The organism is Roseisolibacter sp. H3M3-2 (assembly GCF_029211165.1).
Taxonomy (GTDB): domain Bacteria; phylum Gemmatimonadota; class Gemmatimonadetes; order Gemmatimonadales; family Gemmatimonadaceae; genus Roseisolibacter.
The window spans coordinates 1-41,962 of sequence record NZ_JARGEK010000004.1; the positions used below are offsets into that span (position 1 = coordinate 1).

Below are 41,962 nucleotides of genomic sequence, written 5' to 3' on the forward strand. Positions count from 1 at the left end.
AATCGTGGTCTCAACTCCTTGGCTCACAGAACGACATGGCTACGATCCGACTTGATCTCGTGCGGGACCTGGGCGGCCATGAGCGCGTGCGGGGTGGCGGACTGGCGGCCGGGGCGGCCGCGCCGGCAAGGTGGCCAGGGGGCGGGGCCCACACAAGCGCCGAGGGCCGGCGCGGGGCCGGCCCTCGGGGCGTCGCGACGTGCGGGATCGGTCAGCGCGCCGTGATCCGCAGCGCCTCGGGGGTGCTCGGGACGCCGGTCGCCGTCGTCGGCTGGAGGGAGCTGGAGCGCGCCCACCGCACGATCGGGCTGGGGTAGAGCCCCAGCGCCAGCAGCAGCACCGCCGCGCCGACGATCACCGAGCGGGTCCACGCCGGGGTGTCGGGGAACGGCGCCGCGTCGGCGGGGCGCGGCCGCATGAACATCACCATGATCACGTAGAGGTAGTACCCCGCCGAGATCACCGACGTGATGACCAGCAGCACCGCCAGCCGCGTCTGCGGCGCCGGCGCCTTGAGCGCCGCCTGCAGCAGATACCACTTGGCGAAGAAGCCCATCCCGCCGGCCAGCGGGAAGCCGAGCAGCGCGAGCATGAACACCGCCATCGCGATGGCCAGCAGCGGGCGCACCGAGAAGAGCCCCGACCACTCGCGCACGTCCTGCGGCCGCTCGGCGCCCTCGGCCAGCGCCATCACCACCGCGAAGGCGCCGACCGTCGCCAGCGTGTAGGCGAACAGGTAGAACACCATCGCCGCCGCGCCCTCGGTCGTGTTGGTGACGAGGGCGACCAGCAGGTACCCGGCGTGGGCGATGCTCGAGTAGGCGAGCATGCGCTTGAGGTTCCGCTGCGACAGGGCGATCAGGTTGCCGAGGACCATCGTGAGCGCCGCCAGCCACCACAGCACCGAGTGCCAGCGCACGAACACCGGGCCGAACCCCTCCATGAACACGCGGGCGAAGCTCGCGAAGGCGGCCGCCTTCACCGCGGCCGCCATGAAGGCGGTGAACGGCGTCGGCGCCCCGTCGTAGACGTCCGGGGTCCACATGTGGAAGGGCGCGGCGGCGACCTTGAAGGCGAAGCCGACCAGCATGAGCGCCAGCCCGATCACCGCCATCGACCCCGGCCCCGGCGGCGACGCGGCGAGCGCGCTGCCGATCGCGGTCAGGTTGGTCGCGCCGGTGGCGCCGTAGACCAGCGCCACGCCGTACAGCAGGAAGGCGGTCGAGAAGGCGCCGAGCAGGAAGTACTTGAGCGCCGCCTCGGCCGAGCGCGCGCTGCGCCGGTTGATCCCGGCGAGCACGTAGACCGCCACCGACATGACCTCGATCCCGAGGAAGACGAGGATCAGGTCGCGCGCGCCGGCGAGGAGCATCATCCCCGACGCCGCGAGCAGCGTGAGCGCGTGCGACTCGACCGCCACCGGCTCGGCGCGCCGCCCGTAGTCGTCGGCCAGCGCGATGCTGAGGATCGTGCCGACGAGGATCACCGCGTCGGTCGCCCAGCGGAAGTTGTCGATGGCGATCGGGCCGGGGCCCGCCGTGATCCCCTGCACCGCCATCCCGGCGATGGCGGCGAGGGCGGCGAGGCACACGCCGATGGCGCCGACGCCGACCGGCCGCCCCGAGGCCCCCTCGGGGCGCCAGACGCCCCAGAGGAGGAGGGCCATCGCCCCCCCCATGACGATCAGGTCGGGGAGGAGCGCGGTGACGAGCGAGGCGGGGACGGACAGGTCGAGCGGCATGAGGTCAGGGCTGGCGAACCGTGCTGGTGTCGGGCAGCGCGGCCACCTGGGCCCCGCGCTCGACCTGCTGCACGAGGCGGGCGGCGGCCGGCTCCATCCGGCGCAGCACCGGGCCGGGCGCGAGGCCCAGCCAGAGGATGGCCACCGCGAAGACGCCGACCACGGCGAGCTCGCGGCGGTTCAAGTCTACCAGGGTCGCGTTCGCCTCGCTGCGGAGCGGGTTGAAGAGCACCCGCTGCACCCCCCAGAGCAGGTACGCGGCCGCGAACACGACGCCCGTCGAGGCGAGCACCACGAACAGCGGCGCCGTCTGGTACGCCCCGAGCAGCGTCAGGAACTCGCCCACGAAGCCGTTGGTCCCGGGGAGCCCGATGCTGCTGAGCGCGACGAGCAGGAAGAACGCCGAGAAGACGGGCACCGAGCGCGCGATCCCGCCGAACTTGGCGATCTCGCGGGTGTGCGCCCGCTCGTACAGCATCCCGATCATCAGGAAGAGCGCCCCGGTCGAGATGCCGTGGCTCACCATCACCATCAGCGCGCCCTGGATGCTCTGCTCCGTGAGGGCGAAGATCCCGAGCATCACGAACCCGAGGTGGCTGACGCTGGAGTAGGCGACCAGCTTCTTGAGGTCGGGCTGCACCATCGCCACCAGCGCCCCGTACACGATGGACACCACCGCGAGGCCGAGCACCAGGGCGCGGATGGTCGGGTGCATCGCCGCCGCCGGGAAGAGCGGGAGCGCGAACCGGAGGAACCCGTAGGTCCCCATCTTCAGCATCACGCCGGCGAGGATCACGCTCCCCGTGGTCGGCGCCTCGACGTGGGCGTCGGGGAGCCACGTGTGGAACGGGAAGAGCGGGACCTTGATCGCGAACGCCAGGAAGAACGCGCCGAACAGCCAGAACGTCGCCGGGCCGGCGTGGCGGAAGTTCGCGAGGATGTGCTCGTACCCGAAGCTCGTCGCCCCCGTCCCCGCCCACAACCAGATGATGGCGAGGAGCATGAGGAGCGAGCCGAACATCGTGTACAGGAAGAACTTCACGCTCGCGTAGGTGCGGCGCTCGCCGCCCCACATGCCGATGATGAAATACATCGGCACCAGCATGATCTCCCAGAACACGTAGAACAGCAGCAGGTCGAGCGTGGTGAAGACGCCGACCATGCCGGTCGTCAGCACGAGCAGCAGGACGTAGTGCGTGCGCAGCTTGGTGCGCACGCTCGTCCAGTCGCCCATGATGGCGAGCGGCATCAGGAAGGTCGTCAGCAGCACCATGAACAGCGAGATGCCGTCGACGCCGAGGGTGAAGCGGGCGCCCCAGTCCGCGATCCAGGGGAGGTCGACGCGGAACTGCCACGCCGGGTCGGCCGGGTCGAAGGCCCACCACATCCCCGCCGAGAGGAGCGCCTCGACCAGCAGCGTGCCGAAGGCGATCGCCCGCACCCGGCCCCCGTCCACGTACTCCTCCTGGGTCTCGGGGTGCAGCGCTGGTCGGCAGGCGATGCCGATCAGCGCCGCGCCCGCGAGCGGGACCAGCAGGAGCGCGGGTAGGATCCAGGTGGCGTATTGCACGGCGGCGAGCCAATCACGCATGAGCCGACCTCCCGGTGGAGTCGTCCCGTGCCGCATGCGTCCGGTGGGGCGCACGCGTCACGCGACGGTGACGCGGAACGAACCGGTACTGCGCCTCGATACTGCACCCGGGTACAGGGTGCCGGAAGGAGCGCGCGTGCGGCGTCGGGACGGGCCCCCGAGGGGCTCCGGGAGACCCCCTACGGAAGGGCGGCGGTGGGCGGGGCGGCGGCGGCCGTCTCGGCGCCGCGGGTGACCTGCTCGACGATCCTTTGGGCGGGCCCCTCGATGCGGCGGAGCACCGGGCCTGGGGCGATCCCGAGCCAGAGGATCGCGACGACGAAGCCGACCATCGCCACGAGCTCGCGCCGGTCGAGGTCGCGGACGTCCCCGGCCTCGTCGGCCGTGCGGGGGTTGAAGATCACGCGCTGCAGCGCCCACAGCAGGTAGACGGCGGCGAGGATCACCCCCGTCGTCGCCAGCACGGCCGGGATCGGGTAGGCGCCGTAGGCGCCGATCAGGACCAGGAACTCGCCGACGAAGCCGTTGGTCCCGGGGAGCCCGATCGTGCTGAGGGCGACCACGGTCAGCGAGGCCGCGAACAGCGGCGCCACGCGCGCGATCCCGCCGAAGCGCTGGATCATCCCGGTGCCGCTCCGGTCCTGGAGCATCCCGACCAGCAGGAACAGCGCGCCGATCGACACGCCGTGGCCGATCATGACCATCATCGCGCCCTGGATGCTCTGCACCGTGAGCGCGAAGATCCCGAGCACGACGAAGCCGAGGTGGCTCACCGACGCGTACGACACCAGCTTCTTGAAGTCGGGCTGCACCATGGCGACCAGCGCGCCGTAGATGATGCCGGCCACCGCCAGCCCGATGATCGTCAGCCGCAGCGTCGGGTCGAGCGCCGCCGCCGGGAAGAACGGCAGCGCGAAGCGCAGGATGCCGTAGGTGCCGACCTTGATGCCGAGCGCCACCGCCCCGCTGGTCGGCGCCTCGTGCTGCGCGTCGGGGAGCCACGTGTGGAACGGGAAGAACGCGCTCTTGACCGCGAAGGCGGTGAAGAAGCCGAGGAAGAGCCAGGTCTGCGCGGTCTGGCCGATGGCGCCGCGCGTGGCGATGAGCAGCGCGTCGAGGTTGAAGCTCTGCGACCCGCCGGCGACCCACAGGGCGATGATCGACACGAGCATCAGCAGCGAGCCGATGAACGCCGCCAGGAAGTACTTGTGGCTCGCCCGCGCGCGCTCGCGCCCCCCCGAGATCCCGATCATGAAGTACATCGGGATCAGCACCAGCTCCCAGCACACGTAGAACAGGAGCAGGTCGAGAGCGAGGAACACGCCCAGCGTGCCGCTCATGAGGATGAGCAGCAGCCCGTAGTAGCTCCGGACCTTGCTGCGCACGTTGTCCCAGCTCGCCAGCACCGCCAGCGGCATGAGCAGCGTCGTGAGCAGCACCATGACCAGCGAGATCCCGTCGACGCCGAGCGTCAGCCCGGCGCCCCACTCCGGGATCCAGGGCAGGTCGATGCGCGCCTGCCAGCCGGTGACGCCCGGGTCGAAGATCGCCCACAGGCCGACCGACATGAGCGCCTCGCCGATGAGCACGATCATCGTGAGCACGCGCACGTCGCGCCACGGCGCGAAGCCGGGGGCCGCGCCGGGGCGGGCCGTCCGGCCGAACATGAAGATCAGCAGCGCCCCGAGGAGCGGCCACACCATCAGCGCGGGCAGCACCCAGGCGTCCAGGCGCAGCGCGGCGAGCACGTCTCGCATTCCGCGTTCAGTCGTTCGAGGGAGAGGGGGCCGGGCGGGGTGCCGGCGGACGGCTCATCGGAACGCGACCGCGCCGATCACCACCAGCGCGCCGACCGCGACGATCCAGGCGTAGTTGCCGACGTTCCCGGTCTGGATGCGGGCGCCGGCCCACGCCACCCCCCGCATCAGCGCCGCGCTGCCGTTGACGATCACGCCGTCGATCAGCCCGACGTCCAGCCCGCGCCAGAGCACCTTCCGCGACAGCGCGATGGTCGGCTCGACGAGGTAGCGGCCGATCCCGCGGTCGACGTAGTACGCCTGCCGCACCGCCGCGCCGAGCCCGGTCTCCGCCGCCTCGGCCTCGCGCTTGGCCAGCAGCGGGCCGCGGTAGCGCACGACCGCGAAGCCGATGCCGAGGACCGACACCGCCACCGCGGCCCCGATCAGCGCGTACTCGGTCGCGTGCGACAGGTGCGCCACCTCGCCGCCGGCCAGCGTCGCGCTGGCGCGGGCGACCACGGGGGCCAGCCACCGGTCGAGCAGCGCCTCCGGCCCGAGTGCGTGCAGCACCGCCGGCAGGTTCAGCCACCCGCCGAACACCGTCAGCACGCCGAGCACCGCCAGCGGCCCGGTCATGATCCACGGCGCCTCGTGCAGGTGCGGGCGCTCGCCCTCCCCGGTGCGGTTGGCGCCGTGGAAGGTGTAGAGCATCATCCGCGTCATGTAGATCGCGGTGATGAGCGCGGTCACCAGCCCGAGCACGTAGATCCCGTAGAGGATCGCCGACCCCGGGATCCCGAGCAGCCGCAGCTCGCCGATCGCCGAGTGGCGCGCCGCCCCGTAGACGGCGCCGAGGATCTGGTCCTTCGAGAAGAAGCCGGAGAAGACCGGGACGCCGGCGATCGCCAGCGTCGCCGCCCACATGAGCGCCCACGTCACCGGCATGTGCCGGCGGAGCCCGCCCATGTTGCGCATGTCCTGCGCGTCCTCCTCGCGGTGCGTGTGGTGGTACGCCTCGTGGAGGGCGTAGATCACCGAGCCGGCGCCGAGGAAGAGCAGCGCCTTGAAGAAGGCGTGCGTCGCGAGGTGGAACACCGCCGCCGAGTACGCCCCGACGCCCGCGGCCACGAACATGTAGCCGAGCTGGGAGACCGTGGAGTACGCGAGCACCTTCTTGATGTCCCACTGCTTGAGGCCGATCGTCGCCGCGAACAGCGCCGTCAGCGCCCCGGTGAGCGCGACCAGCAGCGACGCGAACGGCGCCAGCGCGAACAGCGCCCCGCTGCGGGCGATCAGGTACACGCCCGCCGTCACCATCGTCGCCGCGTGGATCAGCGCCGACACGGGGGTCGGGCCGGCCATGGCGTCGGGGAGCCAGATGTAGAGCGGCAGCTGCGCGCTCTTGCCGGCGCACCCGAGGAACAGGAACAGGCAGATCGCGGTGACGAGCGCGCCGTTGGCCACCAGCCGCGTGGCGGCGGCGTCGACGCCGGCGTAGTCGAGCGTGCCGAGGTTCGCCCACAGGAGGAACATCGCCACCAGGAAGCCGAAGTCGCCGACCCGGTTGACGATGAACGCCTTCTTGCCCGCGTTCGCGTTGCTCTCGTCAGAGAACCAGAAGCCGATGAGCAGGTAGGAGCAGAGCCCCACCCCCTCCCAGCCCACGAACAGCACGGGGTAGCTCCCGCCGAGCACCAGCACGAGCATGAAGCAGACGAACAGGTTCAGGTACGCGAAGTAGCGCGAGTACCCGGGGTCCGTCCGCATGTAGCCGATGCTGAACAGGTGGATCAGCGTCCCGACGCCGGTGATGATCAGCGTCATCAGCATCGACAGCTGGTCCAGCTGCAGCCCCCAGTTGATGCGCAGCTCCCCCGCCGGCATCCACGACCCGTAGGTGCGCACGAAGGCGCCGGCCGTCTCGAGCGACGGACCGGCGGCGCGCATGGCCAGGAAGATCGCCGCCGCCAGCACGAAGGCGATCCCGACGACCAGCGGCCCGACGACGCTCGACAGCGCGTTCCACCGCCGGTGGAAGGTCGTGGCCTCGGCCTCGTACGCCTCCTCGTGCGCCATGTCGGTGTGCCCCGCCTCGGGGTCGTGCGACACGTCCTCCGGCCCGGCGTGGTACGCCGGGACGATCGAGAGGAGGCCGTTGATCACGAAGCCGAGGAGCGGCAGGAGCGGCAGCATCCACACGTACTCCGCCACCGTCCCCGCGAGCGGGTGGGCCGCCGGCGACGCCTCGGCCGCGGCCTGGAGCAGGGCGAGCATCATCAGCCCCGGAGCAGGTTGATGTTCTGGAGCTCGACCGTGCCGAAGTGCCGGTAGACGGCGATCACGATCGCCAGCCCGACCGCCGCCTCGGCGGCCGCCACGGTCATCACGAACACGACGAAGACCTGCCCGAGCGCAGCGCCGTGCATCTTGGACAGCGCGACGAAGCTCAGGTTCACGGCGTTGAGCATCAGCTCGACGCACATGAAGATGATGAGCGCGTTCCGGCGGGTGAGCACGCCCACGACGCCGATCGTGAACAGGATGGCGCTGAAGAAGAGGGCTTCGGCGATCATGCGCGCCTCTGGCGCTTGGCGAGCACCACGGCGCCGACCACCGCGACCAGGAGCAGCACGCTCGTGATCTCGAAGGCCAGCAGGTGCTCGGTGAAGAGGAGCTCGGCCACCGGCGCGACGACGTTGGTCTGCGGCGTCGCCGACGGGGCCACCTCGGGGATGCGCCCGGCGCGCGAGAGCACCAGCAGCTCGGCCAGCATCACCACCGCGACCGCCGCGGCGCCGAGCCGGACCCCCGGCGTGCGGAAGTCGGGGGCGTCGGTCTGCCCGAGATTCAGGAGCATGACGACGAACAGGAAGACCACCATGATGGCGCCGGCGTACACCAGCACCTGGATCGCCCCGACGAACTGCGCGTCGAGCATCACGTAGAGCGCCGCCAGCGCGAACATCGTGTTCACCAGCCAGAGGGCGGCGGCCACGGGGTTCTTGCGCGTCACGAAGAACAGCGCCGACGCGACGGCGATGATCCCGAAGAGGTAGAAGTGGACCTGGTACAGGAGGCTCATGCGCTCACTCGCCCTTCGGGTCGGCGGGGTCCCACAGGTCGCTCACCGGGTGCGTCTGCGCCATGAGCCGCTCCAGGTCGTAGACCATCCCGTCGCGGCTGTACTCGGCGTTCTCGTAGTGCCGGCCGACGTGGATCGCCTCCTCCGGGCACACCTCCTGGCAGTAGCCGCAGAAGATGCAGCGGAACTCGTCGATCTCGAACACCAGCGGGTAGCGGTTCCCCTGCTCGTCCTCGCCCGGCACCAGCTTGATGCAGTTCGCCGGGCAGACGGTCGGGCAGAGGCCGCAGGCGACGCACTTCGCCTTGCCGGTCTCGGTCGTGAGCATGCGGTGGGTCCCGCGCCAGCGCGGCGAGAGGTCCCACTTCTGCTCGGGGTACTGGATCGTCACCTGGTGCCGCTTCTCGCGGTTGACCAGGTGCTTGAACGTCTGCGCCATCCCCTTGAGGGTCGCGCGCACGTAGCTCACCTGCTCGACGGGGCGGTCGAGCACCTTCACGTTGATCGCCATGTCAGTCGGCCGCCTCGCCGGCCAGCTCCGCCACCGGGGCCCGCCGCCCCTGCCGCACCTCGAACGCGCGGGCGCGCAGGCGCGCCACCTCGGCGGCCCGCGCCCGCCCGCTCGCCGGGCTGATGAGCCGCCCGCGGTCGAGCCAGACGAACAGGATCACCAGCAGCACCAGGTTCATCGCGAACAGGATCCCGCCGTACAGCGGGCCGCGCGCGACCCCGGCCGCGTCGAGCGCCAGGATCGCCGTCGCCACGATCACGATGTAGGCGAGCGCCACCGGCAGCATGACCTTCCACCCCAGCGACATCAGCTGGTCGTAGCGGAAGCGCGGCAGCGTCCAGCGGATCCAGATGAAGGTGAAGAGGAAGAACAGCGTCTTGGCGCCGAAGCTCGCCAGCGTCGCCAGCGACTTCAGCACGCTGTACGGCGCCTCGTTGTCCCAGCTCGTGAACGGGATGTCCCACCCGCCGAAGAACAGCGTCACCATCAGCGCGCTCTGCGTGATCATCGCCGAGTACTCGGAGATGAAGAACATCGCGAACGCCATCCCGCTGTACTCGGTGTGGTAGCCGGCGATCAGCTCCGACTCGGCCTCGGGGAGGTCGAACGGGAGCCGGTTCGTCTCGGCGAACGCGGCGACCATGAAGACGAAGAACGCGACCGAGAGCGCGAACACGTTCCACCCGGTCACCGCCTGCTGCCGGATGATCGCGCCCAGCGACACGTTGCCGGCCAGCAGCAGGATCGGGATGGTCGACATCCCCATCGCGATCTCGTACGACACCATCTGCGCGCTCGAGCGGAGGCCGCCGAGCAGCGAGTACTTGTTGTTGGACGCCCAGCCGGCCAGCGTGATCCCGTACACGCCGAGCGACGAGATCGACAGGATGTAGAGGAACCCGATCGGCACGTCGGCGACGACCATCGGGATCAGCCCCCACGGCGTCGGCAGCGGCGCGGCGAACGGGATGACCGCGAAGCTCACCAGCGCGGGGACGAACGCCAGCGCCGGCGCCAGCCAGAAGATCGGCGCGTAGACGAACCCCGGCGACACGCGCTCCTTCATGAAGTTCTTGAGCCCGTCCGCCACCGGCTGCAGCAGCCCGCCGGGCCCCACGCGGTTCGGGCCGTGCCGGTCCTGGATCCACGCCGAGATCTTGCGCTCGGCGAGCGTGAGCAGCGACACCAGCCCGAGCGTGACGGCGAAGACGACCAGCATCTTCACGACCGTCGCCACGAAGAAGGTGCCGTTGCCGGGGTGCTCGACCTGCGGGTCGTACGACTGCAGCAGCGCCAGCGCCGCGAGTGGCGTCGTCATGCGGCCCCCGCGAGCGCGGGCTCGGCCGCGAACCGCTCGGCGTCGGCCACGGGGAGCCCGCGCAGCCCCAGCGCGTCGTACGACAGCCCGGCGAAGCTCGGCTGCGCGGCGGCCAGCGCCGCGAAGGCGTCGGCGGCGGTGAAGTAGCCCTCCCCGTCGCCCATCGCCGCCAGCAGGTCGCCGAGCACGTACCAGCTCGGGCGCGCCAGCCCGTGCGCGGCCTTGGCCTGGAGGAAGCGCTGCACGCGCCCGCGGAGGTTGGTGAAGGTCCCCTCCTCCTCCGCCATGTTGGTGATCGGCAGGACGACGTCGGCGCCGGCGGCCCACGTCGGCACCGTGGTGCCGACCACCAGCACGCGCACCCCGGCGGGGAGCGTCGGCGCGAGCCCGGCCAGCTCCTCGTCGGCCACCACCAGCACGTCGTCCGCGCCCAGCCCGTCGAGCACCGCACCGATCTCGCGCCGCTCGAAGCCGAGCAGCTCGGCGCCGATGACGTTGGCCGCGCGGTCGGCGCGCAGCGCCAGGTCGGGGACGCCCACCAGCGGCGCCTCGTCGCCCGTGCGGACGGTGAACACGCCCGTGCCGCCGGTGCGCGCGACGACGCGGGCGAGCAGCCCGAGCGCCTCGTTGGAGAGCATCGGCGACGCGAGTACGCGGGCGCGGCGCCCGTTGAGCAGCGCGGCCGCCTCGCGCAGCGCGACGTCCCAGTCGGTGGCGGCCAGCTCGGTGCCGCCCCGCGCCGTCTGCGCGCGCACGTACGGCAGCTCGGCGCGGTCGCGCCGCTCCAGCCAGCGGTAGTCGAGCCGCCCCTGGTCGCAGAGGAAGTACTGGTTCACCGCCTCGTTGGCGCGGGGGCGCATGCGCACCACGGTGTCGTCGCGCGTCTCGAGGATGCTGTTGCACCCCTGCGTGCAGTTCGGGCAGACCGACGCCGTGCGGTCGAGCTCCCAGGCGCGCGCCTTGTTCAGGAAGTCCTTGGAGACGAGCGCGCCCACCGGGCAGAGGTCGATCACGTTCCCCGACCAGGCGTGCCCGCCGAGGTCCGCCTCGGGGTGGATGCCGATCGTGGCGCGGTCGCCGCGCTCGCTGACGTTCAGCACCGGCTCCTGCGCGACCTTGTCCATGAATCGGACGCAGCGCGTGCAGAGGATGCAGCGGTTGGTGACGTACAGGACGTCGCCGCCGAAGTCCTCGACCGGGTTGAAGCGCTTGGGCTCCAGGTAGCGCGAGTCGGCGCGCCCCTCCTGGAAGGTGTAGTCCTGCAGCTCGCACTCGCCCGCCTGGTCGCAGATCGGGCAGTCGAGCGGGTGGTTGATGAGGAGGAACTCGAGCACCCCCTTCCGCGCCTCGAGCGCCTTGGGGGAGTGCACGTGCACGACCTGCCCCTCGCCGACGGCGGTGGCGCAGGCGGGGGCGAGCTTGGGGAACTTCTCGACCTCGACGAGGCACATCCGGCACACGCCGGCCACCGGGAGTCCCGGGTGGTAGCAGTAGTGCGGGATGAGGATGCCGGCGGTCTTCGCCGCCTCGAGGATGCTCGTCCCCTCGGGGACGACCACCGGCCGCCCCTCGATGGTGAGCGTGACCTGCTTCACGTCGGCCATGGCGTGGTCCCGGTCAGACCGTGGGCCCGGCCGCGCGCGGCGCGGCGGCCGCGGTGGCGGTGCCCGCGAAGCTCACGACGTTCGGGCTGGCCTTCAGCTTGGCCTCGAACTCGTGGCGGAACTTCTTGAGCCCGGAGACCACCGGCGTCGCGCACGAGTCGCTGAGCACGCAGATGGTCTTGCCGGTCATGTTGTCGGCGATCGAGAGCAGCGTGTCGAAGTCCTGCGCCACGCCGTCCCCGGCCGCGATGCGCTCCAGGATCTTGGTCGTCCAGGCCGTGCCCTCGCGGCACTGCGAGCACTGCGCGCAGCTCTCGTGGGCGTAGAAGCGGCAGAGGCGCGCGATCTGGCGCACCATGTCCTGCCGGTCGTCGAACACGATGACGCCGCCCGAGCCGAGCATCGAGCCGGCGGCGACGAAGCCCTCGTAGTCCATGACGGCCGTGCGGCACTCCTCGGCGGTCAGGAACGGCACCGACGAGCCGCCGGGGATGACGGCCTTGATCTCGCGCCCCTCCCCCGCCCCGCCGCACAGGTCCCACAGGAACTCGCCGAAGTTGAAGCCGAGCGGCACCTCGTAGTTGCCCGGGCGCGCGACGTTGCCGCACACGGAGAACAGCTTGGTCCCGACGCTCTTCGGGTTGTCGGGGCGCCCGAACTGCTTGTACCACTCGGCCCCATTGTTCAGGATGTGCGGCGTCGCGGCCAGCGTCTCGACGTTGTTGATCGTCGTCGGCTGCCCGAACAGGCCGGCCACCGCCGGGAAGGGCGGCTTGATGCGCGGGTTCCCGCGGCGCCCCTCCAGCGAGTTCATGAGCGCCGTCTCCTCGCCGCAGATGTACGCGCCGGCGCCCTGGTGGACGTGCACGTGCACCGTCTTGCCCGTGCCGAGCGCGTTCTCGCCGATGACGCCCGCCGCGTACGCCTCCTTCACCGCCGCGCGCACCTGCTCCAGCGGCTCGGTGAACTCGCCGCGGATGTAGATGTACGCGACGCTGGCGTAGATCGCGTACGCGCCGAGCGCCACGCCCTCGACCAGGGCGTGCGGCGTCCAGCGCATGATCTCGCGGTCCTTGAACGTGCCGGGCTCCGACTCGTCGGCGTTGCAGCAGAGGTAGTGCTGCTTGCCGTCGGGCTTCATGAAGCTCCACTTCACGCCCGTCGGGAATCCGGCGCCGCCGCGGCCGCGCAGGCCGGAGTCCTTGACGATCGTCTGGATCTCGGCGGGGTCCATCTTCAGCGCCTTCTCGAGCGCGACGTAGCCGCCGCGGTCGCGCCACCCCTTGAGGGTGCGCGCCTCGGGCTCGCCGAAGTGCTTCGAGAGGACGGGGGTCTCGCGGGGGTGCGAGGGGTGCGGATAGCCCATGGTCAGGGAAGCGCGGCCAGGATCTCGGGGACGCGCTGGGGCGTCACCGACTCCAGGAACTGCTCGTTGATCATCACCGGCGTGGCGAAGCCGCACGCGCCGAGGCACTCGACCTCGATCACCGTGTAGCGCCCGTCGGCCGAGGTCACCCCCAGCTCGCCGCACCCGGTGTGCTGCAGGAAGGCGTCGACCACCCCCTCGGCGCCGCACACGTGGCAGGGCGTGGTGGTGCACACCTGGATGAAGTATTTCCCCACCGGGTGCTGGTGGTACATGGTGTAGAACGTCACCACGCCCTTGACGTACGCCGCGGTGAGGTCGAGCGCGTCGGCCACCTCGGCCATCGCCTCGTCGCTCACCCAGCCGCGCTCGCGCTGCACGATCCAGAGCGCGGGGAGCAGCCCGGCCATCTTGTTCGGGTAGCGCGTCAGCAGCTCGTCGAGCTCCGCGCGCGGCGCGGTGCCGGCGGCGAACACCGGCGCGTACGGGCCGTGGTCGTCGTGGTGCGCGCCGTGCGACGCCAGCGCGTCGGGCGACGGCTTCGGGGTGGACGGGCCGTAGGTCACCGGTCCACCTCGCCCATCACGATGTCGATGCTGGCGTTGATCGCGATCACGTCCGAGAGCAGGTGCCCCTCCACCATCTTCGGGATGGCCGAGAGGTTGATGAACGCCGGCGGGCGGATGCGCCAGCGCACCGGCTTGCTGGTCCCGTCCGAGACCATGTAGTAGCCCTTCTCCCCCTTCGGGCTCTCGACCGCGACGTAGCACTCGCCGACCGGCGGGCGCGGCCCCTCCATCACCAGCTTGAAGTGATGGATCATGCTCTCCATCTCGCTCGTCGCCTTCGACTTGGGCGGGAGGATGATGCGCGGGTCCTGCACGTTCACCGGGCCGTCGGGGAGCCGGTCGACCGCCTGCTGCAGGATGCGGATGCTCTGCAGCATCTCCTCCATGCGCACCAGGTAGCGGTCGTACACGTCGCCGTGCGTGCCGACCGCGACGTCCCAGTCGTACGTCTCGTAGTCGAGGTACGGGAAGTCCTTGCGCACGTCGTAGGCGACGCCCGAGGCGCGGAGCATCGGCCCCGACAGCCCGTAGTTGATCGCCTCGTCCGACGTCATGACGCCGAGGCCCACCGTGCGCCCCACCCAGATGGCGTTGCGGGTGAGCATCTTGTCGGCTTCCGCGAGCGTGATCGGGAAGCCCTTGATGAACTTGCGCAGCCCGTCGACCCAGCCGTCGGGGACGTCGGCGACCATGCCGCCGACGCGGGTGAGCGACGTCGTCAGGCGCGCGCCGCACCACCCCTCGAGCAGGTTGTAGACGTTCTCGCGCTCCTGGAACGTCCAGAGGAACGGGGTGAACGCCCCCATGTCGACCGCCGTCGTCCCCATCCAGACGAGGTGCGACATGATGCGCGAGAGCTCCATCGCGATCACGCGCAGCACCGTGCAGCGCGGCGTGATCTCGATGCCGAACAGGCGCTCGGCGCCGAGCGCGAAGGCGACGTTGTTCCCCGGCGAGTTGAGGTAGTCCTCGCGGTCGGTCCAGGGGATGATCTGGTTGTACTGGCGGTACTCGCCGATCTTCTCGAAGCCGCAGTGCAGGTAGCCGACGTGCGGGATGCAGCGCACGACGGTCTCGCCGTCGAGCTCCAGCACGAGGCGGAGCACGCCGTGCGTGGCCGGGTGCTGCGGGCCGATGTTGATCAGCATGTGCTCCCCGCCCATGTCCGGCTCGACGGACGGCGGCGCCTCGAGCGGCACCGCGTGGCCGCGGTCGTCGACGACGAGCGGGGTGCGCTGCGGGCGGCCGTCGGGGCCGATCCCGGAGGTGGAGAGCGCCACCTCGACGGTGCGCGTGGTCGTGGGCATCGCGTCCTCTACTCGCCGGTGCGCTCGCCCGAGGCGAGCCGCTGGCGCATCTCGTCGGGGAGGTCGCTGAACGCCTCCACGACGCTGATCTCCTCCATCGAGTAGCGCGCCTCGGGGTTGGCGGCGAGCGCCTGGCGCAGCTGCTCGGCGCGGCTGAAGCGGCCGCGCAGCGGGAAGTCCTTCCGGAGCGGGAACCCCTCCTTGTACTGCTCCCACATCAGGATGCGGCGCAGGTCGGGGTGCCCCTCGAAGCGGACGCCGAACATGTCGAAGCACTCGCGCTCCATCCAGTCGGCGCCCTTGTGCACCGGCCACACGCTCGGCACCTCGAGCGGCGCGCCCTTGGGGAGCAGCGCCTTGAGGCGGAGGAAGCGGCGGTACGGGAGCGAGCGGAGGTGCCACACGACCTCGAGCGGCTGCTCCAGGTCGCGGAACTCGACGGCCGTGACGTCGACGAGGTAGTCGTAGCGCTCCCCGGCGTCGTCGTGCAGCCACGCCACCATGTCGCGCACGCGCGCCGCGTCGACGACGACGGTGGTCTCGCCCCACACGACGTCGACGCGCGACACGGCGTCGCCGAACCGCGCCCGCAGCGCCTCGGCGCTCGGGTTGGGCGTCCCGCCGCGGTGCGGGATCTGGGTGGGGGTCCGGGGCGCGTCGTGCGGGGCCGCGGACCCCGCGATCTGGATCTGGCTCGTCGGGGTCACGTCAGTCGCGAGGGGAGCGTCGGGCGGCGGCGCCGGGCCGCCCGCGCCCGGTCGTGCGGGCTAGAGCCCCGACCGGGTCTGGTGCACCGAGTTGCCGAAGGGCTCCGACAGCTCGTCGATGGCCGAGGGGGGGATGTAGAGCTGCGAGGCCGGGTCCGGGACGATCTCGTGGCGCAGCGACTCGTCGCGCAGCCGCTCGCCCATCACCTTCTGCTGCAGCATCATGATCCCGTACATCAGCGCCTCCGGGCGGGGCGGGCACCCCGGCACGTAGACGTCGACGGGGATGATCGTGTCGATCCCCTGCACCACCGCGTAGTTGTCGAACATCCCGCCGGTGGAGGCGCAGGCGCCCATCGCGATCACCCACTTGGGCTGCGGCATCTGCTGGTAGATGCGGCGGATCACCGGGGCCAGCTTGAGCGGGACGCGGCCGGCGCAGAGCAGCACGTCGGCCTGCCGCGGGGAGTAGCTCAGGCGCTCCATGCCGAAGCGCGCCAGGTCGTACTTGCTGGCGGCGGTCGCCATGAACTCGATGGCGCAGCACGCGGTGCCGAACGGCATCGGCCACATCGAGTTGGCGCGCGCCCAGTTGACCAGGAAGTCGAGGCGGGTCGTGACCCACCCCTCCTGCGACCCCGGGTCGACGGTCACCACCTGCTTCTCGTCGGGACGGGCGATCAGTCCCATTGCAGCGCCCCCTTCTTCCAGACATAGGCGAAGCCGACCAGGAGGATGCCGATGAAGACGAGCATCTCCGAGAGGCCGAAGAACGACACCTGCCCCGCCGGGCACCCCGCCGGCGTCAGCGCCACGGCGCACGACAGCTGCCGGAACGCGACCCCCCACGGGATCATGAACACGGTCTCGATGTCGAAGATGATGAACAACATCGCGACCATGTAGAACTTCACGCTGAACCGCTCGCGGGCGTCCCCGAGAGGGGCGATCCCGGACTCGTACGGCTGCGACTTCACCGGCGTCGGCCGGGACCGCACGGTCAGCGCGCCGATCGCCAGGATGAGCCCGGCGTTGAGCGCCACGAAACCGAAGAGGAGGAGCAGCGGGAAGTACGCTCGGACCATGTCGGGACGGGTCGGCGGCCGCGCTCGTGAAATTTTTCACGAGCGCCGATTTAACATAACGCGCGGGGACGTTCGGCGACAACCCGAACGCTCCGGGTCGCCGAACGTCCCCGCCCCACGTGCGCGGCGTACGCTCAGCCGCTCAGGACGCCGAAGCCGTAGATGAGCGCCGCCGCCGCCGCGAGCAGCCCGACCATCCACGCGATCGGGTTCGCGCCGCCGCCGGCGTCGGTGCGCGCGACGACCGTCCCCTCGCCCTTCCGCAGGCCGACCGGCGCGTGCTCGAGCCGCCCGTCCGGCTCCGCGCCCATCCCCACGCCCCAGGTGGTCTTCTGGATCGTGTCGGCGCCCCCCAGCGCCGTCTCCGACTGCTCGTAGCGGTCGCTGTCGACCTGCCGGTCGACGGCGCGGTCGGCCACGCCGCCCACCGCCTCGCGCCGCACCTCGCGGTCGGGGTGCCCGCGCTCCCCCGTCTCGCGCGTCTCGCGCGCCGTCACCTGCCGCCCCGATCGCTCGAGGTTCTCGTCCGCCGGTACCCGGTCCTGCGCCATCCGCTCCCTCCGTCGCTGGTCTCGGACCCTGCCTCAGCAGCAAGCGGGCCACCCCCCGTCCGGAGGGTGGCCCGCTCGGTCCCGATCGGCGTCCGGCTCAGCCCGCGTACTCGACGGTCGGCTCGGGGCGCTTGGTCAGGGTCGCCTTGAGGTAGTCCCGGTTCATCCGCGAGATCGTGTCGATGCTGATGAGCTTCGGGCACGCCTCCTGGCACTCGCCGTACAGCGTGCAGTGCCCGAACCCCTCGATGTCCATCTGCTCGACCATCGTCAGCACGCGGCGGAACCGCTCCGGCTGCCCCTGCGGGAGGTGGCCGAGGTGGCTGATCTTGGCCGCCGTGAACAGCGACGCGGAGGCGTTGGGGCACGCGGCCACGCAGGCGCCGCAGCCGATGCACGCCGCGGCGTCCATCGCCGAGTCGGCGTCGGGCTTCGGGATCAGGATCTCGTTGGCGTCGCGCGCCCCGCCGGTGTTGGCCGAGATGTAGCCGCCGGCCTGGATGATCCGGTCGAGCGCCGAGCGGTCGACGACGAGGTCCTTGAGGATCGGGAAGGCGCGCGCGCGCCAGGGCTCGACCCAGATCTCGTCGCCGTCCTTGAAGCTCCGCATGTGGAGCTGGCAGGTCGCCGTCCCCTTCATCGGGCCGTGGGCGGCGCCGTTGATCATCATCGCGCACGAGCCGCAGATCCCCTCGCGGCAGTCGTGGCTGAAGGCGACCGGCTCCTTCCCCGCCTCGACCAGCTCCTCGTTGAGGACGTCGAACATCTCGAGGAACGACATGTCCGGCGAGACGTGGCCGAGCGTGTAGGTCTCCAGCTTGCCGGCGGCCTTCGGGCCCGCCTGCCGCCAGACGTGCAGGGTGATCTTCATTCCGGAATCATCTCCATTGATCCCTCGCTACGCTCGGGATGACCGGCGCCGCGATGGCGCCGGTCACTTGTAGCTGCGGGTCGAGAGCTTCACGTTCTCGTACTCGAGCGGCTCCTTGTGCAGCCGCGGCTCGGCCTGGTCGCCGGCGTACTCCCACGCGGCGACGTACGCGAACGCGTCGTCGTTGCGCAGCGCCTCGCCGTCCTCCGTCTGGTACTCCTCGCGGAAGTGGCCGCCGCAGCTCTCCTCGCGGTGCAGCGCGTCGCGGCACATCAGCTCCCCGAGCTCGATGAAGTCGGCCACGCGCGCCGCGATCTCGAGCTGCTGGCTGAGCGACCCGACCTCGCCGATCACGTTCACGTTCGTCCAGAACTCCTCGCGGAGCGCCCGGATCTCGGTGATCGCCTCGGCGAGCCCGGCGCGGTTGCGCGCCATGCCGCACTTGTCCCACATGATCTTGCCGAGCTGCCGGTGGAACGACGTCGGCGTGCGCTTCCCCTTGATCGACAGCAGCTTCTGCAGGCGCGCCCGCGTCTCGTCGGCCGCCGCCCGGAACTCGGGCGCCGCGGCGTCCACCGGCTGCGGCTTGAGCCCCGCCAGGTAGTCGCCGATGGTGTACGGGATCACGAAGTAGCCGTCCGACAGCCCCTGCATCAGCGCGGAGGCGCCGAGGCGGTTGGCGCCGTGGTCGGAGAAGTTCGCCTCGCCGAGCACGAAGCACCCGGGGACGGTGCTCATCAGGTTGTAGTCCACCCACAGCCCGCCCATCGTGTAGTGGACGGCCGGGTAGATGCGCATCGGGACCTCGTACGGGTCCTCGTCGGTGATGCGCTGGTACATCTCGAACAGGTTCCCGTACCGCTCGGCGATCGTCTTCTTGCCGAGCCGCTTGATGGCGTCGGAGAAGTCGAGGTAGACGCCGAGCCCCGTGTCGCCGACCCCGCGCCCCTCGTCGCACACGTACTTGGCCGATCGGCTGGAGATGTCGCGCGGCGCCAGGTTGCCGAAGCTCGGGTAGCGGCGCTCCAGGTAGTAGTCGCGCTCGTCCTCGGGGATCTGCCCCGGGGCCCGCTTGTCCCCCTGCTTCTTCGGGACCCACACGCGCCCGTCGTTGCGCAGCGACTCCGACATCAGGGTGAGCTTCGACTGGTGGTCGCCGCTCACCGGGATGCACGTCGGGTGGATCTGCGTGTAGCACGGATTGCCGAACGCCGCGCCGCGCTTGTACGCGCGCCAGATCGCCGTGGCGTTGGAATGCTTGGCGTTGGTCGACAGGTAGAAGACGTTGCCGTACCCGCCCGTGGCCAGCAGCACCGCGTGCGCCGCGTAGGTCTCGATCGCGCCGGTCACCAGGTTGCGCGCCACGATCCCGCGGGCGTGCCCGTCCACCACCACGAGGTCGAGCATCTCGTACTGGTTGAACATCTCGACGCCGCCGCGCGCGATCTCCTTCTCCAGCTGCGCGTAGGCGCCGAGGAGCAGCTGCTGCCCGGTCTGGCCGCGCGCGTAGAAGGTGCGGCTGACCTGCGCGCCGCCGAACGAGCGGTTGGAGAGGAGGCCGCCGTACTCGCGCGCGAACGGGACGCCCTGCGCGACCGCCTGGTCGATGATGCTGACCGAGTTCTGGGCGAGGCGGTAGACGTTGGCCTCGCGGGCGCGGAAGTCGCCGCCCTTGATCGTGTCGTAGAACAGGCGGTGGATCGAGTCGCCGTCGTTCTGGTAGTTCTTCGCCGCGTTGATCCCGCCCTGCGCCGCGATGGAGTGCGCGCGCCGCGGCGAGTCGTGGTAGACGAAGCACTTCACGCGGTAGCCGAGCTCCGACAGCGTCGCCGCCGCCGAGGCGCCGGCCAGCCCCGCGCCGACCACGATCACCTCGTACTTCCGCTTGTTGGCGGGGTTGACGAGCTTGACGTCGAACTTGTGCTTGTCCCACTTCCCGGCCAGCGGGCCGGCGGGGACCTTGGAGTTCAGCTCCATGTCGGTCTCAGTGCCCCGCGAGGGTGGAGGTCGGGGCGGTCGTGGAGGCGCCGGCCGGCGCGCCGGCCGACTGCTGCAGCGCGCTCGCCTCGAGCGCCTCGGCGGGGATCCCCTGCTCGGGCGCGGCCGGCTGCACCGCGCCGAAGAAGACGGCGAGCGGCACGACGGCGAAGCCGAGCGCCACGAGCCCGGCCAGCGCGGTGACGATCGGGCGCGCCGTCGGGCGGGCCGCCGGGCGGCTCAGCCCGAGCGTGCGCAGCGAGCTCCAGGCGCCGTGGAACAGGTGCAGCGCCAGCGCGCCCATCGCGAGCACGTAGAACGCCGTGACCCACGGGATCTGGAAGCCCTTCACGACGTTGTTGTACACGTCGGTCGGGGAGTAGTCCGGGTAGATCGTGAGCGTCGTGAAGTGCAGGATGTGGAACACGATGAACGCCAGGAGCAGGAAGCCCCCCCAGCGGATCGTGCGCGACGCGAAGGTCGAGATCTGCGGCTCGTACTTCTGGTACCCCTGCCCCGAGGGCCGCGCCGCCTGCTTCTGCCGCGTCAGCTGCACCGCCGCGACCACGTGCAGGATGACGCTGGCGAGCAGCACCCCGCGCACCGCCCACAGCGCGCCGCCGACGGTGTGCTTGAGGAAGTAGCCGTACGCGTTGAGCTTGGCGGCGCTCTGGAAGACCTGGAGGTTGCCGACCATGTGGCCGACCACGAACCCGACGAGGATCAGCCCCGTCACGGCCATCACGACCTTCTTCCCGATCTGCGACTGCCAGAAGTTGCGAACGAGCTGCATCGCTTGGGTCCGGTGACCCGCCGCGCGACGCGCGCGGCGGTGAAGAAAACGCCGCGGGGCCCCTGGGGCGCCCCGCGGCGTCGCTCGGCTCAGAGCTTGAGGGCGGCCATCGGGTCGCGCACCGCCTGCGCGCTGCTCTCCAGCGCCGCGCGCTCGGCGTCGGTGAGCGTCACCTCGATCACCTTCTGCAGCCCGCCCTTGCCGAGCTTGCAGGGCACGCCGAGGAAGAGCCCCGACATGCCGTACTCGCCCTCGAGCCACGCCGCGCACGGGAGGATGCGGCGCTGGTCGCGGACGATCGCCTCGACCATCTGCACCGCGCCCGCCGACGGCGCGTAGTACGCGGAGCCCGTCTTGAGGTGCTTCACGATCTCGGCGCCGCCGTTGCGCGTGCGGTCGACGATCGCGTCGAGCGTGGCGCGCTCCATCAGCTGCGTCACCGGGATGCCGCTCACGGTCGTGTAGCTGATCAGCGGGACCATCGTGTCGCCGTGGCCGCCGAGCACCATCGCCTGGATGTCGCGCACCGAGACGTCGAGCGCCTCGGCGAGGAAGGCGCGGTAGCGCGCCGTGTCGAGCACCCCGGCCATGCCGATCACGCGCTCGCGCGGGAAGCCGGTGACCTGCTTCGCGACGTGGCACATCACGTCGAGCGGGTTCGACACGACGATCACGATCGCGTCGGGCGACGTCGCCTTCACCTGCTCGCTCACCGACTTGACGATGCCGGCGTTCGTGTTGAGCAGGTCGTCGCGCGACATCCCCGGCTTGCGCGCGATGCCGGCGGTGATGACGACGATGTCGGAGCCGGCCGTCTCGTCGTAGCCGTTGCTGCCGACCACGCGCGAGTCGAAGCCCTCGATCGGCGCCGACTGCCACTGGTCGAGTCCCTTCCCCTGCGGGATCCCCTCCGCCACGTCGACCATGACGACGGTGCGGGCGAGCTCCTTCTCCGCGATGCGCTGCGCGGTCGTGGCGCCGACGTTTCCGGCGCCCACCACCGTGATCCTGTTGACCATTGGGGTCGGGTTGCTGGAGTAAGTGGGTGAAAGCGACGGAAAGCTATCGGGCACGTCCGCGAGCGGCAACGGAAGAGGCCGCGCCGTCGCCTACGCGATCACCCGCCGACCTCCGAGAGCGCGCGCAGCCCGCCGGTGCGCCGCGCGAGCAGCGCGTGCTCGCGCGGCTTCCCCGCGAGCGCCTCGAGCAGCAGGGGGCGGAGCGGCGCGCCGGCGCGCAGCGCGTCGCGCAGCGGCACCTCGTGGTCGCCGTACAGGCAGGTGCGCAGCCGCCCGTCGGCCGTCAGCCGCACGCGGTTGCACGACCCGCAGTACGTGTGGGTCATCGGGGTGATGACGCCGACCGTCCCCGCAGCGTTGGAAAAGCGATGGTACGCCGCCGGGCCGTTCCCGCGCGCGGGGCCCTCGGCGCGCTCCAGCGGACGCCCGATGGCGCGTCCGTGCGCCGCCAGCCGCGCCAGCAGCTCGTCGCTCGGCAGCACCAGCGCCAGCGGGTCCCGCCCCGCCGCCGCCTCGGCGTCGGCGAGCTCGCCCACCGGCATCAGCTCGATGAAGCGCACGTGGAACGGCCGCTCCACCGTGAGGGCGGCCAGCGCCTCCACCTCGTCGTCGTTGCGCCCGCGGATGACGACGACGTTGACCTTGACCGGCCCCAGCCCCGCGCGCTCCGCCGCGTCGAGCGCCGCCAGCGGGTCGAACGGTTCGCGCCGGCGGGCGAGCTCGGCGACCCGTTCGGGGCGCAGCGAGTCGACGCTCACGTTCACCCGGTCGAGCCCCGCGGCGCGCAGCGCCGGCGCCAGGGCGACGAGCCGCGTGCCGTTGGTCGACAGCGAGAGGTCGTCGAGGGTGCCGAGTGCCTTGAGGCGTGCGACCAGCTCCACGAGCCCGGGGCGGATCGTCGGCTCGCCGCCGGTGAGGCGCACGCGCCGCAGCCCGAGCGGCGCCAGCTCGCGCACCACGGCCACGATCTCGTCGTCGGTGAGCGTGTGCTCGCGCGGCAGCCACGGCAGCCCCGCCAGCGGCATGCAGTAGACGCAGCGGAAGTTGCAGCGGTCGGTGACCGAGACCCGGAGGTACTCGATCCGCCGCCCGTGCGCGTCGCGGAGCTCGGCCTCGGCGGCCGGGGCGTCGATCATCCGACGGGTGCCGGGGCCGGCACGGCCGCGCCGCTGCCGGCGTCCACCCACTCGCGCGTGCCGTCGGCGTAGTGCTCGCGCTTCCAGATCGGCACCCGCGTCTTGATCGCCTCGATCGCGAAGCGGCAGGCGTCGAACGCCTGCGCGCGGTGCGGGTGCGTGACGGCGATGCCGACGCTCAGCTCCCCGACGCCCAGCGTCCCGATGCGGTGCGCGACCGCCACCCGCGCCCCGGGCCAGCGCGCCTCGGCCTCGCCGGCGATCGCCGCCAGCTCGGCGGCGGCCATGGGCTCGTAGGCGGCGTAGTCGATGCCGAGGACGGCGCGCCCGACGTTCGTGTCGCGCACCGCGCCGAAGAAGGCGGCCTGCGCGCCGGCGGCGTCGTGCGCGACGCGCGCCAGCAGCGCCGCCGGCTCGATCGGGTCGCGCACCAGGACGCCGTCGCCGCTCATCCGCCGGCCACGGGCGGGAGGAACGCGACCTCGTCGCCGTCGCGCAGCGCGGTCGCGGCCGTGGCCCAGCGCTGGTTCACGGCGAGCATCGGCGCGGGGGGAAGCCGCTGCGCGCCCGGGCGCTCGCGCAGCGCGGCGAGGGCGTCGGCCGCGGTGGCGCCGGCGGGGAGCTCGAGGGCCACCGGGCCCGGGCCGAGCGCGTCGGCATAAGAGGCGAAGAGCAGCACACTTACGCGCATGGCCGGAAAATAATCACGGTCCCGCGCGCGTGCGCGGGACCGTGGGGGCGGCCGGCGGACCGGCCGGTCAGGCGGCGGGGCGCCGCCCACGCCTCACTCGGCGATCGACTCGTGCTCGTGCTCGTAGTCGTGCAGGTCGCTGTCGTGCAGCTCGCTGATGTCGACGCCGGCCACCAGCGCGCGCAGCTCCTTGGACGGCTTGAACACCGGGACGGGGCGGGCCGAGACCTCGACCGGCGAGCCCGTCCGGGGGTTGCGCGCCATGCGCGTCTTGCGCTGGCGGATCTTGAAGGTGCCGAAGCCGCGCACCTCGATGTTGCGCTGCTCGTGGAGCGCGTCCTTGATGGCCTCGAGGAACGAGTCCACGACCCGCGCGCAGTCCTTCTTGGAGATGGTCGGCCCGGCGGTGCGGGCCATGGCGGCGGTCACGCGCTCGACCAGATCAGCTTTGGTCATTGGGAGGAACTCGAATCTGACCCTTCCACGCGCGCGCGACGGGCGCCGGTGACGCGTGCTCTGCCAGCTATGTTAGGAGCTTACTTGTTGTGTGTCAACCGCTTGGCTCACTTCTGCCCGCTACCGCCGCGGGCCCGGACGGTGTCCAGGAAGCGGTTGAACAGCGGCCGTCCGTCGTGCGGCCCCGGGGCGGCCTCGGGGTGATACTGGACCCCGAAGATCGGCAGCTCGCGGTGCGCCAGCCCCTCGATCGAACCGTCGTTGAGGTTCACGTGGGTGACGGCGAGCTCGGGCACCCCCTCCACCCCCTCGGCGGTCCCGGCGACCGCGAAGCCGTGGTTCTGCGAGGTGATCAGGACGTGGCCGCTCTCGACGTCCTGCACCGGGTGATTCCCGCCCCGGTGGCCGTACGGCATCTTCTCGGTCCGGCCGCCGAACGTCAGCCCGAGCAGCTGGTGCCCGAGGCAGATCCCGAACATCGGCACCTTCTCGGCGGCGAGCGCGCGGATGTTGTCGGGGGCGTAGCTGACCGCGGCCGGGTCGCCCGGGCCGTTGGAGAGGAAGACGCCGTCGGGCGCGTGCTTCATGACCTCGGCGGCCGGCGTGTCCGACGGCACCACGGTCACCCGGCACCCGTGCTCCTCGAACAGGCGCAGGATGTTGCGCTTGATCCCGAAGTCGTAGGCGACGATGTGGTGCGGCGCGGAGGCGTCGCCCCAGGTGTAGGGCTCCTTCGTCGAGACGACCGTGGCGAGGTCGAGCCCCTCCATCGGCGGGCAGGCGTCGAGCGCCGCCAGCGCCTCGGCCGACGGCGTGTCGCCGGGGGCGACGACGCCGCGCATCACGCCGGCCGTGCGCAGGTGGCGCGTCAGGCGGCGGGTGTCGACCTCGGTGAGGATCGGGATGCCGGCGCCGGTCAGCCAGCTCGCCAGGTCCCCGCTCGCCCGCCAGTTGGAGTGCACCGGCGAGATCTCGCGCACGACGACGCCCGCGATCTGCGGCGCCCCCGACTCGGGGTCCTCGGCGTTGATGCCGTAGTTCCCGATCATCGGCGCGGTCATCACGACGAGCTGGCCGCGGTACGAGGGGTCGGTGAACACCTCCTGGTAGCCGGTCATGTTCGTGGTGAACACGACCTCGGCGACCGTGGGCGCGGAGGGACCGATCAGCTGGCCGCGAAAAAGGGTCCCGTCCTCGAGGAGGAGGAACCCTGGGGTGCTCTGCACGGGCGGACGGGTGGGCGCGTGGAGAACGAGGGCCGCGGCGGCGGGTGGGCCGCCGCGGCGCGGATCACTTGGGCGCCGGGGCCGCGGGGGCCGGCGTCGGCGCGGCCGGCGTCGCCGGGACCGCCGGGGCGGCGCCCTGGGGCGCGGCGCCCTGCGCGGGCTGCGGCGGCGCGGCGGCGGGCGCGGTGCCGAACGAGCGGTCGAGGACCGACTCGGGGGCGCGCGAGCGCGAGCCCGCCAGCTGCAGGATGAACGACAGCCCGATGAAGATCCCGCCGGCCCACCAGCTGGTCTTGGTGAGCAGGTTCCCCGCCTGGCGGCTGCCGATCACCGACTCCGCCGCCGACGACGCGCCCCCGAAGCTAGCCGCGAGCCCGCCGCCCTTGCCCGACTGGAGCAGGATCGCGGCGACGAGCACCAGGGCGTCGAGGATCAGCAGGACGAAGAGGAACGTGTACATCGCGCGGCGGGGGTGGGCGGGAGGGGGCGCGGCGGGACCGTCGGCGCGCGCAAGCTCCGAATATCACGGAACTTAGGCGCCGGGGTCAAGTGCCACGCCCGCCCCCGCCGCCCCCTCAGGCGTTCACGATCGCCGTCCAGTTGGAGGGGTCGAGGCTCGCCCCGCCGACCAGCAGCCCGTCGACGTCGGGCGCCGCCAGCAGGAGCTTCGCGTTGCCGCGGTTCACGCTCCCGCCGTAGAGGATGGCCATCGTCGCCGCCTTCTCCCCGACCCGCTCGCGCAGCCAGCGTCGGATGGCGCCGTGCACCGTGGTCGCGTCCTCGGGGGTGGCCGTGCGCCCGGTGCCGATGGCCCACACCGGCTCGTAGGCGATCAGCACCGTCGCCGCCTGCGCGGCGTCGAGCGGGGCGAGCCCCGCCTCGAGCTGGCGCAGCACGACCTGCTCGGTCATCCCCTGCTCGCGCTCCTCGAGCCGCTCGCCGACGCAGAGCATCGGGATCACCCCGGCACGCAGCAGCATCTCGCACTTCCGCCCCGTGGCCTCGTCGGTCTCGCCGAACAGGGTGCGGCGCTCCGAGTGGCCGACGAGCGCCATGCGGGCCCCCGCGTCGCGCGCCATCCCCGCCGAGATCTCCCCGGTGAAGGCGCCCGAGGCCTGGTCGTGGACGTGCTGGACGCCGGTGAGGAACTCGGGGCGGTCCTGCAGCGCCTCCTGCACGGCGCGCAGCGTGATCGCCGGCGGGAAGAAGACCACCGTGCGGCCGGTGACCCGCGGCGTGTGCGCGAGGAAGTCCCGGAAGAAGGCGCGGGCCTCGGTCGGGCCGTGGTGCATCTTCCAGTTGGCGGCCAGGATCGGCTTCAGCATCGGCGGCCCCTCAGGCCGGGTCGAGGGCGGCGACGCCGGGAAGCTCCTTCCCCTCGAGGAACTCGAGGGACGCCCCGCCGCCGGTGGACACGTGCGTGACCTGCTGCTCCAGCCCCGCCTGCGCGATGGCGGCCGCGGAGTCGCCGCCGCCGACGATCGTGGTCGCGCCGCCCTTCGTCGCCTCGACGAGCGCGTGGGCGACGCCCAGCGTGCCGGCGTCGAACGGGGGCGTCTCGAAGACCCCCATCGGCCCGTTCCAGAGGACCGTCTTCGCGCCCCGCACGATCTCGGCGAAATGCCGCACGCTCTCCGGCCCGATGTCGAACATCGCCTGGTCGGCGGGGACGCGGTCGCGCGCGACCGCGCTCGTCGGCGCGTCGGCGCTCAGCGTCGGCGCCACGACGGCGTCGGTGGGGAGCACCAGCTTGTCCCCGCTCTTCGCGAGCAGCTCCTTCGCCAGCTCGACGCGGTCGGGCTCGACCAGCGACTTGCCGGTCTCCAGCCCCATCGCTTTGAAGAAGGTGTTGGCCATCGCGCCGCCGATCAGCATGCGGTCGACCTTCGGCAGGAGCGCGCTGATGACGTCGAGCTTCCCCGAGATCTTGGCGCCGCCGAGGATGGCCACGAAGGGGCGCTTCGGCTCGGCCAGCGCGCGGCCGAGGTACGCCAGCTCCTTCTCCATGAGCAGCCCGGCCACGGCGGGGCGCAGGTGGCGCGCGACGCCTTCGGTCGAGGCGTGGGCGCGGTGCGCCGCGCCAAAGGCGTCGTTCACGTACAGGTCGCCGAGCGTCGCCAGCTCGCGCGCCAGCGCGTCGTCGTTCGCCTCCTCGCCCGGGAGGAAGCGCGTGTTCTCGAGCAGCAGCACGGCGCCGGGCTCCAGCCGCTCGGCGGCCCCGCGCGCGTCGTCGCCGACGGTCGCCGCCGAGAACTCGACGTGCGTGCGCGGCATGAGCTCAGCGAGGCGCTCGGCGACCGGGCGCAGCGAGTACTTGGCCTCGGGCGCGCCCTTGGGGCGGCCCAGGTGGGACATGACGATCACGCGCGCCCCGCGCGTCAGCAGCGTCTCGAGCGTCGGGATGGCGGCGCGGATGCGCGTGTCGTCGCCCACGCGCCCGTCCTCGAGCGGGACGTTGAAGTCGACGCGCACGAGCGCGCGGCGGCCGCGCAGCTCGTCGTCGCTCAGGTCGCGTACGGTTCGGGTGTTCATCGTCGAGGGGATGGGCGGAAACGCCGACGGGGCGCGCCGGGAGTCCCCCGGCGCGCCCCGTCGGCCGCGCCGGTCAGAGGCGGGCGCCGAGGAAGCGGAGCAGGTCCACGCAGCGGGACGAGTAGCCCCACTCGTTGTCGTACCAGCCGGACACCTTCACCATCGTGCCGTCGATCACGTTGGTGCTCTGCGAGTCGAGGATGCACGAGTGCGGGTTGCCGATGTAGTCGCTCGACACGAGCGGCTCCTCGGTGTACGCCAGGATCCCCTGCAGCGGCCCGGACTCGGCGGCCGCCTTGAACGCCGCGTTCACGTCGGCGATCGTCGTCCCCTTCTCCACCTCGACCGCGAGCTCGGTGAGCGAGACGTCCGGCGTCGGGACGCGGATGGCGATCCCGTCGATCTTCCCCTTGAGCTCCGGGAGCACGAGCGCGGTCGCCTTGGCGGCCCCGGTCGTGGTCGGGATGATCGACATGGCCGCCGCGCGGGCGCGGCGCAGGTCCTTGTGCGGCAGGTCGAGGATCGACTGGTCGTTGGTGTACGAGTGGATCGTCACCATCGTCCCGTGGCGGAAGCCGAAGGCGTCCTTCACGACCTTGACCATCGGCACGAGGCAGTTCGTCGTGCACGACGCGTTCGAGATGATGTGGTGCTTGCTCGGGTCGTACTTGTCCGAGTTCACCCCCATCACGATCGTGAGGTCCTCGCCCTTGGCCGGCGCCGAGATGATGACCTTCTTGGCGCCCGCCTGGATGTGCGCGCCCGCCTTGTCGGCGTCGGTGAAGCGCCCGGTCGACTCGAGCACGATGTCGACGCCGAGGTCCTTCCAGGGCAGCTTGGCCGGGTCCTTCTCGGCGAAGATCTTCACCTCGTCGCCGTCGACCGTGATGCTCCCCTCCCCCGCCTGGACGTCGCCCTGGTAGGTGCGGTGCACCGAGTCGTACTTGAACAGGTGCGCGAGCGTCTTGGTGTCGGTGAGGTCGTTGACGGCGACGAAGTCGAGGTCGGCGACGCCCTGCAGCTTGGCGGCGCGGAGGACCTGGCGGCCGATGCGGCCGAAGCCGTTGATGCCGACGCGGATGGCCATCGCGGTGGATCTCCTCTGGCGGACGGCCGGGCAAACGTTACGGCCCCTCGCGACGCCGCCGCGCTGCGCGGGGCGACCGCTCAGGACCGTGCCCGGCCGAAGGTCACGTAGCTGACGATGCGCACGCCCGCCGCGACCAGCGCGGCGGCGCACGCGTTGAGCGTGCACGCGGTCGTGACCACGTCGTCCACCAGCACGACGTGCGTGCCGCGCAGCCTCCGGCGGGCCGACTCCACCGCCCGGAAGGCGCCGGCAACGTTGCGCAAACGCTGCGCCGGTGTCAACCGCGCCTGCGCCCGCGTGGCCCGCGCGCGCTCCAGCACGTCCTCCCACAGCGGGACGCCCCACGCCGCGCCCAGCGGGGCGGCGAGCAGCGAGCTCTGGTTGTAGCCGCGCTCCCGCAGCCGCGACGCCGCCAGCGGCACCGGCACCACCGCCGCGCGCTCGTCCAGCACGTCGCGCGGCCACGGCAGCGCCGCCATCCGCCGCGCCATCCCCTCCGCGGCCGCCGGCCAGTCCTCGTACTTGCACGCGTGCACCACCGCGCCCGCAGTCCCCTCCGGCACCCAGCACACGGAACGGACGGCGCGCACGTACGGCGGCAGCAGGTCGCACCACCGGCAGCGCCGCGGCCCCGGGTCGGCGGGCGCCGGGACGTCGCGCACCACCAGCGGGTGCCCGCACCGCTCGCACTGCGGATGGCGCAGCCGCGGCAGCGCCGCCCAGCACGCGCCACAGACGACGTCCGCGCGCCCGCGCTCGACGGCGCGCCCGCACGCCGCGCAGTGCCGCGGCAGCAGCAGGTCGAGCAGCGCGCCGGCGAGCGCTCCGGCGAGCGCCGTCGCGCTCACCGACCGCGCGGCGCGCCGGGCCGGCCGCCGACCGCGCCCCACATCGCGTCGAGGTCCGGCGGCACGCCGAACCAGCGCGTGAAGGCGGCCGCGCCCTGCGCGATCAGCATCGTGAGCCCGTCGGCGGCCGGGCGGGCGAGCGCCCGCGCGGCGCGCACCCACGCCGTCTCGCCGCGCCGATACACGAGGTCCAGGACCGCGGCGTCGGACTCGAGCGACGCCGCGGCGACGGGGAACGGGTCGTCGTCGCGCAGCCCGAGCGGCGTCGCGTTCACCACCAGCGACGCCCCGCGCACCGCCTGCGCGGGCGACGCCGCGACCTCGGCGCCGAACCGCTCCGCGAGCGCCCGCGCCCGATCCGCGGTCCGCGACCAGACGCGCACCCGCGCCCCCGGCCACCGTTCCGCGGCCGCCAGGACCGCGCCGGCCGATCCGCCCGCGCCCAGGAGCGCGACGACGGGCGCGTCGGGGGCCCGCCCCAGCCGCTCGGCGACCGCCGCCGCGACGCCGGCGACGTCGGTGTTGTCGCCGACCAGCGCGCCGTCGGGCGCCCGCCACCAGGTGTTCACGGCCCCCACCCGCTCCGCGACGGCACTGCGCACGTCGCACCGCGCCGCGACGGCCTCCTTGTGCGGGATGGTCGCGTTCCCCGCGGCCCCCTCGGCGACGAGCCGCGCGAGCGTCTCCCCGAGCGCCGCCGGCGCGACGTCGAGGGCGGCGTACGTCGGCGCGAGCCCGGCGGCCCGCAGCGCGGCGTTCTGGAACGCGGGCGACAGCGAGTGCGCGACCGGATGCCCGAGCAGCACGAGGCGGCGGATGGACGCGGGATCGGGAGGCACGACGGAGGGGGCGGCAGGCGACGCCCCAGCATCGCCCCCGCCCCCTCGATCCGCCGTGTCCGCGCGACGCGGCTCGGCGCCCCCGAACGCGTCAGGCCGACTCGCCACCCCGCGTCCCCGACGGCACCAGCCGGTCGAACGCCAGCCGGATCTCGCGCTCCAGCTGCTCGTAGGTGACGCGGTAGCCGACGAGCGGACCGCCGAACGGGTCCTCGATGCTCTCCCGGCTCGCGCCGTGGCTCGCGAAGGTCGTGAGCAGGTGCGCCTTGGACGCGCCGCCCAGCTCGTGCACGCGCGCCAGGTGCCGGTCGCCCATCGCCAGGATGAGGTCCGCGGAGTCCACCATCTCGCGAGACAGCGGCCGCGCGCGGTGCTCGGCGAGGTCGAGCCCGTGCTCCATCGCGACCAGGATCGCGCCGTCGGAGGCGCCGAACTCCGGCATCGGGACGCCGGGCGGGAACGGGTTCGCCCCCGTCCCCGCGCTCTCGACGACGACGTCCGTCAGGCCACGCTCGCCGACGACGCGGCGCGCGATCCCCTCGGCCATCGCGCTCCGGCAGGTGTTCCCCGTGCAGACGAAGAGAATGCGCATGCTCGTGATACCTCAGCAGTCGCCCACGAGGTCCGGCGCGCTCTCGCGGAGCACCGCCGCGGGAATCGCGCCGGGTCGGATGACGCGCGGATGACGTCCGGTGCAGTCGACGACGGTGGAGGGCGCCGACGGCGGGATCCGCCCCCCGTCCAGCACCCGCAAGATGCCCCGGTTTATCGCGTCCGGCCACTGGGCGACGATCTCCGACGCCGCCATCGCCGGCGGCACGCCGGGGCGGTTGGCGCTGGTCGAGGTGATCGCGTCGCCGATCGCGCGGATCATTCGCGACAGCCCCTCGTGCGGCGTCCAGCGCACCGCCACGCCCCCTTCGGGCCCGCGCAGCCGCGCCGGCACCCGCCGGTCGCCGCCGGGGAGCACGAGCGTCAGGGGCCCGGGCCAGTGGCGCGCCGCGAGCCGGGTCGCCGACGACGTCAGGTGCAGCCCGAGCCGGTCCAGCATGTCGCTCCCCGCGACCAGCAGGAGGAACGGCTTGGAGGCCGGGCGCGACTTCATGCGCACCAGCGTCTCCACCGACTCGTGGTCGATCGCCGTGCCGAAGCCGTAGACCGTCTCGGTCGGGTAGCCGAGCACCCCGCCCGCCTCGAGGTGCGCGAGCGTGCCGCGGATCGACGCCGCGATCTCCTCGGGCGACCAGAACGGCACCGCGCTCGGCGCCGCGATCATCCGAGGAGTGCGGCCAGGGCCTCGACGCGCGCGAAGTCGCCGTCCTCGGTGACCTTCATCGCCCGCTCGCTCCCGGGGACGACGACGACCGGGAAGCCGAGCCGCTCGCACAGCCCCGCGTCGTCGGTGGCGGCGACGCCGTCGCGCCGCGCCTCGGCGTGCGCGCGCTCGATCATCTCGCGCGGGAACCCCTGCGGCGTCTGCACCCGCCAGAGCCGCGCCCGGTCCACCGTCGCCACGATCCGTCCCGCACCGTCGACCTCCTTCAGCGTGTCGACGACGGGGAGCGCAGGCACCGCGCCATGGCCGCGGCGGGCCTCCGCGACCACGCGCTCGATCAGCGCGTCGGGGACGAGCGGGCGCGCGGCGTCGTGGATCAGCACCGTGCGCACCTCCTCGGGCACGTCCTCCAGCCCGTTGGCCACGCTCTCGGCGCGCTCGCGGCCGCCCGCCGACACGAGCAGGCGGTCGACGTCGCACTGGAAGAGCCAGGGCGGCGGGTCGGCGGCGTGCGAGCGCGGGAGCACGACGACCACGGTGTGCACGTCCTCGCGCGCCATGAACGTCTGCACGCTGTGCAGCAGCATCGGCTTGCCGGCGACCCAGCGGAACTGCTTCAGCTCCGCGCCGCCGGTGCGCCTCCCCTGCCCTCCTGCGACGATGACGACGCCGACGTCGCGCACGACGCCCGGCGGGGCGCCGCGCGGCTCGGGGCCGGGGCGGCTGCTGATCGCCGGCGGCGGGACGACGCGGCGCGGCGTGGAGGGCGGGAGGTCGAACTCGGGCACGGCGGAAGTCTAACCGCGCCGGCTCACGAGAAGATCCGTTCGAAGAGGTCGCGCACCGTCCGCACGCCGACCGCGCGGATCCCCGCCGGCGCGCGCCGCGGCACGCCGCGCTCGGCGACGTACGCCACCGTCATCCCCATCTTCGCCGCCTCGGCGAGGCGCCGCTCCGTCTGCGACACCGGCCGGATCTCGCCCCCGAGCCCCACCTCGCCGAGGAACACCGCCTCGCGCGGGAGGGCGCGGTCGTAGACGCTGGACGCCAGCGCGGCCGCCACGGCGAGGTCGCCGGCCGGCTCCTGCAGCCGCATCCCGCCGACGACGTTCAGGAAGACGTCGAGCTGCGCGAAGTTGAGCCCCGCGCGCTTGTCGAGGACCGCCAGCAGGAGCGCGAGCCGCCGCCCGTCGTAGCCGGTCGCGACGCGCTGCGGCGTGCCGAAGCCGGCCTTCGCGGCCAACCCCTGGATCTCGACCAGCACCGGGCGCGTCCCCTCCATGAGCGCGGTCACCGCGCTGCCGGACGCCGCGTGCTCGCGGTCGCCCAGGAACAGCTCCGACGGGTTCTCGACGGCGACCAGCCCGCCCTGCGTCATGCGGAAGACGCCGATCTCGTCGACCGAGCCGAAACGGTTCTTGGTCGCGCGCAGCACGCGGTGGTCGAGCGTGCTCTCCCCCTCGAAGTAGAGCACCGTGTCGACGATGTGCTCGAGCGTCTTGGGGCCGGCGATCCCGCCGCCCTTCGTGACGTGCCCGACGACGAAGGTCGCGGTCCCGGTCTCCTTCGCGAAGCGCATGAGGCGCGCGGCGCATTCCCTTACCTGGCCGACGTTTCCGGGCGCGCCCTCGAGGTCCTGCGTGAACACCGTCTGGATCGAGTCGACGATCATCAGGTCGGGCGCGCTCGCGGTGCCGGTGGCGATCATCGTCTCGAGCAGCGTCTCGCTGAGCAGCGCGACGTCGCCCGCGGGCTCGTCGAGCCGGTCGGCGCGCAGCTTAACCTGCAGCGGCGACTCCTCGCCCGACACGTACAGCGTGCTCCGCCCCGTCTGCTGCAGCCGCGCGGCGATCTGGAGGAGCAGCGTCGACTTGCCGATCCCCGGCTCGCCGCCGACGAGCACCATCGACCCCGGCACGATCCCGCCGCCGAGCACGAAGTCGAACTCCTGCAGCCCGGTCGTCCACCGCTCCCGCTCCGAGCCCGACACGTCGCGCAGCCGCGGCGCCGCCGCGACGCTCCCCCCCTCGCCGAGCGTCGCGCTGCCGCCCATGCGACGCGCGGACCCCGCGCCCTTGGCGGCGATCTTCGGGGCGGCGGCCTCCTCGACGAGCGTGTTCCACCCGCCGCAGGTGTCGCAGCGCCCCTGCCACTTGCTGTAGTCGGCGCCGCAGTCGGTGCAGCGGTAGACGGTCTTCGTCTTGGCCATTGGGAGAGCGTCGAGCGGTGAGCGTCGAGCGTCGAGGGGTGTCCTCGAAGCGCGCCCGTCCCCGCCACCGATCATACACCGAAGGCGACTCGAGGTGCTACCCGTCGGACGCGCGTCGGGGCCCCTCGACGCTCATCGCTCGACGCTCGACTCTACTCGCCCTGGTAGTGCTGCCCGCGGGCGACGCTCTCGAAGCGCGTGTACTGCTTGTGGAAGAACAGCGGCACGCTCCCGATCGGGCCGTTGCGCTGCTTGCCGATGATCACCTCGGCCTTCCCCTCGACGCTCGGGTCCTTCAGGACGCCGTTCTCGCGCTCCGCGTAGACCTCCTCGCGGAACAGGAACATGATGAGGTCCGCGTCCTGCTCGATGGCGCCCGACTCGCGCAGGTCGGAGAGGACGGGGCGGCCGCGCTCGGAGCCGGCGCGGCTGTCGACGGCGCGCGAGAGCTGCGAGAGCGCGATCACCGGCACGCTCAGCTCCTTGGCCAGCGCCTTGAGGCCGCGCGAGATCTGCGACACCTCCTGCTGCCGGTTCTCCGCCGACGGGCCGGTCATGAGCTGGAGGTAGTCGACCATGATCAGGTCGAGCCCGTGGTCGGACTTGAGCCGGCGCGCCTTCGACCGCATCTCGAGCACCGTGATGCCCGGCGTGTCGTCGATGAACACCGGCGCGTGCGAGAGGATGCCGGCCGCGCGCGCGAGGCGCGGGTAGTCGTCGTCGCGCAGGCGCCCCTTGCGGAGCGTCTGCGCGTCGATGCGCGCCTCGCTCGTGAGCATGCGCTGCACGAGCGAGTCCTTGCTCATCTCCAGCGAGAAGAAGGCGACCGACTTCTGCTCGGTGATGGCGACGTGCTGCGCGATGTTCAGCGTGAACGCCGTCTTCCCCATCGACGGGCGCGCGGCGACGATGACGAGGTCCGAGGGCTGGAAGCCCGACGTCATCTCGTCGAGGTCGCGGAAGCCGGTGGCGACGCCGGTGACGGCGTTCCCCGCGCGGCTCTGCGCCTCGATGCGCTCCATCGCCGGCCAGAGCAGCTCCTTGATGCGGGTGAAGTTCCCGCTGTTCTGCTGCTCGCCGATCTGGAAGATCTTCGCCTCGGCCTCGTCGAGCAGCTCGCCGGCGAGGCGGCGGCCGTCGAACGCCTCGGTGACGATCCCGGTCGAGACCTCGATGAGGCGGCGCAGGAGCGCCTTCTCGCGGACGATCTTCGCGTGGTACTCGACGTTGGCCGACGTCGGCACCGCGTCGATGAGGAACGCGACGTAGTCCTTGCCGCCGCTGGCCTCGAGCTCGCCCCGCCGCGCCAGCTCGTCGGCCAGCGTCAGCGGGTCGACGACCTCGCCGCGCTCCCCGATCGAGAGCATCGCGCGGAAGATCCGGCGGTGCCCCTCGCGGTAGAACATCGTGTCGTCGACGTGCTCGGCGGCGCGGAGGATCGCGTCCTGGTCGAGCAGCATGGCGCCGAGCACCGCCTGCTCCGCCTCCTCGGTGTACGGGGGGCGGCGGTCGCGGTACGGGTCAACGCGCGGCGGAGGCGCGATCGAGAATTCGACGGGCGAGCTGGACATCTTCCCAGGTGGGCCGCTTCCAGGCAGGGTTGCGCAGCAGCGCGGCGGGGTGGTACGTCGCGATCAGCGGCACCCCGCGGTAGAGGTGCACCTGCCCACGCAGCTTCCCGATGCCGAGCTTCGTGCCGAGGAGCGTCTGCGCGGCGAAGTTCCCCACGGTGAGGATGACCTTCGGGCGCACCAGCTCGAGTTGGCGGACGAGGTACGGGCTGCAGGCCTCGACCTCGTCGGGGGTGGGGTTCCGGTTTCCGGGAGGGCGGTGCTTCACCACGTTGCAGATGAAGACGTCCTCCCGGGCCAACTTGATGGCCGCGAGAATCTTGGTCAACAGCTGCCCGCTCGCCCCCACGAAGGGGCGGCCGCTCGCGTCCTCGTCGGCGCCCGGCGCCTCCCCCACGACGACGAAGTCGGCGTCGGGGTTACCCTCCCCCGGCACACCGTGGGTGGCCGTCTTGTAGAGGGGACAGCGGGTGCAGCCGAGCACGGTGCGGGCGATCTCGTCGAGGTCGCGCAGGTGGTCCATCGGCCCGGCCAGCAGGTCGCCCGTCCCCTCGGCGACCACCCCGATCGGTACGTCGGTGCCCGGGTAGAGCTGGCCCGCGCGCACGGTCGCCGGGGCGGGCTCGGCTTTCGGCGCCGCCTCGTCGGGGATCGGCTGGGCGGCGCCGGTCGCCCGCAGGGTGGCCCGCCAGTCGCCGCGCTCGATGCTCTCCTGCGGGACCTCGGGCGCGACGGCGCCGCGGTCGGTCATCTCGGGCTCGACGGCGCGCTGCGGGGGGAGCGCCTGGACGCCCGGCTCCCCCTCGCCACGCAGCCGCGGGTGGTCGGCCGGCGCCGGCGCGTCCCCGGCGGGCGGGGGCGGGGCGTCGCCGCCGAGTGGCCGCATCGGGGCGGACGGCTTCGCGATCGGGACGCCCGGGGCGCGGGCGGCGCCCAGCACCCCCAGGACGTCGTCCACGGTCATCCCGTCGAGCACCAGCTCGGACTCGCCCAGCTCGCGGCGCTGCTCGAGGTAGCGGCGGAGCCGCTCGCGTGCGTCCATCCTCCCTCCTCCGTCCGTCAGCGCGCGCGGCGCGCGGCGAGCAGCGTCCCCACCCGGTCCAGGATCGCGTCGGCGACGTCGCGCTTGGGGAGCAGCGCGAGCGGCGCGACGGCGCCGTCGGGGGTCAGGAAGGTGACGCGGTTGGTCTCGACGCCGAACCCCGCGCCGGGCTCGGTCGCGTCGTTCAGTACGATGAGGTCCAGCCCCTTCGACGCGAGCTTCTTGCGCGCGTTCGCCTCGAGATCCGTCGTCTCGAGCGCGAAGCCGACGACGACGGCGCCGGGGCGGCGCAGGTCGCGCGTCCCGGCGAGGATGTCGTCGTTGGCCGTCAGCGCGATGGAGAGGGCGCCGTCGCCGCGCTTGATCTTCTGCGTTGCGACCTGCGCGGGGCGGAAGTCGGCGGGCGCGGCGGCCATCACCAGCGCGTCGGCGTCGGGGAGCGCGGCCGCCACCGCGTCGCGCAGCTCGGCGGTGCTCTCGATCGCCACCGCGCGCACGCCGGCCGGCACCGGCACCTGCAGCGGCCCGTGGACGAGCGTCACGTCGGCGCCGCGGCGCCAGGCGGCGGCCGCGAGCTCGACGCCCATGCGCCCTGAGCTGTGGTTGGTCAGGTAGCGCACCGGGTCCAGCGCCTCGCGCGTCGGCCCGGCGGTGACGACCACGCGGCGCCCGGCGAGCGATGCGTCGCGGTCGAGCAGGCGTCCGACGTGCGCGAGGATCGTCTCGGGCTCGGGCATGCGCCCCGGGCCGCTCCCCTCGCCCACCGCCAGAGGGCCGTCGTCGGGCGACAGCACGTGGTAGCCGATCGCGCGCGCGTGGTCGGCGTTCGCCCGGACCTGCGGGTGCGCCCACATGCGGTCGTTCATCGCCGGCACCAGCAGCACCGGCGCCGGCGTGGCGAGCAGGCACGCCGACAGCAGGTCGTCGGCGTGGCCGCCGGCCGCGCGCGCCAGGAAGTCGGCGGTGCACGGCGCCACCACCACCGCGTCGGCGGCGCGCGCGAGCCTGATGTGGTCGAGCGCGTGCCCGGGCGCGATGAGCGCCGTGTGCACGGGGCGCCCGGTGAGCGCCTCGAGCGTCACGGCGCCCACGAACTCGGTCGCGCTGCGCGTCATGACGACGTCGACCTCGGCGCCCGCCTGCTGGAGCAGGCGGGCCAGCCACGCCGCCTTGTAGCTGGCGATCCCGCCGGTGATCCCGAGGAGGACCCGGCGGCCCTGGAAGGGGCGCACGGCGGGACCGGCGGGGCTCAGCCCTCGCCGCCGCGACGGCGCGGCACCACCTGGTAGTCGATGTTCCCCGCCGACAGCTCCTCGAGCGCGCGGGTCGTCAGCTTCTTCTCCCCCGAGCGGCCGGGGACGCGCGGGAACTCGTTCAGCACGCGCGCGTACTTGGCCGCCACCAGCACCGCGAGGTACTTGTTGGCGGAGTGCTTCGCGATCTCGTTCGGCGTGAAGACCTGCATGGCTCTCTCCCTGTGACGGTTCAGCGGGCGGCGGCGTGCGGGACGCCGTCGAGCCCGCGCTCGATCTCGGCGATGAGGACCGCGACCTGGTCCTCGAGCGCGCGCAGCCGCGACCGGCGCGCACTCTCGGCGTCGAGGATCGCCGCGACCTGCGCGACCGCGCGGTCGAGGTCCTCGTTGACGACGACGTACTGGTAGTCCTCGATCGCGCGCAGCTCCTCGCGCGCGTTGCGCAGGCGGAGCGCCAGCGCCTCCGGCCCCTCGGTCGAGCGCGCGGCCAGCCGGTCGCGCAGCACCTCGGCCGACGGCGGCAGCACGAACACGAGCACCGACGACGGGAACGCGGCGTGGAACGCCTTCGCCCCCTGCACGTCGATGTCCATGATGACGTGCCGCCCCTCGTCGAGCACGCGCTGGACCTCGCTCTTGAGCGTGCCGTAGAGGTTCCCGTGCACCTCCGCCCACTCGGCGAAGTCGCCGCCGCGGCGCCGCGCCTCGAACGCGTCGCGCGACAGGAAGTGGTAGTCCACCCCGTCGCGCTCCGCGCCGCGCGGCGCCCGCGTCGTACACGAGACCGAGTAGCCGAGGTCCTTGCGCGTCGCCAGCAGGCGCCGGGCGATCGTGGTCTTGCCGCCGCCCGAGGGCGCCGAGAGGATGACCGGGAAGTGGATCACTCGACGTTCTCCACCTGCTCGCGGATCCGCTCCAGCTCCTCCTTCACGAGCACGACGTCGTGCAGCATGGCGGCGTCGTTGGCCTTGCTGCCGGTGGTGTTCGCCTCGCGCAGCATCTCCTGCAGCAGGAAGCCGAGGCGCTTGCCGACCTGATCGCCCGGCGCGGCCAGCGCGGCGCGGAAGGCGGCGACGTGCGAGCGGAAGCGGTCCATCTCCTCGCTCACGTCGAGCCGGTCGGCGAGGATCGCGATCTCCTGCGTCATGCGCTGCGCGTCCACCGCCACGCCCTCGGCAAGCTCGCGCACCGCGGCGCGCAGCCGGTCGCGCTGCTCGACGAGGCGCTGCGGCGCGCGCGCGGCCAGGCGCTCCACCGCCCCCTCGACGATCGCGATGCGGTCGAGGAGCACGGTCGCCAGGCGCCGCCCCTCCTCCTCGCGCATGGCGGTCAGCGCGGCGGCCGCCCGCTCGACGATCGGCAGGAACTCCTCGGCGGTCGCCTCGGGCTCGTCGGCCGTCGCGGTCGCGACCACGTCGGGGAGCCGCAGCACGGTCGCGACGTCGAGGGTGTCGGCCAGCCCGTGCCGCGCGGCCAGCGCGCGCAGCTGCCCCACGTAGCCGGCGAAGCGCGCCTCGTCGATCCGCAGCCCCTCCTCCGCCTCCGCGGCCTCGCGCTCGTGCCGCGCGTACAGCGTGACGTGCCCGCGGGCGATCCGCTGCCGCAGCAGCTCGCGCACCTCGGACTCCCAGCGCGCCAGCGGCGACGGGAGCTTGAGGCTGGGGCTGAAGAAGCGGTGGTTGACGGTCCGGACCTCCACGGTGACGCGCGCGTGCCCCACGCGCCCGTCGGCGGTCCCGAACCCGGTCATGCTGCGAATCATGGTGAACCGCGCAAGCTATTGGGGCGCAACGACCTGGTCAATACGGAGGGCCGAGCTTCGTCGGCGGGCGAGCGCCACGCGGCAGGTCGGCGTCGGCGCGGGGCAGCCCGAGCGGCGAGCGCCGAGCGCCGAGGAGCCCGCTCCGCGCTCGGCGCTCCGCGCTCGGCCCGCGCTACGAACCGGGTGGCACGGGTCACCAGGCACCGCGGTTCGAGGAACCCTGGATCTCAATTGAAGAAGTACCACCGCGCCCCGTAGAAGCTGAGGGCGCGCGGCATCCGGATCCCCGGGACGACCTCGTAGTCGCGGCCGAGGGCGTTGCGGGTCTGGAAGTTCACCGACGCGTTCTGGATCCGGATCTCGAGCAGGGCGCCGAGGGTGTTCCAGGCGGGGACGAAGCGCGAGCCGACGACGCCGGCGCTGTCGACCGGGAAGGCGGTACGGCTGCGGTACTCGTCGGTCACGGCGAACGTCAGGCCGAAGTTCCCGGACGGGAACCGGCGCAGCCAGTTCGTCTGGAGCCGGAGCTCGCCGCGCAGCTGGTACTGGGGACGGTAGATGCCCCCGGCGTCCCACGCGAGGCCGTGGAGGTCGAGGAAGACGTCCTTCCAGACGCGGCCGCGGGCGGTGGCCAGCGTCCCCTGCGCCCGCCCGACCTCGGCGGCCTCGACCAGCGGGAGCGGGTCGGCGGCGAACGTCTCCAGGCTGTCGGGGCGGCGGAGGGCGAGCGGGACGGGCAGGTCGCCGCCGTCGCGCAGGATGCGGCCGCCGGTGAGCCAGAGCCGCCCGAGGCGCGCCGCGACCTCCAGGCGGGCGACGTTCCGGGCGAGATCGTCCACCTCGGGGAGGGCGCGCTCGGTGCGGCTCACGGCGCCCACCACGGCCAGCCACGGCAGCGGCTGGAGGCGCGCGGAGACGTCGTACTGGTTGGTCGAGTCGGCCGCGCGGCGCTCGCCGTACGCCGACACCGAGAGCAGGCCGCGCTCGTACGCGGCGCGCAGCGAGGGCGCGTGCCAGTTGCGGCCGTTGAAGACGCGCCAGCGGTCGCCGGCCGTCAGGCGCACCCCCCACCGCGTGAAGCCGCCCGTCAGCACGTACTCCGTGCGCGACGCGCCGCTGTCGGGGGCGAACGTCGTGTCGATCGACGCGATGGTGCCGTTCTGGGCGAGCGTGGTGTCGATCGCCAGCAGCGTGTCGACGCGCAGCAGCGTGCCGTTGGCCGCGCGCACGCTGTCGATCCGCGACCGGGGGATGTAGCCCGTCCCCTCGAGCGTGAAGCGCGCGGCGTTGGCGATCGCCTGCAGCCACGGGCCGGCGTCGGGGTCCCCCCAGCCGAGGCGCAGATATCCCTCGTCGCGCCGCCCCTCGAAGCGCGACAGCACCGTGTCCGCGGTGTTGAACGCGAACGTCGGGTTGCGCTGCCGGTCGAGGCGGGACGCGAAGGCGTCGACGGAGAACCGGCCGCGGGCCCAGCCGACGCGCGCGAACGCGTTGACCGCGTCGCCGCCGCCGCCGAGGCGGCGGTTGCGCGTGCCGGTGCCGTAGTTCTGCGCCGCGACCTGCAGCGCGAGCCCGTTGTCGAACCGCCGGCCGAAGAAGCCGCGGTAGAGGTTCGTGTCGTCGTCCCCGGTCGCGATGTCGACGCGCGTCGCGGGCGTCGTGTTCTGCACCGCCCAGGTGCGCAGGTGCACGCGCACCTCGCCGGCCGGGCGCTCGATCAGCACCTCGTCGAGCTGCCAGAGCTGCGCCTCCTGCAGCTCCAGCACGCCGCCCCCGCGCGGGTCGAGCGGGTCGAGCTCGACGCCGTCGCGGAAGACCCGCACGCGGCGGAAGTCGCCGAGGTGCGCCGCGGCCTGGTACGACGCGAGCCAGCCGGTGCGGAAGCCGGTCAGCCCCGGCACGCGCTCGAGCAGGTCGAGCGCGGTGAGCGACCCCGTGTTGAACAGCGAGTCGCGCGTCCAGCGGTACGGGCGCCCCACCTCCACCACCGTCGGCAGCTCGCCGCGCGCGATCGGCGCCTTGATGCTGTCGCGCCGCACCGGGCGCGTGGCCAGCGAGTCCGGGATCCCGCGGATCGAGTCGCCGCGCGCGCGCGCCGCCCGCTCGACGGGAGCCGGGGCGCGCACCGTGTCGGCCGGCGCCGGGCGGCGCGCCGTGTCCGCCGGGACCGGCCGCGGCGGGACGGGCTGCTGCGCGCG

General features: G+C 72.7%; 42 protein-coding genes. All 42 read right to left on the minus strand.

Annotated features, from left to right (window positions below):
- Positions 1 to 211: 211 nt before the first annotated feature.
- The gene (locus PYV61_RS00845; RefSeq protein WP_275827311.1) at positions 212 to 1,741 is read right to left on the minus strand and encodes an NADH-quinone oxidoreductase subunit N; all 1,530 of its coding nucleotides are present in this window, start codon (positions 1,739 to 1,741) and stop codon (positions 212 to 214) included.
- A 4-nt stretch (positions 1,742 to 1,745) separates the two neighbouring features.
- Positions 1,746 to 3,332, minus strand: a complete 1,587-nt coding sequence (locus tag PYV61_RS00850) for an NADH-quinone oxidoreductase subunit M (protein ID WP_275827313.1) — start codon at positions 3,330 to 3,332, stop codon at positions 1,746 to 1,748.
- 179 nt (positions 3,333 to 3,511) lie between these two features.
- Complete coding sequence (locus PYV61_RS00855) at positions 3,512 to 5,089, minus strand: NADH-quinone oxidoreductase subunit M (RefSeq protein WP_275827315.1); 1,578 nt, start codon at positions 5,087 to 5,089, stop codon at positions 3,512 to 3,514.
- A 54-nt stretch (positions 5,090 to 5,143) separates the two neighbouring features.
- Positions 5,144 to 7,348, minus strand: coding sequence for an NADH-quinone oxidoreductase subunit L (nuoL, locus tag PYV61_RS00860; protein ID WP_275827317.1), 2,205 nt, complete (start codon positions 7,346 to 7,348; stop codon positions 5,144 to 5,146).
- A complete protein-coding gene (gene nuoK, locus PYV61_RS00865) occupies positions 7,348 to 7,644 on the minus strand; it encodes an NADH-quinone oxidoreductase subunit NuoK (RefSeq protein WP_275827319.1) in 297 nt (98 codons plus the stop codon). Before nuoK ends, nuoL begins: the two co-directional genes overlap by 1 nt.
- On the minus strand, positions 7,641 to 8,153 hold the full coding sequence (locus PYV61_RS00870; protein WP_275827321.1) for an NADH-quinone oxidoreductase subunit J: 513 nt from the start codon (positions 8,151 to 8,153) through the stop codon (positions 7,641 to 7,643). Before PYV61_RS00870 ends, nuoK begins: the two co-directional genes overlap by 4 nt.
- Positions 8,154 to 8,157: 4 nt before the next feature.
- Complete coding sequence (locus tag PYV61_RS00875) at positions 8,158 to 8,664, minus strand: NADH-quinone oxidoreductase subunit I (protein WP_275827323.1); 507 nt, start codon at positions 8,662 to 8,664, stop codon at positions 8,158 to 8,160.
- A gap of 1 nt (position 8,665) precedes the next feature.
- Positions 8,666 to 9,982, minus strand: a complete 1,317-nt coding sequence (nuoH, locus tag PYV61_RS00880; protein ID WP_275827325.1) for an NADH-quinone oxidoreductase subunit NuoH — start codon at positions 9,980 to 9,982, stop codon at positions 8,666 to 8,668.
- Positions 9,979 to 11,586 carry a 2Fe-2S iron-sulfur cluster-binding protein gene (locus PYV61_RS00885; RefSeq protein ID WP_275827327.1) on the minus strand — a complete coding sequence of 536 codons (1,608 nt, stop codon included), beginning with the start codon at positions 11,584 to 11,586 and terminating at the stop codon, positions 9,979 to 9,981. The genes nuoH and PYV61_RS00885 overlap by 4 nt, the downstream gene beginning before the upstream one ends.
- Positions 11,587 to 11,599: 13 nt before the next feature.
- Positions 11,600 to 12,952, minus strand: coding sequence for an NADH-quinone oxidoreductase subunit NuoF (nuoF, locus tag PYV61_RS00890; RefSeq protein ID WP_275827328.1), 1,353 nt, complete (start codon positions 12,950 to 12,952; stop codon positions 11,600 to 11,602).
- Positions 12,953 to 12,954: 2 nt separating this feature from the next.
- Positions 12,955 to 13,518, minus strand: coding sequence for an NAD(P)H-dependent oxidoreductase subunit E (locus tag PYV61_RS00895; RefSeq protein ID WP_275827330.1), 564 nt, complete (start codon positions 13,516 to 13,518; stop codon positions 12,955 to 12,957).
- The gene (gene nuoD / locus PYV61_RS00900) at positions 13,515 to 14,828 is read right to left on the minus strand and encodes an NADH dehydrogenase (quinone) subunit D (RefSeq protein WP_275827332.1); all 1,314 of its coding nucleotides are present in this window, start codon (positions 14,826 to 14,828) and stop codon (positions 13,515 to 13,517) included. Before nuoD ends, PYV61_RS00895 begins: the two co-directional genes overlap by 4 nt.
- Positions 14,829 to 14,836: 8 nt before the next feature.
- The gene (locus tag PYV61_RS00905; RefSeq protein ID WP_275827334.1) at positions 14,837 to 15,535 is read right to left on the minus strand and encodes an NADH-quinone oxidoreductase subunit C; all 699 of its coding nucleotides are present in this window, start codon (positions 15,533 to 15,535) and stop codon (positions 14,837 to 14,839) included.
- A gap of 60 nt (positions 15,536 to 15,595) precedes the next feature.
- The gene (locus PYV61_RS00910; RefSeq protein WP_345785193.1) at positions 15,596 to 16,225 is read right to left on the minus strand and encodes an NADH-quinone oxidoreductase subunit B family protein; all 630 of its coding nucleotides are present in this window, start codon (positions 16,223 to 16,225) and stop codon (positions 15,596 to 15,598) included.
- Entirely contained in the window at positions 16,216 to 16,620 is a 405-nt protein-coding gene (locus tag PYV61_RS00915) for an NADH-quinone oxidoreductase subunit A (RefSeq protein ID WP_275827337.1), read from the minus strand. The genes PYV61_RS00910 and PYV61_RS00915 overlap by 10 nt, the downstream gene beginning before the upstream one ends.
- A 134-nt stretch (positions 16,621 to 16,754) precedes the next feature.
- Complete coding sequence (locus tag PYV61_RS00920) at positions 16,755 to 17,171, minus strand: hypothetical protein (RefSeq protein WP_275827339.1); 417 nt, start codon at positions 17,169 to 17,171, stop codon at positions 16,755 to 16,757.
- A 97-nt stretch (positions 17,172 to 17,268) separates the two neighbouring features.
- Positions 17,269 to 18,042 (minus strand): succinate dehydrogenase/fumarate reductase iron-sulfur subunit, encoded by a 774-nt coding sequence (locus tag PYV61_RS00925; RefSeq protein WP_275827341.1) that lies wholly within the window; start codon positions 18,040 to 18,042, stop codon positions 17,269 to 17,271.
- Between the two features lie 63 nt (positions 18,043 to 18,105).
- Positions 18,106 to 20,019, minus strand: coding sequence for a fumarate reductase/succinate dehydrogenase flavoprotein subunit (locus tag PYV61_RS00930; protein ID WP_275827343.1), 1,914 nt, complete (start codon positions 20,017 to 20,019; stop codon positions 18,106 to 18,108).
- Between the two features lie 7 nt (positions 20,020 to 20,026).
- Positions 20,027 to 20,812, minus strand: coding sequence for a succinate dehydrogenase cytochrome b subunit (locus PYV61_RS00935; protein ID WP_275827345.1), 786 nt, complete (start codon positions 20,810 to 20,812; stop codon positions 20,027 to 20,029).
- Positions 20,813 to 20,901: 89 nt separating this feature from the next.
- Positions 20,902 to 21,831: a malate dehydrogenase gene (mdh, locus tag PYV61_RS00940; RefSeq protein WP_275827347.1), complete on the minus strand. Its 930-nt coding sequence runs from the start codon at positions 21,829 to 21,831 to the stop codon at positions 20,902 to 20,904.
- 98 nt (positions 21,832 to 21,929) lie between these two features.
- The gene (moaA, locus tag PYV61_RS00945) at positions 21,930 to 22,967 is read right to left on the minus strand and encodes a GTP 3',8-cyclase MoaA (RefSeq protein ID WP_275827349.1); all 1,038 of its coding nucleotides are present in this window, start codon (positions 22,965 to 22,967) and stop codon (positions 21,930 to 21,932) included.
- Positions 22,964 to 23,419, minus strand: coding sequence for a molybdenum cofactor biosynthesis protein MoaE (locus PYV61_RS00950; protein WP_275827351.1), 456 nt, complete (start codon positions 23,417 to 23,419; stop codon positions 22,964 to 22,966). Before PYV61_RS00950 ends, moaA begins: the two co-directional genes overlap by 4 nt.
- Complete coding sequence (locus PYV61_RS00955) at positions 23,416 to 23,658, minus strand: MoaD/ThiS family protein (protein ID WP_275827353.1); 243 nt, start codon at positions 23,656 to 23,658, stop codon at positions 23,416 to 23,418. Before PYV61_RS00955 ends, PYV61_RS00950 begins: the two co-directional genes overlap by 4 nt.
- Positions 23,659 to 23,751: 93 nt before the next feature.
- Positions 23,752 to 24,114: an HU family DNA-binding protein gene (locus tag PYV61_RS00960; RefSeq protein ID WP_275827355.1), complete on the minus strand. Its 363-nt coding sequence runs from the start codon at positions 24,112 to 24,114 to the stop codon at positions 23,752 to 23,754.
- 107 nt (positions 24,115 to 24,221) lie between these two features.
- A complete protein-coding gene (gene carA / locus PYV61_RS00965; protein WP_275827357.1) occupies positions 24,222 to 25,340 on the minus strand; it encodes a glutamine-hydrolyzing carbamoyl-phosphate synthase small subunit in 1,119 nt (372 codons plus the stop codon).
- A gap of 64 nt (positions 25,341 to 25,404) precedes the next feature.
- Positions 25,405 to 25,800 (minus strand): preprotein translocase subunit SecG, encoded by a 396-nt coding sequence (gene secG / locus PYV61_RS00970; protein ID WP_275827359.1) that lies wholly within the window; start codon positions 25,798 to 25,800, stop codon positions 25,405 to 25,407.
- Positions 25,801 to 25,915: 115 nt separating this feature from the next.
- The gene (gene tpiA, locus PYV61_RS00975) at positions 25,916 to 26,665 is read right to left on the minus strand and encodes a triose-phosphate isomerase (RefSeq protein WP_275827361.1); all 750 of its coding nucleotides are present in this window, start codon (positions 26,663 to 26,665) and stop codon (positions 25,916 to 25,918) included.
- 10 nt (positions 26,666 to 26,675) lie between these two features.
- Positions 26,676 to 27,872 (minus strand): phosphoglycerate kinase, encoded by a 1,197-nt coding sequence (locus PYV61_RS00980; protein ID WP_275827364.1) that lies wholly within the window; start codon positions 27,870 to 27,872, stop codon positions 26,676 to 26,678.
- A 73-nt stretch (positions 27,873 to 27,945) separates the two neighbouring features.
- On the minus strand, positions 27,946 to 28,959 hold the full coding sequence (gene gap, locus PYV61_RS00985; protein ID WP_275827366.1) for a type I glyceraldehyde-3-phosphate dehydrogenase: 1,014 nt from the start codon (positions 28,957 to 28,959) through the stop codon (positions 27,946 to 27,948).
- Between the two features lie 80 nt (positions 28,960 to 29,039).
- Positions 29,040 to 29,810, minus strand: coding sequence for a double zinc ribbon domain-containing protein (locus tag PYV61_RS00990; protein ID WP_275827368.1), 771 nt, complete (start codon positions 29,808 to 29,810; stop codon positions 29,040 to 29,042).
- Positions 29,807 to 30,649, minus strand: coding sequence for a shikimate dehydrogenase (locus PYV61_RS00995; protein WP_275827370.1), 843 nt, complete (start codon positions 30,647 to 30,649; stop codon positions 29,807 to 29,809). The genes PYV61_RS00990 and PYV61_RS00995 overlap by 4 nt, the downstream gene beginning before the upstream one ends.
- Before the next feature lie 91 nt (positions 30,650 to 30,740).
- A complete protein-coding gene (locus tag PYV61_RS01000) occupies positions 30,741 to 31,241 on the minus strand; it encodes a low molecular weight protein arginine phosphatase (RefSeq protein ID WP_275827372.1) in 501 nt (166 codons plus the stop codon).
- A gap of 12 nt (positions 31,242 to 31,253) precedes the next feature.
- Positions 31,254 to 31,925: an L-threonylcarbamoyladenylate synthase gene (locus PYV61_RS01005; protein WP_275827374.1), complete on the minus strand. Its 672-nt coding sequence runs from the start codon at positions 31,923 to 31,925 to the stop codon at positions 31,254 to 31,256.
- Entirely contained in the window at positions 31,922 to 32,713 is a 792-nt protein-coding gene (gene ispD, locus PYV61_RS01010; RefSeq protein WP_275827376.1) for a 2-C-methyl-D-erythritol 4-phosphate cytidylyltransferase, read from the minus strand. The genes PYV61_RS01005 and ispD overlap by 4 nt, the downstream gene beginning before the upstream one ends.
- Before the next feature lie 23 nt (positions 32,714 to 32,736).
- Positions 32,737 to 34,134, minus strand: coding sequence for a DNA repair protein RadA (gene radA / locus PYV61_RS01015; protein WP_275827378.1), 1,398 nt, complete (start codon positions 34,132 to 34,134; stop codon positions 32,737 to 32,739).
- Positions 34,135 to 34,286: 152 nt separating this feature from the next.
- Positions 34,287 to 35,705: a replicative DNA helicase gene (gene dnaB, locus PYV61_RS01020; RefSeq protein ID WP_275827380.1), complete on the minus strand. Its 1,419-nt coding sequence runs from the start codon at positions 35,703 to 35,705 to the stop codon at positions 34,287 to 34,289.
- On the minus strand, positions 35,656 to 36,747 hold the full coding sequence (locus PYV61_RS01025) for a uracil-DNA glycosylase (protein WP_275827382.1): 1,092 nt from the start codon (positions 36,745 to 36,747) through the stop codon (positions 35,656 to 35,658). Before PYV61_RS01025 ends, dnaB begins: the two co-directional genes overlap by 50 nt.
- A 17-nt stretch (positions 36,748 to 36,764) precedes the next feature.
- Positions 36,765 to 37,979: a bifunctional phosphopantothenoylcysteine decarboxylase/phosphopantothenate--cysteine ligase CoaBC gene (gene coaBC / locus PYV61_RS01030; protein ID WP_275827384.1), complete on the minus strand. Its 1,215-nt coding sequence runs from the start codon at positions 37,977 to 37,979 to the stop codon at positions 36,765 to 36,767.
- A gap of 17 nt (positions 37,980 to 37,996) precedes the next feature.
- On the minus strand, positions 37,997 to 38,212 hold the full coding sequence (locus tag PYV61_RS01035) for a DNA-directed RNA polymerase subunit omega (RefSeq protein WP_275827386.1): 216 nt from the start codon (positions 38,210 to 38,212) through the stop codon (positions 37,997 to 37,999).
- A gap of 20 nt (positions 38,213 to 38,232) precedes the next feature.
- Positions 38,233 to 38,886, minus strand: a complete 654-nt coding sequence (gmk, locus tag PYV61_RS01040; protein ID WP_275827388.1) for a guanylate kinase — start codon at positions 38,884 to 38,886, stop codon at positions 38,233 to 38,235.
- The gene (locus PYV61_RS01045; protein WP_275827390.1) at positions 38,883 to 39,764 is read right to left on the minus strand and encodes a YicC/YloC family endoribonuclease; all 882 of its coding nucleotides are present in this window, start codon (positions 39,762 to 39,764) and stop codon (positions 38,883 to 38,885) included. Before PYV61_RS01045 ends, gmk begins: the two co-directional genes overlap by 4 nt.
- 227 nt (positions 39,765 to 39,991) lie before the next feature.
- The coding region (locus PYV61_RS01050; protein WP_275827391.1) for a hypothetical protein at positions 39,992 to 41,962 on the minus strand (1,971 nt) is incomplete at its 5' end.

What these genes read in the sequence shown, in the direction of transcription:
- PYV61_RS00870 (WP_275827321.1), bottom strand. Translation starts at nt 8,153, where the DNA reads ATGAGCCTCCTGTACCAGGTCCACTTCTACCTCTTCGGGATCATCGCC.
- dnaB (WP_275827380.1), bottom strand. Translation starts at nt 35,705, where the DNA reads ATGTCCAGCTCGCCCGTCGAATTCTCGATCGCGCCTCCGCCGCGCGTT.
- PYV61_RS00950 (WP_275827351.1), bottom strand. Translation starts at nt 23,419, where the DNA reads ATGAGCGGCGACGGCGTCCTGGTGCGCGACCCGATCGAGCCGGCGGCG.
- PYV61_RS00955 (WP_275827353.1), bottom strand. Translation starts at nt 23,658, where the DNA reads ATGCGCGTAAGTGTGCTGCTCTTCGCCTCTTATGCCGACGCGCTCGGC.
- PYV61_RS00980 (WP_275827364.1), bottom strand. Translation starts at nt 27,872, where the DNA reads ATGAACACCCGAACCGTACGCGACCTGAGCGACGACGAGCTGCGCGGC.
- PYV61_RS00960 (WP_275827355.1), bottom strand. Translation starts at nt 24,114, where the DNA reads ATGACCAAAGCTGATCTGGTCGAGCGCGTGACCGCCGCCATGGCCCGC.
- radA (WP_275827378.1), bottom strand. Translation starts at nt 34,134, where the DNA reads ATGGCCAAGACGAAGACCGTCTACCGCTGCACCGACTGCGGCGCCGAC.
- moaA (WP_275827349.1), bottom strand. Translation starts at nt 22,967, where the DNA reads ATGATCGACGCCCCGGCCGCCGAGGCCGAGCTCCGCGACGCGCACGGG.
- secG (WP_275827359.1), bottom strand. Translation starts at nt 25,800, where the DNA reads ATGTACACGTTCCTCTTCGTCCTGCTGATCCTCGACGCCCTGGTGCTC.
- nuoD (WP_275827332.1), bottom strand. Translation starts at nt 14,828, where the DNA reads ATGCCCACGACCACGCGCACCGTCGAGGTGGCGCTCTCCACCTCCGGG.
- PYV61_RS00910 (WP_345785193.1), bottom strand. Translation starts at nt 16,225, where the DNA reads ATGGGACTGATCGCCCGTCCCGACGAGAAGCAGGTGGTGACCGTCGAC.
- nuoL (WP_275827317.1), bottom strand. Translation starts at nt 7,348, where the DNA reads ATGATGCTCGCCCTGCTCCAGGCCGCGGCCGAGGCGTCGCCGGCGGCC.
- PYV61_RS00850 (WP_275827313.1), bottom strand. Translation starts at nt 3,332, where the DNA reads ATGCGTGATTGGCTCGCCGCCGTGCAATACGCCACCTGGATCCTACCC.
- PYV61_RS00875 (WP_275827323.1), bottom strand. Translation starts at nt 8,664, where the DNA reads ATGGCGATCAACGTGAAGGTGCTCGACCGCCCCGTCGAGCAGGTGAGC.
- PYV61_RS00920 (WP_275827339.1), bottom strand. Translation starts at nt 17,171, where the DNA reads ATGGCGCAGGACCGGGTACCGGCGGACGAGAACCTCGAGCGATCGGGG.
- PYV61_RS01025 (WP_275827382.1), bottom strand. Translation starts at nt 36,747, where the DNA reads ATGGACGCACGCGAGCGGCTCCGCCGCTACCTCGAGCAGCGCCGCGAG.
- PYV61_RS00915 (WP_275827337.1), bottom strand. Translation starts at nt 16,620, where the DNA reads ATGGTCCGAGCGTACTTCCCGCTGCTCCTCCTCTTCGGTTTCGTGGCG.
- PYV61_RS01035 (WP_275827386.1), bottom strand. Translation starts at nt 38,212, where the DNA reads ATGCAGGTCTTCACGCCGAACGAGATCGCGAAGCACTCCGCCAACAAG.
- mdh (WP_275827347.1), bottom strand. Translation starts at nt 21,831, where the DNA reads ATGGTCAACAGGATCACGGTGGTGGGCGCCGGAAACGTCGGCGCCACG.
- PYV61_RS01045 (WP_275827390.1), bottom strand. Translation starts at nt 39,764, where the DNA reads ATGATTCGCAGCATGACCGGGTTCGGGACCGCCGACGGGCGCGTGGGG.
- PYV61_RS00855 (WP_275827315.1), bottom strand. Translation starts at nt 5,089, where the DNA reads ATGCGAGACGTGCTCGCCGCGCTGCGCCTGGACGCCTGGGTGCTGCCC.
- PYV61_RS00885 (WP_275827327.1), bottom strand. Translation starts at nt 11,586, where the DNA reads ATGGCCGACGTGAAGCAGGTCACGCTCACCATCGAGGGGCGGCCGGTG.
- nuoF (WP_275827328.1), bottom strand. Translation starts at nt 12,952, where the DNA reads ATGGGCTATCCGCACCCCTCGCACCCCCGCGAGACCCCCGTCCTCTCG.
- nuoH (WP_275827325.1), bottom strand. Translation starts at nt 9,982, where the DNA reads ATGACGACGCCACTCGCGGCGCTGGCGCTGCTGCAGTCGTACGACCCG.
- PYV61_RS01000 (WP_275827372.1), bottom strand. Translation starts at nt 31,241, where the DNA reads ATGCGCATTCTCTTCGTCTGCACGGGGAACACCTGCCGGAGCGCGATG.
- PYV61_RS01005 (WP_275827374.1), bottom strand. Translation starts at nt 31,925, where the DNA reads ATGATCGCGGCGCCGAGCGCGGTGCCGTTCTGGTCGCCCGAGGAGATC.
- PYV61_RS00935 (WP_275827345.1), bottom strand. Translation starts at nt 20,812, where the DNA reads ATGCAGCTCGTTCGCAACTTCTGGCAGTCGCAGATCGGGAAGAAGGTC.
- PYV61_RS00925 (WP_275827341.1), bottom strand. Translation starts at nt 18,042, where the DNA reads ATGAAGATCACCCTGCACGTCTGGCGGCAGGCGGGCCCGAAGGCCGCC.
- PYV61_RS00930 (WP_275827343.1), bottom strand. Translation starts at nt 20,019, where the DNA reads ATGGAGCTGAACTCCAAGGTCCCCGCCGGCCCGCTGGCCGGGAAGTGG.
- nuoK (WP_275827319.1), bottom strand. Translation starts at nt 7,644, where the DNA reads ATGATCGCCGAAGCCCTCTTCTTCAGCGCCATCCTGTTCACGATCGGC.
- gap (WP_275827366.1), bottom strand. Translation starts at nt 28,959, where the DNA reads ATGGCCATCCGCGTCGGCATCAACGGCTTCGGCCGCATCGGCCGCCAG.
- tpiA (WP_275827361.1), bottom strand. Translation starts at nt 26,665, where the DNA reads ATGCTGAAGCCGATCCTGGCCGCCAACTGGAAGATGCACCACGGCCCG.
- PYV61_RS00845 (WP_275827311.1), bottom strand. Translation starts at nt 1,741, where the DNA reads ATGCCGCTCGACCTGTCCGTCCCCGCCTCGCTCGTCACCGCGCTCCTC.